This is a genomic window from Vreelandella boliviensis LC1 (genome assembly GCF_000236035.1).
Classification (GTDB): Bacteria; Pseudomonadota; Gammaproteobacteria; order Pseudomonadales; family Halomonadaceae; genus Vreelandella; species Vreelandella boliviensis.
This window is the reverse complement of the sequence record NZ_JH393260.1, coordinates 340606-392649: the sequence shown is the minus strand read 5'-3', so window position 1 is coordinate 392649 and position 52044 is coordinate 340606. Positions and strand designations below refer to the sequence as shown.

General features: G+C 54.5%; 45 protein-coding genes. 15 read left to right on the top strand and 30 right to left on the bottom strand.

The window, feature by feature from the left end; genetic code table 11:
• Positions 1-115 precede the first annotated feature (115 nt).
• A complete protein-coding gene (locus tag KUC_RS18770; RefSeq protein ID WP_040481672.1) occupies positions 116-583 on the bottom strand; it encodes a hypothetical protein in 468 nt (155 codons plus the stop codon).
• 269 nt (positions 584-852) lie between these two features.
• Between KUC_RS18770 and KUC_RS18760 the strand changes: the two genes are divergently transcribed.
• On the top strand, positions 853-1473 hold the full coding sequence (locus tag KUC_RS18760; RefSeq protein ID WP_040481667.1) for a tyrosine-type recombinase/integrase: 621 nt from the start codon (positions 853-855) through the stop codon (positions 1471-1473).
• Positions 1474-1760: 287 nt separating this feature from the next.
• On the opposite strand, the gene KUC_RS19635 is transcribed toward KUC_RS18760, so the two are convergent.
• From KUC_RS19635 to KUC_RS18740, 4 genes are all read right to left on the bottom strand, one after another.
• Positions 1761-2765 (bottom strand): hypothetical protein, encoded by a 1005-nt coding sequence (locus KUC_RS19635; RefSeq protein ID WP_007114841.1) that lies wholly within the window; start codon positions 2763-2765, stop codon positions 1761-1763.
• 78 nt (positions 2766-2843) lie between these two features.
• Positions 2844-3518, bottom strand: coding sequence for a hypothetical protein (locus tag KUC_RS18750; protein WP_007114840.1), 675 nt, complete (start codon positions 3516-3518; stop codon positions 2844-2846).
• Positions 3519-3776: 258 nt separating this feature from the next.
• Positions 3777-5564 (bottom strand): ATP-dependent helicase, encoded by a 1788-nt coding sequence (locus KUC_RS18745; protein WP_007114839.1) that lies wholly within the window; start codon positions 5562-5564, stop codon positions 3777-3779.
• Positions 5557-7359: an ATP-dependent nuclease gene (locus KUC_RS18740; RefSeq protein ID WP_007114838.1), complete on the bottom strand. Its 1803-nt coding sequence runs from the start codon at positions 7357-7359 to the stop codon at positions 5557-5559. The genes KUC_RS18745 and KUC_RS18740 overlap by 8 nt, the downstream gene beginning before the upstream one ends.
• Positions 7360-7707: 348 nt before the next feature.
• On the opposite strand from KUC_RS18740, the gene KUC_RS18735 reads away from it, so the two are divergent.
• Positions 7708-8643 carry a ketopantoate reductase family protein gene (locus tag KUC_RS18735; RefSeq protein ID WP_040481662.1) on the top strand — a complete coding sequence of 312 codons (936 nt, stop codon included), beginning with the start codon at positions 7708-7710 and terminating at the stop codon, positions 8641-8643.
• Positions 8644-8732: 89 nt separating this feature from the next.
• Here the strand turns inward: KUC_RS18735 and KUC_RS18730 are convergent, their stop codons facing one another.
• The 9 genes from KUC_RS18730 to KUC_RS18690 form a co-directional block, all read right to left on the bottom strand.
• On the bottom strand, positions 8733-9359 hold the full coding sequence (locus tag KUC_RS18730) for a glutathione S-transferase family protein (RefSeq protein ID WP_007114836.1): 627 nt from the start codon (positions 9357-9359) through the stop codon (positions 8733-8735).
• Between the two features lie 184 nt (positions 9360-9543).
• On the bottom strand, positions 9544-10446 hold the full coding sequence (mmsB, locus tag KUC_RS18725) for a 3-hydroxyisobutyrate dehydrogenase (RefSeq protein WP_007114835.1): 903 nt from the start codon (positions 10444-10446) through the stop codon (positions 9544-9546).
• A 50-nt stretch (positions 10447-10496) separates the two neighbouring features.
• Positions 10497-11612: an enoyl-CoA hydratase/isomerase family protein gene (locus KUC_RS18720; protein WP_007114834.1), complete on the bottom strand. Its 1116-nt coding sequence runs from the start codon at positions 11610-11612 to the stop codon at positions 10497-10499.
• 48 nt (positions 11613-11660) lie between these two features.
• Positions 11661-12815 (bottom strand): acyl-CoA dehydrogenase family protein, encoded by a 1155-nt coding sequence (locus tag KUC_RS18715; protein WP_007114833.1) that lies wholly within the window; start codon positions 12813-12815, stop codon positions 11661-11663.
• A 208-nt stretch (positions 12816-13023) separates the two neighbouring features.
• Positions 13024-14016 (bottom strand): branched-chain amino acid ABC transporter permease, encoded by a 993-nt coding sequence (locus KUC_RS18710; protein WP_040481660.1) that lies wholly within the window; start codon positions 14014-14016, stop codon positions 13024-13026.
• A gap of 2 nt (positions 14017-14018) precedes the next feature.
• The gene (locus tag KUC_RS18705; RefSeq protein WP_040481657.1) at positions 14019-14906 is read right to left on the bottom strand and encodes a branched-chain amino acid ABC transporter permease; all 888 of its coding nucleotides are present in this window, start codon (positions 14904-14906) and stop codon (positions 14019-14021) included.
• 100 nt (positions 14907-15006) lie between these two features.
• Positions 15007-16230, bottom strand: coding sequence for an ABC transporter substrate-binding protein (locus KUC_RS18700; RefSeq protein WP_007114830.1), 1224 nt, complete (start codon positions 16228-16230; stop codon positions 15007-15009).
• 133 nt (positions 16231-16363) lie between these two features.
• Positions 16364-17107 (bottom strand): ABC transporter ATP-binding protein, encoded by a 744-nt coding sequence (locus KUC_RS18695; protein WP_007114829.1) that lies wholly within the window; start codon positions 17105-17107, stop codon positions 16364-16366.
• A complete protein-coding gene (locus KUC_RS18690) occupies positions 17104-17910 on the bottom strand; it encodes an ABC transporter ATP-binding protein (protein WP_007114828.1) in 807 nt (268 codons plus the stop codon). The genes KUC_RS18695 and KUC_RS18690 overlap by 4 nt, the downstream gene beginning before the upstream one ends.
• 371 nt (positions 17911-18281) lie before the next feature.
• On the opposite strand from KUC_RS18690, the gene KUC_RS18685 reads away from it, so the two are divergent.
• From KUC_RS18685 to KUC_RS18630, 12 genes are all read left to right on the top strand, one after another.
• Complete coding sequence (locus tag KUC_RS18685) at positions 18282-18716, top strand: MerR family transcriptional regulator (RefSeq protein ID WP_007114827.1); 435 nt, start codon at positions 18282-18284, stop codon at positions 18714-18716.
• Between the two features lie 116 nt (positions 18717-18832).
• On the top strand, positions 18833-20002 hold the full coding sequence (locus KUC_RS18680; protein ID WP_007114826.1) for an isovaleryl-CoA dehydrogenase: 1170 nt from the start codon (positions 18833-18835) through the stop codon (positions 20000-20002).
• A 22-nt stretch (positions 20003-20024) separates the two neighbouring features.
• Positions 20025-21632 (top strand): carboxyl transferase domain-containing protein, encoded by a 1608-nt coding sequence (locus tag KUC_RS18675; RefSeq protein WP_007114825.1) that lies wholly within the window; start codon positions 20025-20027, stop codon positions 21630-21632.
• A gap of 13 nt (positions 21633-21645) precedes the next feature.
• Entirely contained in the window at positions 21646-22470 is an 825-nt protein-coding gene (locus KUC_RS18670; RefSeq protein ID WP_007114824.1) for an enoyl-CoA hydratase/isomerase family protein, read from the top strand.
• Entirely contained in the window at positions 22467-24548 is a 2082-nt protein-coding gene (locus KUC_RS18665; protein WP_007114823.1) for an acetyl/propionyl/methylcrotonyl-CoA carboxylase subunit alpha, read from the top strand. Before KUC_RS18670 ends, KUC_RS18665 begins: the two co-directional genes overlap by 4 nt.
• Before the next feature lie 12 nt (positions 24549-24560).
• Positions 24561-25466: a hydroxymethylglutaryl-CoA lyase gene (locus KUC_RS18660; RefSeq protein WP_007114822.1), complete on the top strand. Its 906-nt coding sequence runs from the start codon at positions 24561-24563 to the stop codon at positions 25464-25466.
• Between the two features lie 87 nt (positions 25467-25553).
• Entirely contained in the window at positions 25554-27293 is a 1740-nt protein-coding gene (locus KUC_RS18655; RefSeq protein ID WP_007114821.1) for an AMP-binding protein, read from the top strand.
• A 3-nt stretch (positions 27294-27296) separates the two neighbouring features.
• The gene (locus KUC_RS18650; RefSeq protein ID WP_007114820.1) at positions 27297-28121 is read left to right on the top strand and encodes a class I SAM-dependent methyltransferase; all 825 of its coding nucleotides are present in this window, start codon (positions 27297-27299) and stop codon (positions 28119-28121) included.
• A 79-nt stretch (positions 28122-28200) separates the two neighbouring features.
• Positions 28201-28764 (top strand): hypothetical protein, encoded by a 564-nt coding sequence (locus KUC_RS18645; protein WP_007114819.1) that lies wholly within the window; start codon positions 28201-28203, stop codon positions 28762-28764.
• A 176-nt stretch (positions 28765-28940) separates the two neighbouring features.
• Positions 28941-29213 (top strand): Trp family transcriptional regulator, encoded by a 273-nt coding sequence (locus tag KUC_RS18640; RefSeq protein ID WP_007114818.1) that lies wholly within the window; start codon positions 28941-28943, stop codon positions 29211-29213.
• Between the two features lie 2 nt (positions 29214-29215).
• Complete coding sequence (locus KUC_RS18635) at positions 29216-30649, top strand: anthranilate synthase component I family protein (RefSeq protein WP_040481654.1); 1434 nt, start codon at positions 29216-29218, stop codon at positions 30647-30649.
• Positions 30646-31326: an anthranilate synthase component II gene (locus tag KUC_RS18630; RefSeq protein WP_007114816.1), complete on the top strand. Its 681-nt coding sequence runs from the start codon at positions 30646-30648 to the stop codon at positions 31324-31326. The genes KUC_RS18635 and KUC_RS18630 overlap by 4 nt, the downstream gene beginning before the upstream one ends.
• 30 nt (positions 31327-31356) lie before the next feature.
• Here the strand turns inward: KUC_RS18630 and KUC_RS18625 are convergent, their stop codons facing one another.
• The 8 genes from KUC_RS18625 to cysM form a co-directional block, all read right to left on the bottom strand.
• The gene (locus KUC_RS18625) at positions 31357-31632 is read right to left on the bottom strand and encodes a DUF1294 domain-containing protein (RefSeq protein WP_007114815.1); all 276 of its coding nucleotides are present in this window, start codon (positions 31630-31632) and stop codon (positions 31357-31359) included.
• 26 nt (positions 31633-31658) lie between these two features.
• Entirely contained in the window at positions 31659-32738 is a 1080-nt protein-coding gene (gene rluF / locus KUC_RS18620; RefSeq protein WP_040481651.1) for a 23S rRNA pseudouridine(2604) synthase RluF, read from the bottom strand.
• 36 nt (positions 32739-32774) lie between these two features.
• Positions 32775-33320, bottom strand: a complete 546-nt coding sequence (locus KUC_RS18615; protein WP_007114813.1) for a DUF924 family protein — start codon at positions 33318-33320, stop codon at positions 32775-32777.
• 24 nt (positions 33321-33344) lie between these two features.
• The gene (gene ppc / locus KUC_RS18610; protein ID WP_040481648.1) at positions 33345-35993 is read right to left on the bottom strand and encodes a phosphoenolpyruvate carboxylase; all 2649 of its coding nucleotides are present in this window, start codon (positions 35991-35993) and stop codon (positions 33345-33347) included.
• Between the two features lie 38 nt (positions 35994-36031).
• A complete protein-coding gene (mazG, locus tag KUC_RS18605) occupies positions 36032-36871 on the bottom strand; it encodes a nucleoside triphosphate pyrophosphohydrolase (protein WP_007114811.1) in 840 nt (279 codons plus the stop codon).
• On the bottom strand, positions 36871-39147 hold the full coding sequence (gene relA / locus KUC_RS18600) for a GTP diphosphokinase (protein WP_007114810.1): 2277 nt from the start codon (positions 39145-39147) through the stop codon (positions 36871-36873). Before relA ends, mazG begins: the two co-directional genes overlap by 1 nt.
• A 72-nt stretch (positions 39148-39219) precedes the next feature.
• Positions 39220-40617, bottom strand: a complete 1398-nt coding sequence (locus tag KUC_RS18595; RefSeq protein ID WP_007114809.1) for a 23S rRNA (uracil(1939)-C(5))-methyltransferase — start codon at positions 40615-40617, stop codon at positions 39220-39222.
• 2 nt (positions 40618-40619) lie between these two features.
• Complete coding sequence (gene cysM, locus KUC_RS18590) at positions 40620-41528, bottom strand: cysteine synthase CysM (protein ID WP_007114808.1); 909 nt, start codon at positions 41526-41528, stop codon at positions 40620-40622.
• 90 nt (positions 41529-41618) lie between these two features.
• Here cysM and KUC_RS18585 point away from each other — a divergent pair, with 90 nt between their 5' ends.
• Positions 41619-44402 (top strand): ATP-binding protein, encoded by a 2784-nt coding sequence (locus KUC_RS18585; protein WP_007114807.1) that lies wholly within the window; start codon positions 41619-41621, stop codon positions 44400-44402.
• A gap of 27 nt (positions 44403-44429) precedes the next feature.
• Here the strand turns inward: KUC_RS18585 and acpS are convergent, their stop codons facing one another.
• The 8 genes from acpS to KUC_RS18545 all read right to left on the bottom strand — a co-directional run.
• Positions 44430-44819: a holo-ACP synthase gene (gene acpS, locus KUC_RS18580; RefSeq protein WP_007114806.1), complete on the bottom strand. Its 390-nt coding sequence runs from the start codon at positions 44817-44819 to the stop codon at positions 44430-44432.
• A 33-nt stretch (positions 44820-44852) separates the two neighbouring features.
• Complete coding sequence (pdxJ, locus tag KUC_RS18575; RefSeq protein WP_040481644.1) at positions 44853-45689, bottom strand: pyridoxine 5'-phosphate synthase; 837 nt, start codon at positions 45687-45689, stop codon at positions 44853-44855.
• Positions 45690-45745: 56 nt separating this feature from the next.
• The gene (gene recO, locus KUC_RS18570) at positions 45746-46441 is read right to left on the bottom strand and encodes a DNA repair protein RecO (RefSeq protein ID WP_040481642.1); all 696 of its coding nucleotides are present in this window, start codon (positions 46439-46441) and stop codon (positions 45746-45748) included.
• A gap of 8 nt (positions 46442-46449) precedes the next feature.
• Positions 46450-47349 carry a GTPase Era gene (gene era, locus KUC_RS18565; protein ID WP_007114803.1) on the bottom strand — a complete coding sequence of 300 codons (900 nt, stop codon included), beginning with the start codon at positions 47347-47349 and terminating at the stop codon, positions 46450-46452.
• Positions 47346-48038, bottom strand: a complete 693-nt coding sequence (gene rnc / locus KUC_RS18560) for a ribonuclease III (protein ID WP_040481639.1) — start codon at positions 48036-48038, stop codon at positions 47346-47348. The genes era and rnc overlap by 4 nt, the downstream gene beginning before the upstream one ends.
• A gap of 67 nt (positions 48039-48105) precedes the next feature.
• A complete protein-coding gene (gene lepB / locus KUC_RS18555; RefSeq protein ID WP_007114801.1) occupies positions 48106-48909 on the bottom strand; it encodes a signal peptidase I in 804 nt (267 codons plus the stop codon).
• Between the two features lie 15 nt (positions 48910-48924).
• Entirely contained in the window at positions 48925-50742 is a 1818-nt protein-coding gene (lepA, locus tag KUC_RS18550; protein ID WP_007114800.1) for a translation elongation factor 4, read from the bottom strand.
• 195 nt (positions 50743-50937) lie between these two features.
• A partial coding sequence (locus KUC_RS18545) for a Do family serine endopeptidase (protein ID WP_244264847.1) occupies positions 50938-52044 on the bottom strand: 1107 nt, incomplete at its 5' end.

Below are 52044 nucleotides of genomic sequence, written 5' to 3'. Positions count from 1 at the left end.
GTTTCCTCGATCCTACCAAAACTTAGCCGTCAGTGAGGTTTTTCTACAGCCTCAACACCCGCAGCACGGGCAAAATTTCCGCTGCGCTTCAATTTTGCCCCTGTGCCTGCGATTGTTAGGAGCAGCTACGATTGACCCCGTTTTCAGAAAAGTAACTATCCCACTCTTCGAGGCATTCTTTTGCCAACGCATAGCAACATTCCTCACCACGTTCGGTTTCTATCGTGACTTCCTCAATGCTGACCCTTGCCATACTTGTCTCGGGACCAATAGTCATATTTGATTTCAAGTGAAAGACGCCAATTTCCGAGTTGCTTCTTCTCTTCCGCAGATTCTTATGCTTAAGCCGGTTACAAATGTCAGCACAAATCCTCATTGCCGGACTTTCATTAATAAAGTCTTCGACATTGCCCCAGTCGCTGTATTCAGGGCTATGTTTAACCCAGTCTTTTAGGTGATAGCAGATCTCAAAAAAGGAATACAGCTCAAACTCAACATTTCCACCGTGCTCTGGGAAAATCCCATTCCGTACTGGCTCCAGCTTACTGAACTGATACCGGAGACGGGCACGTTGATAATCCATTATATCTCCTAACAGATATTAGACTGCCTATCTTATGATTGAATGAATGTGCTGGCACTTTTTCCGGCAAATGCAGCCTGCCAGATTCTTACAATCCTTTTATTCTTTTGCCTATTAACTTCCATTAGGCTGTATAGCCAAAATTCGCGCTCCTGCTGCATTTCCAAGAATAACCGCTTTGGGTCGAGCCCTGACCATGAATTAACCTTAGCACATGACGAGCGTGAATTGAGCCATTCTTTGACCTCCACCTGATGGAGGATCATGCCATGAACGTTCCGACTGAAATCTCATTTACACCTTGGAATAAAGGCAAGTTGGTTGGGCAGAAGGCGCCTCTGCGCCTTCGAGATATCTGGGCCATACGTGTGCGCCTACAGCTTGCCAAAAAGACGAGAGACCTTGCCCTCTTCAATTTAGCCATTGATAGCAAATTACGGGGCTGCGACCTTGTCAATTTACGAGTACGAGATATAGCCCATGGTACGTGCATATCACCACGAGCCATCGTGATGCAGCAAAAAACGCATCGACCTGTCCAGTTCGAAATAACCGAGCAAACCCGCATTGCTATTATGGATTGGATACAGCTTGCTCAACTCAGAAACGAAGATTTCTTGTTTCCCAGCCGCATCAATAGCGCAAAGCATCTTTCAACACGCCAGTATGCCCGTATCGTGAAAGCATGGGTCACTGAAATAGGCCTGGAGGCGTCAGTGTATGGTACGCATACGATGCGCCGCACCAAAGCGTCGCTGATATACCGTCGAACGAAAAATTTAAGGGCAGTGCAACTGCTCCTGGGTCACACAAAGCTGGAAAGCACCGTCAGGTATCTAGGGATAGAGGTCGATGATGCGTTGGAAATGGCAGAACAGACAGAAGTTTAATAAGGACAAACGACGGCCTATCCCGGGCCGTCGTTGTTCGGCCAAAAGCGGTCTTTAAGTCAATGCTTGGCACACATGTCGGTTTGAAGCGGTAGCGCAGAGGATAAGCGCTCATCGTGCCACTTGTTAAATTCCGGTTGCATCTTCGTACAGTGTCATGTGTAATTGAGTCAGTTGTTGGGCTGTGTGTCATTTATCGACCCAGTGTGCTGTTTGGTAACCATGTCTTGACTACGGGGTCGCTCCCTTAACTCTGACAAACCCAATTCGCAAGCGCTGGCGGCCCTTCAGCTCTCGTCTTTGAGCTTGTAATACGCAGATTTTAAAACAACTCTTCTATCTATGTGTTGGCTCAACATTGCGCTTGCTTGCCAGCATTTTGGATATCTAATTTCTTCTATTGCTTTTATGATAACAGTGATGGGCTGGATCCCCATTTTTTGTTTGGCAGAACACCTCACCTTCTCATATTTCAACAAATGCTCTGTAGAACGATAAATAAAGTTGCCACTTGCCCACTCTTTATTACTAGTAATAGCGTGATCAGTTGAAGGTTGAGTGATAATTTTATCCAAGTATGGGATCAGATCTAAACTAAATTGCTTATATTTTGCTGCTCTATTTGCACGAAACATATGACGCCAACCCAAACGCGTGAACTCAATATTACCCAGTGCAGGGGAAAAAACCTCGCCTATATTTTTATATCCAGTGTGAACTAGCTTTCTTTGGTTACTATAATTCCCCTCTTTTCTTCGAATAATTACACCCGTGCCACCAAATGCATTCGTAGTCGCCTTAGACATACACCTTGCCAAATCATAGAGCGTGGCTGGTGAAACTCGGTGATATGATCCATAGGTTCTAGTAGAAATTCTTGAATCAGGGTGAACATAGGACCAAAAAGCTTCGTTTGTCTCCCTACAGAGCCAAATTACGCATATATCATGCGAGGTTCGTTTAGCTGCCTTAATTGCTGCTGAAGTCAGATTGAATCCTTGGGGCATCCTCTGTCCATAGGTCGCACCAGATTTCACCTGTATCAGAACAATCATTCTCTCCTTGGAATACCAAGGGTGCTCTGTAGATAGTATTAGATCAATCTTACTATTGTCCTCTTCTCTAGTCCCCCAACAAACTTCGCCACGACAAGCGGAAACCATTAATGAGGCCGCCAACGTTTCAGCATCACTTCCATTTTGTGAGTTGGACTTTACAGTCTGATCTGGAATCACATTTTTTTTTGATTTTAGTAGGCTTTTCATAATTTTCAGTAACTTTAACGCCACCATTAACAGCTGCCGAAGCAACTCGTAGGCAGTCCGGTGGAGGCCGCGAATTTTGCGGCCGGAGGGAATTTAATGGCTTTTTTAGGTGATGATGCCATAGTCTTTAGGGTCGATTGCATTAACAGTTTTAAAATGATCTAAATAGACATTGCTATCGTAACCAGATGCTGTGATGGCATTGCCATATTCAGTAACAATTTTTCTTACCGCCTCGGTTATGAGCGCCATAACACAAATATAGGTTAAACTCCAGTCTCCATGAGGCGAAGCATCCACTTGTTCTTTTATAGCTTCAAGATTCCAAAACTTGTTTATAGCAGGGAGCCTTTTGGCATTATTGCTATTTGAAATACCCTCCTGGAACCAAACTACACTAATATAAAGTGGAGAGTCTGCCATGCCCGGGTCTGTGACATTGTATTTTATTAGTACCGGTGCCCCTTGAATACTTCTTGACCAAGCATCTCTTAGATTATTTTTTAGGCGGCCAGATTGATGCTGAAGGATATGGCGAATGCACAATATCGTAGTTATTGCATCGTGCTCATATAGAGAATCTACCAACTCTGCGTCTTTTAGAGCACACATCATTCCGTAAATACTATTAAATATATTTAGGCAAGCAATTTCTACATTGCTGATGCCTTCTTCAGGCTCGTTTATACCTTTTATGAAATATTCAAGCCTTATTATCTCTTCTGGCAATAATCGCAATGTGTTTGATAAAACATCAAACTGATCGTTCAGTTTACTCATATGTCTCAACCTTGATTTCAACTAACAGGTATTAGGCTACATATCCTGTGATTGAATGAACTTGTCAGCATGTTTATCCGAAAAATGCAGTCTACAAAATCTACTCTAGGTCTTAGATACGAATAGATACTAATTTCTATTAGGCTTAATATAAAAATTTCGTGTGCCTGCTGCATTTCTCGGAATGTCCGCTCAGGGTCGTTCAGATACCATGCTCGGATACTAGATCGGACCCTCGTAGCTACCCTGGCCTCTAAACTATCCATCAGCGTTCAGTCGCTCTTCGACTTCCTTGACAAATGGCGATGGCATATTCGCCGCGTACATCATATGTAGTTCCTGTTTGGCGCGCGTAAAGCCCACATAGAATAGTCGCCGCCACTCGACGAGACGCTGGTTACTTTGGTTATGCCATGGGATGGTTCCATCGTTCATACCGAACATGATAACAACCACGAATTCACGGCCCTTCGCACTATGGAGCGTTGAAAGGCTAATACAGTTCTTGCCCTCGCTCCTTCCTGCAAACTGCCCCAAGGTCATTTCTGCGCAATCGCCATCGGGAGCGGCACGGTCGATAAAAGCACCGAGGGTCTCACCCTCGTCCTGCAACGTGCGGCACCCCTCGATCAGTTCCGCGATCGCTTCCCGTCGCATTTCGTTAAGCCACCAATGGAGTAGAACGGTACTGTCCCGTCGTTCCCATAGCGTCTTTAGCAGCCGCCGCTGAAATAAAAGGACATCACCTTCCGCAGTCAAGGATTCTGAAAAAATGCGCTGCCCATCATTCATCAGGGTCCTGAACCGCGGCGTGCCGGTACGCCAACCTCCGCAACACCACTCGGCACATTGTTCCAGCCAGCGCATCAGGCGACTAGAGCGAGGGTAAAGAGAATTCTTATCAGTTCTTATCGTCTGCAGACCGTAGTTCTGCGCGGCGCTCGCCACCGCATCGCCTATAGGTGCCGACGGGTAAAGAATTGCGATATCCGAGAGCCGCAAATCGGGCAGGCGCTCCCTAATATCGGGAAGCAGCGACGAAAAGAGGTCGTCTGCCTGTTGGTCGCGGTTCCCTGTTCGGGGATGGAAGTGTATCGTTCCTTCATTCGCCCCTTCAGCAGCTTCATAGTCGCGATCCTCGCCGAGAGCGTAACGCGAGCCGGTCACGATCCGGGACCCGCAACGATAGTTCAAACGTAGGTGGACAGTCTCAACATCGTCGCGTCGTGAAAGTTGCTGAAGCAGATCCGGGCGTGCCCCATTGAACCCGTAGATCGACTGATCCGGGTCACCAACGGCGAACAGGCGCATCCCGGCACTAAAGCAGAGCCCCAAAACCATGCGGTGCAACGCACGGCCCAAGTCTTGATACTCGTCGACGACCAAAACCGGATACTTCGCAAGAAGCGCGCGTTGAAGCCACTCATTGGCGCGCAGCGCCCGTAAGGCCAGCAGGGGCATGTCGTCAAAATCGATGCGCCCCATGGCCCGCAACTCGTCCTCAAAGGCCTCAACAAGGGCCGCCAATACAGGGTCGCGCTCACGCCACTGGGGACTATTTCGGTTCAGGATCGCTCGGCGGTAATTACCCATTCTGAAGTCCCACGTCTGCGGGTTATCAGGGCCGTCGATGACGCTTCTGTAGGCGCGTTCAAGCGCGCGGGCCCGCTCACTTTGCGTCGCGACGCTGAACTCGTCAGGAAGGCCGAGCCCCGCCACCTTTGCGTATGGCAATACGATCTGAGTCAGCGAGAACGAATGAACTGTGCCGATGAAGACACGGCCTCCAGGTTCGATACCGAGGGCCGCCAACCGGCTTTCAAGTTCCCTCGCGCACTCATTGTTGTAGGTGATGCACGCGACGCCGCGCGGTTCCTGGACATCCTCAGCTAGGAGGCGTGCGAGCTTTACCGTCAGCGTCTTTGTCTTGCCGCTGCCCGGTCCTGCAAGGACAACGCAATGGCCATGGGAATCGTAGGCCGCCCACTGGCCAGGATTACGGCGCAGTGATTCTGCTGCCTGTAAATAAAGCGCTCGCTCAGACACGGTCTGCTACGAACTCAATGGCGCGCTTTATATAGGCGGGCGGTTCGATGCCCTCTATGCGGGAGGCAAGGCGCTGCGCAAAGCGACCCTTGCCAACGGATTCGATCAGCTTGAGATAGTTCTCGACATCCAGAGTATCTCGGTCAACTTCCCAGCCGTCGATCCAGTTTCGTCGTTCCTGACTCCATTTCTGTTCCCTCAATACCGCAATAATTTCGGCTGTAAAGTCCTCATCTATGAAAAGATCAACTTCAAGGGTATGCGTGTTTGTGAAGACGCCAAAGTTCTCGCATCTGTCGCTGAAATCATCCTCGTTCTTAGCGAGTTCTTTGAGCTCATTCACCACCTCGACGGGCTCATCGCCCGCCCTCTCATGCTCCATAGCCGCGATGAGTTTCAAAGCACGGTTCATGCCAAGAGGATTTTTACCTTCAACGGGATCCCAGTCAGTGACAATCGAGAAGGGGATATCAAGTGCGGTCAGAAACTTCGCGTAGGGCTTAAAGTTCGTGCCGGCGACAGAGCAAACCGTAATGCCGGCGTGATCAAGCGGATGGCCAATTGTTTCAGCAAGCACTGGCAGCAGGAACTTCTCGGCGTCGCCTTCGACCAGGATGATGCCGCGGGCGAACATCATCTCCGCTCTTGTGACATCAAGGTAGCGGGCAAGATCCTCTTCATCGGCTTCAGAAAGGGAGATGCTTGCCGTGGAATGTCCGACAGCCCCGTCGTCGGCTGTCTCTTTAAGCAGCACTAGAGAGCGTAGCGGCGCAACGCTGGCAATATGCGGCGAGTGCGTAGTCAGCAGGATCGAGAGAGGGGTACTCTCGTCATCGCCACCAATATCCTCGAAGAGATTCCGGTAGACAGACCGTTGCAAATGCGGGTGCAAATGAGCTTCCGGCTCCTCGATCGCCAGGAGTGTGTGATCCCGCAAGTTCTCATTCATCTGGCGTTGCAGTTCGAGGCTCTTTAGGGTGAGGAAAACAATATTTGCAGAACCAAGGCTGGCATCGTTGATCGCTCTCTGACCGTCATCAATCAGTAATCTTATGTTGCGGTAGAGCCGCGTGGCCTCTGTAGCGCCAAACCCTAGCCGGGGTTTGATGTCCTGTTTTGGGCCGCTCATCTCGGCGAAGCGCGTGCCGAGCTTCTCCTCCAGCTCCTTCACAGCCTCAAAATCGCCAAGTCGGGCTGTCGCTGCTTGAACCGCGTCCTTTATCTCCTCAAGCTCGTTGCGCTCGACGCCGCGGAACGCGCTTTCGATTAGCGGCCGCAACGGCGACCGGCGCCAGGTTGCAAGATCGCCCTCCGCGTCTCTGAGCGCGGGAAGCACCTCCATCGTAATCCGGCGTCGCTGCGCGTGCCCGAACGTCTTCGTGTCGCTCTCTCCCCCGTAGCAGACGAACTCATATTCATCCTCTGACGCTGGCGAGCCTTCCAGATCGCCTCTGGGCCGGAACTCGTAAGTGAGGCGTACCGTCTCCGGGTCGTCATCAAGACGGAAATCCGTCATTTCCGCCAGGATATCTAAGTCGTCGTCGAAGTCCTTGATTTCGACAGCCACAACGATCTTGTCATCTTCGTCCGGCTCTCCTAACCCGTCCCAGAAGTCGTCCAGACCGAGTTGGCGGGCGCTGTCAGGGAGTGAGGGATCGAATATCAGGCGGATCGCGTAGAGAAGGTTGCTTTTGCCGACTCGGTTTTCACCGACCACAACAATGTTGCCGTCAAGCGCGACATCTAGATTCGAGAAATTCCTGAAGTTTTCAATTTTTATTCGTGACAAATACATTGCGCGCCCAATCTTTCCTAGTGTTCGAGATAGGGATGACCAACCGCTTCAGTTCGATAGCCGTTGTTCGAAGCTTTGACGTCCAGCAGGTATTAGACCCGTACGGTGTGATCTCGGATGAACGTGCCTGCCGTCTTTGCTGGCATGTCCGCTTTGGGTCGAAACCAGCCCTGCAACCCCCATCTAAGCCCACTCCATATGCAAACTTTTAAAATCCCCTTAGCTTCAAAGCTACCAGATAGTGATTGCTGCCGTCACTGTAAATTAACCCTTTATACTGCCTTCATTTATGGGCGATGAACACGGTAAGCTTGGCGGCAACGCCGCTGCTGAGCAACGACCTTGATGATGACTACCCACTGGATACTCGGCCCTGGTGCCATTGGCCGTCTGCTGGCCCATTCGCTTTCACCTATAGCAGCCACAACGCTCATTGGTCGACGTGCGCTCCCAGAGCAGCAGATACTGACCACGCCGGAGGGCGAGCAGCGCGTTCTGCCGCTAAGCTCGTTGACGATAGCGCAACTGGCGTCAAGTACGCCTAAACCACCCGCCTTTGTGCATATCACCACCAAAGCGATGACGGCAGAGACGGCGCTGGCTGGCATTAGTGGCTATATACCCCCTTCTACCCCATTGGTACTTTGGCAGAACGGTTTTTTGGCGCAGCCACGGATTACCCAGACATGGCCAGGGCCGGTGTTATGCGCAACAACTACTGATGGTGCTTACCTAAACGGTAATGATGGCGTGGTACATGCGGGGCGCGGACATACCTTTGTGGGCGACTTGAATAACCAGCACGGCGATCTGGCGAAAGCACTGGCGCAAACGTTAACTCAGGCGGGGCTTGCCGCCACCAAGGTGGATGATATTCGTCAACGCTTGTGGCAGAAGCTGGCAGTAAACGCGGCGATTAACCCCCTAGTGGCACTGAATGGCGTGCGTAACGGGGAGCTGCGTGCTGACGCTTATGCGGGGCGTGTGGAAGCAGTTGTAAAGGAAGTGGCGGCGATTATGTTGGCGGAAGGTATTCAGCCGCCGAACGGTGGGCAAGGTAATGGTATGAGTGGTGAGCAAGCATGGTTGGCGTTGGTGTGGCAGGTGGTGGGAAACACCGCGAACAACAAAGCCTCAATGTTGCAGGATGTAGAAGCAAAACGCCCCACCGAGCGAGGGGCGATTTTGGGGCCTTTGATTGGGAGTGCCGAGCGGCATGGGTTGGGGTGTACGGTGCTGCAAGATTTGGATAATCAGCTAGCGATGCTAGAGGCGAGTTTTTAGCCCTCTGCTGAGGCAGCTTCGCTGCCTATTCGCGCGCTGAAACGCCCTCCCACAATGGCTGTGTGCCGGAGCGCCAAAGCACTTCTTAATTAAGTAACCGGAATCACCACCACTTTTTGGTAGGCGGGGCGTTCAGCAATTTGTTGGTACCAGCGCTCTAGGTGGCTGCGCGGCTGCCAGGTTAAGCCGATATGCCATAAATTGTAGATAAACGGCGCCACGGCGATATCGCCCAGGCCAAATTGATTGCCTGAAAAATACGCCTGCTTAGCCAGCACGTTATCCAGCATCTCAAACAGCTCTTCGCACGCCTGCATGCCCGCTTCAATAGCGGCATGATCGCGCTTCTCGGGTGGAGTTCTGACATAGCCCATCAGGATCGTGCGGTGTCTGGGTGACAGCGTGCTGTTCGCCCAATCCATCCACTTTTCTGCCTGCGCCCGTTCGGCGGGGGCATCAATCCATAGCTTGCTTTGGCCGTACTGCGCAGCCAGGTAGCGAATAATCGTATTGGATTCCCACAGCACACTGTTGGTGGCGTCATCTTTAAGTAGCGGCACTAGGCCATTGGGATTCATGGCCAGGTAGTCGGGCGTGTTATTAACCCCGTGCTGAAGACCGGCCTGAATCTGCTCAAACGGCAGTTCCAGCTCTTCTAGCACCCAGAGCACTTTTTTGACGTTGGTGGAGTTGTTGCGGCCCCAAAGCGTGATCATGGCAATCCTTCTATTTGCGCAAAGAGAGGAAGTTGAGTTTGCCTCGCACGGGTTTAGGTGGCAAGTCAGGGCGGCTTTGCCGCCCTCGCGGGTGCCTTGTGTTGCTCGTTCCTCGCAAAACTCGTTACCACGCTCTACTACAACCCCTTTCTCCTTACCTTTCACGCCTCTAAACATTCACTCCTCACGATTCACCCTCTTTATCCTGGTAAAACTGCATCAGGCTTGAGAAGTCGAGTTTACCGTTGCCTTTAGCTTTATGCAGGGTGAACAGTGAGCGAGCGGCAGAGCCCATGGGTACCGCGGAGGCGCTTTGCTGGCTGACATCCATGGCAAGACCCAGGTCTTTGATCATCAGGTCGACTTGGAAACCGCCCTGGTAATCTTTGGAGGCCGGTGCATTCTCCATTACTCCTGGGTAAGGGTTATACACATTCAACGCCCAGTTACCGCCGGAGCTCTGCTTCATGATTTCAGACAGCACCGCGGGGTCTAGGCCGTTTTTGACGCCCATATTGATCGCTTCGCAGGTGCCCGCCATCAAGATAGACAGCAGCATGTTGTTGCAGACTTTAGCTACCTGCCCTGCGCCGTGGTCGCCAGCGTGGAAGATGTTTTTGCCCATTACGTCCAGCACCAACTTGGCCTGCTCGAACTGGGCTTCTGAGCCGCCGACGATAAACGTCAGCGTGCCCGCTTGTGCGCCGCCTACCCCGCCGGAAACCGGCGCGTCCACAAAGCCTATACCCAGCTTCTCGCCTTCAGCGGCAACGCTACGGGCGGTGTCGGCATCAATGGTGGAGCAGTCGATCACCAAAGCACTTTTTTTGATCACTTCAAAAAGCGGGGTATCGCCTTCTACGTAGAGACCGCGCACGTGCTTGCCTGCTGGCAACATGGAGATCACATAATCCGCATCAGTAGCGGCTTCTTGGGCCGAAAAAGCTACTTCACAGCCGTTAGATTTGGCGGTGTCCAGTGCGTCTGCAGAAAGATCAAAAGCGCGGACGTTAAAACCCGCTTTTGATAAGTTGGCGGCCATCGGGCCACCCATGTTGCCTAAACCGATAAACGCAACGGTAGTCATCAGTGTTGTCCTTATTATTTGTTTACAAAGATTTAGTCTAGGTTTGCTATTTAATCTAGGTCGGCGAGAGGGTTCTTATGCCACGGAGAGGCTAACAGTTCGTTGATAAAGCTCTCCTCTACCGAGGCTACATCCGGGTATGTCCACGCCGGTTGGCCATCTTTATCGACCAGTAGCGCACGTACGCCCTCGGGAAACTCGCGGTGGCGGCAGCACTGCACTGACAGCGCCATTTCGGATTGGAACACCTCTGCCAGAGACATATGTTTTGCGCGCTTTAGCTGCTCATCAATCAATTTGACCGACACCGGGCTACCGTGGGCGAGCGTTTTCTGCGCTTTGCTAAACCACTTATTGTCACTTTTTACCGCCGTAATAGCGGCGACAATTTGCTCCACGCTGTCGTGATCCATCAACTCGCGAATCAGCGGTGAGTGCTGATAAATAGGCGCTTCCAGCTCGGCGAATACAGGCTGCGATGTTTGCTCAAGCTCACGCATGATGCGGTTAACCACACCGTTGGCATCGGTATTTTCACCGGCTCCCCAGGGTGTGTCGGTTAATTGCTGCAGCAGGGCATCACGGTGGTGGCTGGCGATACAACGGTCAGCCAAGCCAAGGTGCACAGCATCAGGCGCATTGATTTGGCAGCCGGTCATGGCTAAAAAGCGCCCCGAGCCGTTGGGCAGGCGGTTCAAAAACCAGCTGGCGCCTACATCCGGGTAGAGGCCGATGGTGACTTCCGGCATTGCCAGCCGCGAGGTTTCAGTCACTACACGGTGGTTGCTAGCGCTTAACAGCCCCATACCACCGCCCATCACAATGCCATTGCCCCAGCAGATCACCTGTTTGGGGTAAGTATGTAAGAGAAAATCGAGCCGATACTCGGTCTCGAAAAAGCGCTCTGGAAAGCTGGGATCACCCTCGCCGGTAATCGTTTTATACAGATTCACCACATCGCCACCGGCACAAAACGCTTTGTCGCCTGCGCTATCCAGCACAACCGCCACTACCCGCTCGTCGGTGGCCCAGCCACGCAGGCGGGGCAACATCTCTTCACACATCTCAAGCGTTAAGGCATTTAGCGAGCGCTCAGCATTTAGCTTAACCTCGGCAATAACGTGGCCATCTTGGGTGGAGTGTTCAGTAAACAGTACGCTGCTCATTGGCATTCCTTATCCAGCATTTATTTCATCGAGCCTACTGACCAGCACCTAGAGCTCGGTGGCGCCATCTGCCAGTACCCGGCGTGAAATGATCAGCCGCATGATTTCGTTGGTGCCTTCAAGAATCCGGTGCACCCGGGTGTCGCGCACATAGCGCTCCATGGGGTACTCCTTGATATAGCCGTTGCCGCCGTAAAGTTGAAGCGCTTCATCGCACACTTTGAAGCCCACATCGGTAGCAAACCGCTTGGCCATGGCACAGTAGGTCGGTGCGTCGGCGTGGCCTGCATCCAGCTTGGTTGCGGCCATACGCACCAACTGCCGCGCAGCAACCAGCTCAGTGACCATATCGGCTAAGCGGAACTGTAGCGCCTGAAACTCGGCTAGACGTTTACCGAATTGTTTGCGCTCAAGCATATACTCGCGCGCTTTGTTGATTGCCTGCTGGGCGGTGCCGATAGAGCAAGTCGCAATATTGATTCGCCCACCGTCGAGGCCCTTCATGGCGATTTTGAAACCGTCACCTTCGTTGCCGAGCAGGTTATTGGCGGGCACCCGCACGTCTTCAAAGGTGATCATGCGCGTGGGCTGGCTGTTCCAGCCCATCTTCTCTTCTTTGCGCCCGTAGCTAATGCCGTCAGTCTTGGCATCCACTGCAAACGCCGAGATGCCACTGGCACCCTCACCACCGGTGCGAGCCATTACCACCAGAAAATCGGTGCTACCGGCGCCGGAAATAAACATCTTGCTGCCGTTGATCAGGTAGTCGTCACCGTCACGCTTCGCCGTGGTTTTAAGCGAGGCAGCATCGGAGCCTGAATTGGGCTCGGTTAAACAGTAAGAGCCCAGCAGCTCGCCCGTGGCCAGCCTTTCGCCCCACTGCTCTACGGCTTCTTGTGTTCCAAAGTCGGCCAGCATCCAGGTGACCATATTGTGGATGGTCAGATAGGCGGTGGTAGAGGTGCAGCCCATAGAGAGCTGTTCGAAAATGATGCTGGCGTCCAATCGCGAAAGGCCTAATCCGCCCACACTTTCCGGCGCATAAAGAGAGCAGAAACCCAACTCGCCCGCTTTGCGAATCACATCGACGGGGAAAAATGCGGTCTGATCCCATTCGGCGGCATGAGGCTCCAGCTCGTTTTGAGCGAACGCCCTTGCCATATCGGCAAACGCAACCTGGTCTTCATTGAGCTCAAAATTCATGGCGTATCTCCGCTAGTGTGCCGACACACTGGCTGTTGTCGTTGTAATTGACGTTTACGTTAACTTATCCATTTACCCGACCACAAGCAACATACCAGCGTTTGCGACCTTAGGCGTAGGCCTGAATGAATGCATATAAAAGGGCGCCAAACGGCGCCCAGCGTTAAGGCATCAATCAGCACGAGACAGAGCGTGCTATTCAACACAGCTACTTAAAGTTTTTGCGATACATCTTGTCCAGTTCACCGATGATGCCGCTACGGAAACTGAGCACACAGACCACAAAGATAATCCCCAGAATCACGCTGACCCAGTTGCCCAGCGGCGATTGCGCCAAAATATGCTGCAGGCTGACCACGATTCCCGCGCCCATCAAAGGCCCAAGCAAGGTGCCTACGCCACCCAACAGGGTCATCAAAATCACTTCGCCAGACATATGCCAGTGCGCATCGGTCAGCGAAGCCAGTTGGAATACCACGGTTTTCGTTGAGCCTGCCAAGCCTGCCAAACCGGCGGAGATGACAAACGCAACGAGCTTATAGGCGTCGGTGTTGTAGCCTAGCGATACCGCTCGAGGTTCGTTTTCGCGAATCGCCTTGAGCACCTGACCAAACGGCGAGTGCACCGTGCGCTGAATCAGCGCGAAGCCAAAGATAAATATCGCGAAGACAAAGTAGTACATGGCCAGATTGCTGCTCAGGCTGATTACCCCAAACAGTTCGCCACGGGGCACGCCATGCAAGCCATCCTCACCGCCGGTAAACGGCGCCTGGACAAACATAAAGTACACCAGCTGGGCGATCGCCAGAGTCACCATAGCGAAATAGATGCCCTGGCGACGTATGGAGAGCACCCCAAATACTACGCCAAGCAACGTGGCTAACAGGGTGCCAGCGATAATACCCAGCTCCGGCGTTAACCCTGGATAGCTCGCCAATAGATAGCCGGTTACGTAGCCACCGGTCGCCAGGAACGCCGCATGGCCAAAAGAGAGCAACCCTGCATAGCCAAGCAGCAGGTTAAACGCACAGGCAAATAGCGCGAAACAGAGCACCTTCATCAGGAACACGGGGTAGGCTAAAAATGGCGCGACCAAACCCACCACAATCAACGCCAGATAGAACATATTGCGACGAAATTTAGCTCGCTTTTGACGCTCCACTACCGCGGATGGCGCCGTCATTGGTTGAGATTCTGCCATGTTCATGCCTCCTTACCGAACAGCCCAACGGGGCGAAACATGAGCACAAGGATCATGACAAGAAAGATCACCGTATTAGCGGCTTCTGGGTAGTACACCTTGGTTAGCCCTTCGATGATACCCATGGCGAGACCGGTAATAATCGCACCTAGAATCGACCCCATACCGCCAATCACCACGACCGCAAAAACCACGATCAACAGGCTTGACCCCATGGTTGGCGATACCGGATAGAGCGGCGCAGCCAAGACCCCGGCAAATGCGGCGAGCGCAACGCCAAAGCCATAAGTAAGCGTAATGAGCAATGGCACGTTAACGCCAAACGCCTGCATTAACTGCGAGTTTTCAGTACCCGCGCGCAGGTAAGCCCCCAGCCGCGTGCGTTCGATCATAAACCAGGTAAACAGGCACATCGCCAGCGCCGCCACCAGTACCCAGGCGCGGTAAGTGGGCAGGAACATAAAGCCCAGGTTCAAACCACCCTGAAAAATTTCCGGCGTAGCATAGCGCGCACCAGAAACACCGAAGAAATTGACCAGCGTGCCCTCAAAAATCAGCGCTAAACCGAAGGTCAGCAACAGCCCGTAGAGATGGTCTAAATGGGCAATTCTGCGTAGTAAAAAGCGCTCCAGCAGCACACCGAAGGCGCCCACCACTAACGGCACCAAAAATAGCGCCAGCCAGTAATTAATGCCTAAATAACGAAAGCCCAACAGCGCGGCGAAGGCCCCCAGCATGTATTGCGCCCCGTGGGCAAAGTTGACGATCTTCAACAGGCCGAAGATGACCGCCAAGCCCAGACTAAGCAGTGCGTAAAAGGCGCCATTCACTAGGCCCAGCGTTAGCTGCCCCATGAAGACGGCCATTGGCACGCCGAATATCATCATCATGATACGACTCTCCTCGCCGTCATGCAGTTGGCGGCAACTTGCCGCCAACCGGTTCTACACGTCACTTGCGATTGCTAACTGATCCAAGCCAGCCTAGAAATTAGTTCTGCACCAATTTGCACTGGCTTTCAGATAGCGGGCGGTAGGCTTCTTCGGCGGGAATGGTGCTGAGGATTTCGTAAAGGTCCCACTCACCGGTGGACTCATCCGGCGTTTTTACCTGGGCCAGGTACATATCGTGGATCATGCGGCCATCTTCACGAATCGAGCCGTTACGGGCAAAGAAGTCTTCAATCGGCATCTCGGCCATTTGCGCGCGCACGGTTTCCGGGTCGTCAGTGCCCGCCGCTTCAACGGCTTTCAGGTAGTGCATGGTGCTGGAGTAAATGCCCGCTTGAACCATGGTCGGCATGCGACCGACTTCGTCGAAGTAGCGCTGCGCCCACTCACGGGAGTGTTCATCCATATCCCAGTACCAGCCAGTAGTGAGCAGTAGCCCTTGAGTGGCATCCAGGCCCAGCGCATGAACATCATTCAAGAAAATCAGCAGGCCCGCTAGCTGCTGACCAGACTGGGTAATACCAAACTGGCTGGCGGTGGTGATTGCATTAACAGTGTCAGCACCGGCGTTGGCAAGACCAATAATTTTCGCACCGGAACCTTGCGCCTGAAGAATGTAAGAGGAGAAGTCATTAGTGGGGAATGGGTGGCGTACGCCGCCAACAATTTCACCGCCGCTCTCTTCCACGACTTTGGTCACGTCGGCTTCAAGCGCATGACCAAACGCATAGTCAGCGGTAAGCATAAACCAGCTGTCGCCCCCCTGCTCTACTACCGCTTTAGCGGTTCCGTTAGCGAGCGGATAGGTGTCGTATACCCAATGAATATGGTTAGGCGTGCAATGTTCATTGGTAATACTAGAAGCCGCAGAGCCAGACACGATGCCCAGACCATTGTTCTCTTCGAGCACTTTGGTAACCGCAATCGACACTGAAGAGGCGACCAAGCCCGCGACCATATCGACGTTGTCTTGATCGATCCAGCCGCGCACAGTGTTCGCGCCGACGTCAGCGCTGTTGCGGTCATCCGCACTGAACACTACAATCGGGCTACCGTTAACGCTGCTACCAAAATCTTCAACCGCCATTTCTAGCGCAGTTTGCCCGCCCGGGCCAGCCAGGTCACGATATGTACCAGACATATCAGCTAAGTAGCCAATACGAACTTCACCATCGCTCATATCCGCCTGGGCAGTGGACACAGCAAGGCTTGAAGCTGCTGCAACGGCGATGCTGGTGGCCATCGTTTTTTTCATAAAGGTCATGTTCGTCTCCTGGCCCTGGGGCCCTTGTTGTTATGTAATGGTGAAGCGGTTGTGTAACGACATACCAAATTAGTGATTCATTTATTATTCTTTTAAGCAGCGAAGTGTGGCGTCAAGAGAGTCTTATTGTGCGTTATACCCCTAGCATTGAGTTGAGATGTTCCCGCCGCGATGGCAGCTCAGCAGCGCTGATTTCTTCGACAATCTGACCGTGATCCATCACAAAGTGGCGATCTGCCAGCGGTGCCGCAAAGCGGAAGTTCTGTTCCACGAGCACAATGGTCATACCGCGCTCTTTAAGCTGAACCAGAACTTCGGCTAGCTTCTGGACAATGACTGGGGCCAGTCCCTCGGTTATTTCATCGAGTAGCAGCATGCGCGCCCCCGTGCGCAAAATACGCGCCATGGCTAACATCTGCTGTTCGCCACCGGAAAGCCGCGTGCCTTGGCTTCTACGCCGTTCATAAAGGTTGGGAAACATGGCGTAGATTTCATCGAGGCTCATGCCTCCCGAGCGAACGGTAGGCGGAAGTAACAGGTTCTCGTGCACATCTAAGCTTGCAAAAATACCACGCTCTTCAGGGCAATAGCCGATCCCTAAGCGTGGGATATGGTGGGGTTTCATGTTGAGTGTTTCGTTACCGTTTATCACGATCGAGCCGGTACGCCGCCCCACCATATTCATAATTGATTTTAAGGTAGTGCTACGGCCTGCACCGTTGCGGCCAAGCAAAGTGACCAGTTCACCACGTTTCACATCAAAATTAACGCCGTGCAGAATATGCGACTCACCATAAAAGGCGTGTAGATCCTGCACGCGCAACATTTCCAGGCTTTGAGTGTTATCGATAGGCGCCTGCGCTTCTGCGGTATTCATACGGCAGCCCCCTCTTTTTCAGAACCATCCTCTTCCGCGGCGTCACTGCCCATATACGCTTCGCGTACCAATGGGTTACGAGAGACAGCATCGTAATCACCCTCTGCCAGCACCGCTCCCCGCGCCAATACGGTAATGCGGTCACACAGGCGACTAACAACGCTTAGGTTATGTTCCACCATCAGTACTGTACGCCCCTGCGAGACACGCTTAATCAGCGCTACGATGCGATCGACATCTTCCGCACCCATGCCCTGGGTAGGCTCATCTAGCAGCATCATGGTGGGATCAAGCGCCAGCGTCGTGGCAAGCTCAAGTGCTCGCTTGCGCCCGTAAGGCATTTCTACGGTTAAAGTGTCGGCGTACTCACGCAGCCCAACTTCTTCGAGTAATTCAAGGGCGCGCTCGTTGAGGTGATCTAGAGATTTCTCTGACTTCCAGAAATGAAACGAGGTGCCCAGTTTTCGCTGTAGTGCTACCCGTACATTCTCCAGCGCTGTCATATGGGCAAACACCGCTGAAATCTGAAACGAACGCACCAAGCCTAACTGCGCAATTTCATTGGATTTCTTACCCGTGATCGACTTGCCACGGTACAAAATGTCGCCGCGGGTAGGCGGTAGAAATTTCGTCAGCAGATTAAATACCGTGGTTTTACCGGCGCCATTGGGGCCTATCAGCGCATGTATATGCCCTTCCTGCACCTGAAGATTGACGTCGTCCACAGCGGTAAACCCACGGAACTCTTTGGTCAGCCCCCGGGTTTCGAGGACAGATCCTTGGAGGACATCGTTTGCACTCATAGAGTGGCAAGCCTCTTGTTGTTGTACTGAATTGTTGTACTGAATTGTTGTTGTGCTAAATCATTGCAGGCAAATCGACTGCCACTGCTTTACCTGAACGTAAGGTGTATGTGCAAACTAGCAACTCTAGCTATAGCAATACAATTACAACTTTGGTCTATCGGCGATATTGTGTTTGATTAATAACCGACTTAAAAACATAGATATTAACAAGTTACGGCATTTCAACGCTTTTCAACTGCCAACAACTATTGCTTTACGTTAACGTAAACTTGTTTTAGCCTCAATGGCAGTGTTCCATAGAAGGCATATCTTAGGAATGATCTTTAGGAATTATTGTTAACAACATGCCTTTTTGAGAGAACGTCACCATGAGCAAAACTTACTCGATTAGTGAACTGGCCAGCGAGTTTGACTTGACTACCCGCAGCATCCGTTTTTACGAAGACCAGGAGTTGCTTCACCCCACCCGCCGCGGGCAAACCCGTGTCTACAGTAGTAAGGATCGGGTGCGACTCAAGCTGACCATTCGCGGTAAACGCCTTGGCTTATCACTCGCCGAAATCCGCGAGTTATTCGAGCTCTGGGATGAAACCCGCAGCGGCAGTAAAAAACAGCTGCATTTAATGCTCAGCAAAATAGCCGAGCGTCGTGCGGCACTCGACCAACAGATGAAAGACATCACCATGGTGCAGTTAGAGCTTGAGAGCGCCGAAATTCGCTGCCGCCAAGCGTTAGAAGAGCTAGATGAAAAAGAGCCACACGAAAAACAGCAGGAAGAAGAACAAACGGAAGCCACCGATTAATTGCAGCCCCACTCTGCCGCCGCCATACACAGACTCGGCACCCAGTCATACATACCACCAAATCGATTAGCCGACACAGCTAGCCAATATAAATAATTAGCAATAGGTGATTGACCATGTTTTCACACTACTCAGAACTCAATTTTGGCCTCGATGACGAACTGAACATGCTACGGGAGCAGGTCAACGCCTTTGCCGCCAGTGAGATTGCCCCCCGGGCTGCTGAAATCGACCGCAACAATGAGTTCCCCAACGATTTGTGGAAGAAGTTTGGCGATATGGGGCTATTAGGGATTACCGTCTCGGAAGAGGATGGCGGCAGTGGCATGGGTTATCTCGCCCACTGTATCGCTATGGAAGAGATCTCCCGCGCCAGCGCGTCGGTGGCGCTCTCCTACGGCGCCCATTCCAACCTGTGCGTCAACCAGATCAAGATCAACGCCTCCCCCGAACAGAAAGCCAAATACCTGCCCAAACTGATGAGCGGCGACCATGTAGGCGCTTTGGCCATGTCGGAACCCGGCGCAGGCTCCGATGTGGTCTCGATGCAGCTGCGCGCTAAGCGAGACGGTGACCACTATATTCTTAACGGCAACAAAATGTGGATCACCAACGGACCCGACGCCGATGTACTGGTGGTGTACGCCAAGACTGACCCAGAAGCAGGCTCTAAAGGCATCACGGCATTTATTATCGAAAAAGGCATGCCCGGCTTTACCACTGCTCAGAAGCTCGACAAGCTCGGCATGCGCGGCTCCAACACCTGTGAACTGGTGTTCCAGGACTGTGCCGTGCCCGCTGAAAATATACTTGGGGCGGAAGGCAAAGGCGTTCGCGTACTGATGAGCGGGCTGGATTTTGAGCGCACCGTGCTGGCTGCTGGCCCTATCGGCATTATGCAGGCCGCCATGGATGTGGTGATGCCGTATATCCATGAGCGCAAGCAGTTCAATCAGTCGATAGGTGAGTTCCAACTGGTACAGGGCAAAGTGGCCGATATGTACACCACTCTCAATGCCTGCCGCGCCTACCTTTATGCCGTAGCAGGCGCCTGTGATCGTGGCCAAACCTCCCGCAAAGACGCTGCCGGTGTGATTCTTTACTGTGCGGAAAAAGCCACGCAGGTGGCGCTGGACTCCATTCAGCTACTCGGAGGCAACGGCTATATCAACGAATACCCCACCGGGCGCCTGCTACGCGACGCCAAACTGTATGAAATTGGCGCGGGTACCAGCGAGATTCGGCGGATGCTGATTGGCCGCGAACTGTTCACTGAAACCCTTTAACAAAAATCAGCAGGGTCGCGCCATGAGCACTGTTAATAGCCAAGTCAATCCGCGCAGCGATGTGTTTCAAGCCAACGAAGCCTCAATGCTCGGTGAAGTCACTAAACTACGCGAGCTGACCGCCGCCATCGCCGAGGGCGGCGGTACTAAAGCCCGCGAACGTCACGAAAGCCGCGGCAAGCTGTTTGTGCGTGACCGTATTGATCACCTGATCGATGAAGGCTCACCGTTTTTAGAATTTTCTGCCCTCGCCGCTCACCATATTTACGATAGCGAGATTCCCGCGGCGGGCGTGGTCACCGGCATTGGCCGGGTGTCTGGCATCGAGTGCGTGATCGTCGCCAATGACGCCACGGTGAAGGGCGGCACCTATTTCCCGCTGACGGTGAAAAAGCATATTCGCGCCCAGGAGATCGCCCGCAAACATCGTCTGCCGTGCATTTATCTGGTCGATTCCGGTGGGGCTTTTTTGCCCATGCAAGATGAAGTGTTCCCTGACCGCGACCACTTCGGGCGCATTTTCTATAACCAGGCGACCATGTCGGCCGAAGGCATTCCGCAAATTGCCGTGGTGATGGGTTCCTGCACGGCGGGCGGCGCTTATGTGCCCGCCATGGCGGATGAGTCAATTATCGTCAAAGAGCAAGGCACGATTTTTCTCGGTGGCCCACCCTTGGTTAAAGCTGCCACCGGCGAAAGCATTAGCGCTGAAGATTTAGGTGGTGCGGATGTTCATGCCAAAGTGAGCGGCGTGGCCGATCATTACGCAGAAAACGACGCCCACGCGCTGCAGCTTGCCCGCGCCTGTGTGTCGCGGCTGAACTGGCAAAAGCGTGGCAAGCTCGCCATGCAGGCGCCCAAGCCACCCAAGCTCGACCCTGCTGAACTTTATGGCATTGTCGGCACCGATCTTAAAAAGCCTTACGACGTGCGGGAAGTGATTGGACGCATTGTCGATGATTCCGACTTTGACGAGTTCAAACGCTATTACGGTGACACCCTGGTCACTGGCTTCGCCCATATTCACGGCTACCCGGTGGGTATTGTGGCCAACAACGGCGTGCTGTTTTCCGAGAGCGCGGTGAAGGGTGCGCACTTTATTGAGCTATGCGCCCAGCGCAAGATTCCGCTTATCTTCCTGCAGAACATCACCGGCTTTATGGTTGGCTCCAAGTACGAACACGAAGGCATCGCCAAGCACGGCGCCAAGCTGGTGACCGCCGTAGCCTGCGCCAAAGTGCCCAAGTACACCGTCCTGATTGGCGGCAGTTTTGGCGCCGGCAACTACGGTATGTGTGGCCGCGCCTACGACCCCAACCTGCTGTTTATGTGGCCCAATGCGCGCATTTCCGTCATGGGTGGCGAGCAGGCAGCGGGCGTACTGGCCCAGGTTAAGCGCGAGCAGCACGAACGCGAAGGCCGTGAGTGGAGCAAAGAAGAAGAAGAAGCCTTTAAGCAGCCCACCCGCGAGCAGTACGAGCATCAGGGCCATCCCTACTACGCCAGCGCCCGCTTGTGGGACGACGGCGTGATTGATCCGCTGCAAACCCGCGATGTACTGGGGCTTTCTCTAGCCGCTGCGATGAATGCCGAAGTCGAAGAGACACGCTTCGGCGTGTTCCGGATGTAAGGGGGCAATCACCATGGCTTACTCAACGCTGATTATAGAAGAGGGCTTAGCGCGCCTGACCTTAAACCGCCCCGAGGTGCATAACGCCTTTGACGATAGTTTGATCGCCGAGCTGAATGAACATCTCAGCCAGCTCCACGCCCTTGCTGAAGCGGGTGATGTGCGCGTGGTGGTACTGGGCTCCGAAGGCAAAAGCTTCTCCGCGGGTGCCGATTTAAACTGGATGAAGCGCATGGTCGATTACGACCTGGAAGATAACCTCGCTGATTCCCGCAAGCTTGCCGCGCTAATGCACGGCCTGGATACGCTGCCCTGCCCTACCGTCTGCCGTGTTCAAGGTGCCGCCTTTGGCGGCGCGGTGGGCTTGGCCGCCTGCTGCGACATAGTGATCGCCTCGGGTAAAGCCAAGTTCTGCCTTTCGGAAGTCAAAATTGGCCTATCGCCCGCGGTTATCAGCCCCTATGTACAGCGCGCGCTAGGCGAGCGGCAGATGCGTCGCTATGCGTTAACCGCCGAAGTCATGGATGCCGAAACCGCGCTTAAGCTCGGTTTAGCCCACCAGGTAGTTGAACACGAAGCGTTAGACAGCGCCGTCGACGCCATGCTAACGACGCTCTTGGCAGGCTCGCCCCAAGCCCAGCGCGCTACCAAAGCGCTAATGGCAGAGGTGGCTCAAGCCCCTGACAGTGACGACACCCGCGAACATACCTGCCAGGTGATCGCCAAGCTGCGGGTAAGCCAGGAGGGCCAAGAGGGTTTATCCAGCTTTTTTGAGAAGCGCCGCCCCGTCTGGGCCAATTCTAATAACATACCTCACGCTTCGGAGCGTCGCTCATGAAAAAACACGAAAAAGCCGCTCGCACGACGCCTTTCGATACCTTGCTGGTCGCCAACCGCGGTGAAATCGCCTGCCGGGTGATGCGCACAGCCCGCCGTATGGGCCTGAAAACAGTGGCCGTCTACTCCGACGCCGATGCCAGTGCCCGTCACGTGCGTGAAGCCGATGAGGCCGTGCGTTTAGGCCCTGCCGCTGCGCGGGAAAGCTATCTCAATATTGACGCAGTGATTGACGCCGCCAAACGCACCGGCACCGGCGCAATTCACCCCGGCTACGGCTTTCTTTCCGAGAACGGCAGCTTCGTTAAAGCCCTTGAAGAAGCAGGCATTACCTTTGTCGGCCCGCCTGCTTCGGCGATTGCCGCCATGGGTGACAAATCCGCCGCCAAAGCGCGCATGGCCAACGCCGGTGTACCGCTGGTGCCTGGCTACCACGGCGATGATCAAGACGATGCTCTGCTACGCAGCGAAGCCGATAAGATCGGCTACCCGGTGATGCTCAAAGCCAGCGCCGGTGGCGGTGGTAAAGGCATGCGCGTGGTGGAAAGCGGTGATGGTTTTCAGGCCGCGCTAGACGGTTGCCGCCGTGAGTCAAAAGCCGCCTTCGGCGATGACCGCATGCTGATCGAAAAGTACCTAGTACAACCCCGCCATGTGGAAGTGCAGGTGTTCTGCGACCGCCATGGTAACGGTGTATACCTGTTCGAGCGCGACTGCAGCGTGCAGCGCCGCCATCAAAAAGTGATCGAAGAAGCCCCCGCCCCCGGCATGACGGCAGAGCTGCGCAGCGCCATGGGCGATGCCGCGGTGCGTGCCGCTCAGGAGATCGGCTATGTAGGCGCGGGCACCGTCGAATTTTTGCTAGACGGTTCACCAGGGCAGGATGGTTCGTTCTACTTTATGGAGATGAACACCCGTCTTCAGGTCGAGCACCCGGTGACCGAGATGATCACTGGTCAAGATCTGGTCGAATGGCAGCTACGCGTGGCCATGGGCGAACCGCTCCCTTGCCGCCAAGACGAGCTAACCATCACCGGCCATAGCTTTGAAGCGCGGATTTACGCCGAAGACCCGGATCAGGATTTTCTACCTGCCACCGGCCTGCTCACCCGCTTTGCACTGGATTTAGAAGGCGCTGGTTTAAGCAGCGCACAGATACGCCTGGATAGCGGCGTAGAAAGTGGCGACGAAGTATCGATGCATTACGACCCGATGCTCGCCAAGCTGATTGTGCACGGCCCTGACCGCGATGCGGCGCTGGCAACCCTTAACCGCGCCTTGGCAGCGTTAGATGTTCAGGGCGTCGTGACCAACCGCGCCTTCCTGATGCGCCTGGCGACTCATCCCGGCTTTAAAAACGTCGAACTAGACACGCGCTTTATCGAACGCAATGAAGCCACGCTGTTTGCGCCGCGCACCTATAGCATGGAGGCCTACGCCAGCGCGGCGCTGATTGGCCTGAATCAACTTGCCCAGGAGTGCGAAAGCGACTCGCCCTGGGATCGCCACGACGGCTTCCGCCTCAATGCACCGCACACCATTCGCATTGCGCTCTGCGACCCGGCAAGTGCGCAAGCGCCCGATAGCGATGAAGCAGTGGTGATTATTGAAGGTAAACGCAGCGCGGGCGAATCGCTTTGGAACCTCACCATTGGCGACGAAACCCTTACCGCCAGCCTACAGCCGCTGACCGGTGATGCGGTCGCGGTGACCCTGAACGGCCACCGTCGCCGCCTGCAGGCGCGCCGCGATGGGCATGTGGTGGTGATGGCTGATCCGAGCGGTGAAACCCGTCTGTTCTGGCGGCGCATCGACGCGATTGATCACGGCCACCACGAAGCGGAGTCTACCCTCACCGCCCCCATGAACGGCACCGTGGTTGCCCTGCTGGTGGAGCCCGGCGTGGCGGTTGAGAAAGGCATGCCGCTGATGGTGATGGAAGCCATGAAAATGGAGCACACCATGAACGCCCCCGCTGATGGCAGTGTAGACACCTTCCACTTCCAGGCCGGCGACACCGTCAGCCAAGGCGCTGTGCTGCTCGACTTTGCGGCCAACGACGCTGCGGCTAACAAATAGGAGTCACTGCTTATGCCACTGCCTACCTCCGTTAAGCTGTTTGAAATGGCCCCTCGGGATGGCTTGCAAAACGAGCCAGGGGCCATTGTGCCGACCGCGACTAAAATTGCCCTGATTGAGCGGCTTGCCAACGCGGGTATCAGTTATATTGAAGCCGCCAGCTTTGTATCACCCAAGTGGGTGCCGCAAATGGGCGACGCCGTTGAGGTGATGGGTGGCATTAACCGCCAGCCTGGTGTGGTTTATTCGGCACTAACGCCCAATCTAAAAGGGCTGGAAAACGCGCTAACCGTGGGCGTTGAAGAGGTCGCGGTATTTGGTGCCGCTTCTGAAGCCTTCTCGCAAAAGAACATCAACTGCTCCATTGCCGAGTCACTGGCACGCTTTGAACCGGTATTGGAGCGCACCCGTGAGGCAGGCATTCGAGTTCGCGGCTACGTTTCGTGCGTATTGGGCTGCCCCTACGAAGGCGAGATCGCCCCGGCCAAAGTGGCAGAGGTAGCCAAAGCGCTTTATGAAATGGGCTGCTACGAAGTCTCCCTGGGCGACACCATTGGCGTGGGTACGCCGCTGGCCGCTAAACGCATGATTGAGGCGACTCGCCACCAGGTGCCCATTGAGTTTCTAGCCGCCCACTTTCATGACACCTACGGCATGGCGCTGGCTAATTTATACGCTGTGATGGAAGAAGGCGTTAGCGTGATTGATGCGGCGACGGCAGGCCTGGGCGGCTGCCCGTATGCCAAAGGCGCATCCGGCAATGTGGCTACCGAAGACGTGCTCTATCTGCTTGAAGGGCTAGGCATTGAGACAGGCATCGACCTTCAAGCGGTGATTGATACCGGCTACTGGATCACCAACGAGCTCGGCCGCAAGCCAAGTTCCAAAGTGGCCCTGGCAAAAGGCCCTGATCATTGACATTAGAAGTGAATAACAAAAAATTAAAAACAGCTAATTATCCTCTGCCTTCCCGTTCGGACAAGAAAAATATCGGAGAGATACACCATGGCATCGCCTACTCTTACCCAACCCAGCTACTCCAGCAGCATGGCAGACAAGCCACTTCTTGGTATGACGATTGGCGATAAATTCGACCAAATCGCGACCCAACATGCCGATAACGACGCGCTGATTGTGCTGCACCAGAACATTCATTGGAGCTATCGCCAGCTTCACGAAGAGGTCAATCGCTGCGCCCGTGCACTGCTCTCCATTGGTGTTGACAAAGGCGACCGGGTGGCCATTTGGGCACCCAACTGCAGCGAATGGACGCTCACCCAGTTTGCCACCGCCAAAATCGGCGCCATCCTGGTTAACATTAACCCGTCTTACCGCACCCACGAATTGGAGTATGTGCTGAATCAATCCGGCGCACGGTTTCTGGTCTCCGCCGACAGCTTCAAAAGTTCTGACTACAGCGCCATGCTCTATGAACTAGCACCCGAATTAAAAACCAGCAACAAAGGCGAACTGAAGTCTCAAAAGTTGCCAGACCTTGAGTGTATTATTAATTTAAGCAGTGAAAAGCTAAGCGGCATGTGGCGCTGGTCTGACCTGATGGAAGAAGCGAGCAAGGTTAGCCAAACCGATGTTGACGATCTGCAGGCGACGCTGCAATTTGATGACGCGATCAATATTCAGTACACCTCTGGCACCACGGGCTTTCCTAAAGGAGCTACGCTTTCTCACCACAATATTCTCAACAACGGCTTCTTCGTGGCGGAGAGTATGGGCTTTACCAGCGAAGACCGCTTGGTGATTCCGGTGCCGCTTTACCACTGCTTTGGCATGGTGATGGGCAACTTGGGCTGTATTACCCACGGCGCCACCATGATCTATCCGGACGAGGGCTTTGACCCCGGCAAAGTGCTTAAGGCCGTGCATGACCAGAAAGCCACCGCGCTGTACGGCGTGCCGACCATGTTTATCGCCGAGCTGGACCACCCGGATTTCCCTAGCACCGACCTCTCATCCCTGCGAACCGGCATTATGGCGGGCTCGATCTGCCCGGCAGAAATTATGAAGCAGGTGATCAATAAGATGAATATGAAGGGCGTGCAGATCGCCTACGGCATGACGGAAACCAGCCCAGTATCTACCCAGACCGGCGCTAACGACAGCATTGAGAAGCGCGTTTCCACGGTTGGTCGCACTCAGCCGCACCTGGAAAATAAAATCGTCGACCCCGGCAACGGCGGCATTCTCCCCCGAGGTGAAATCGGCGAGCTATGTACCCGCGGCTATAGCGTGATGCTGAAGTACTGGAACAACGACAAAGCCACCACTGAAGCCATTGATGAAGCGGGCTGGATGCACACCGGCGACCTGGCCACCATGGATGAAGAAGGTTATATCCAGATTGTTGGTCGCATTAAAGACATGGTCATTCGCGGCGGCGAAAACGTTTATCCCAAAGAGATCGAAGAGTTTCTTTATGCCCACCCGGCGATTTCGGAAGTACAGGTCACCGGCGTACCGGATAAGAAATACGGTGAAGAGCTGATTGCCTGGGTAAAACTCAATAGCACTGCAGGCGAAGTCACCGGTGAAGAGCTGCGCGAGTACTGCAAAGGCAAAATCACCCACTTCAAAATTCCACGCTATTTCAAGTTCGTTGACGAATTCCCGATGACTGTCACCGGCAAAATTCAGAAATTTAAAATGCGCGAAATTTCCATCCAAGAGCTGGGTTTGGATCAAGAGTCAGGCTTGGATCAAGAGTCAGGCTTGGATAAAGAGTCGTAAGCGATGATCGACTCCCACCTTTTAGCGGATCACTATCAGCGCGCTCTGCGCGCTGATGAGGTATTGGCACAGATTGACGCCCACTACCCCGCTTGCCCCACCTTGCACCAATTGGCACCCTTGGATCAGCTGCATATTGGTGGCGTGGCAGCCTCCGCGAGGTTGCTTCAAAGGCTCAACCCTGACACCCACGGCAAGGTGCTGGATATCGGCGCTGGACTAGGCGGGTTAATGCGCCAGGGCACGGCACTAGGCTTTCAAATGACCGGGCTGGACATCACTCATGGTTTCAGTGCGCTGAACAAAGCGCTTAGCTCTCGGGTTAACCAGCCTGACTCATTACCACTCACCTGGGTAACCGGTAACGCAAGCGCCCTGCCATTTGCCGATCACAGCTTTGATGCCGTGCTGTTTCAGCACAGCCTACTCAATATGCCCGATGCCACCCAGGTAATCGCAGAAAGCCGCCGAGTTCTGCGGCCTGGCGGGCAGCTAGTGATGCATGAAGTTGTCAGCGGCCCCAACGTGGCACAACTTCGCTACCCCGTGCCTTGGGCATCCTCTTCTGAGCACTCCCATCTAATGAAGATTACGGAGCTGACGCGATTGCTGGAAACGGGCGGTTTCCTACTTGTACACGCGGAAGACTGGAGCGAAATGGCCTTGGAGTGGCGCCAGCGCCAGCGGCAAAAAGAGCAGACGCCACGGCAAGCCGTACTGTCACCCCAATGGGTTTTTGGCGAGCGATTTCTCACCATGGGTAAAAATTTAGTCGACAACTTGGCCCAGGGCGCAATTAAAGTGGTGGAAATCCAAGCCAGTTGCTAATCTAAGTAGCAATTGTTTTTTCCTCCCTACCTATGGTTATACGACAACATATGGGTATGAAACGATAGGAGTACGAGAAATGCCAATCAAACGCTTGGCAAGCACCCTACTCTGCTGCTCTGTTCCTTGGTTTAGCAGCTACGCCGACGATACCCCGCCGGTAATGGCCTATACCGCACCCAATAGCGAACTCATGCAGCTTGATAACGGCGTTATCTTAGAAGGCAGCGACCTTCAAAGCCTTGATAATTATACCAGCGGTTTTCGAGTAACCGCAGGCTTCAGCCCTTGGCGACTCCCCCAGCTCGATATCGGCGCTGAAATTGCCTACCGGGAAAGTGAAGAAATTTCCACTTCCTCCAGTGTTAATCCGCTGATTATGGATACGCTGAGTTTGGGCGGTGCCGTTGTTGCCGGTGTTCGCATGGGCGCCTTTAGCGTCTATGCGAAGTCCGGCATCACGGAATGGCGTGGTGAAAGCGACCTGGAAGGCGCCGATGAGAGTGGCACTGCTTTTCTGCAAGGCTTCGGCGCCACGGTGACAATCAACCGACTCGTCAGCCGCCTAGAGTACGAACGCATCGACGCCCCAACGCTTAGCCACCTCAATATGCTAAGCGCCTCGTTGCACCTGCCTTTTTAACCCATAAAACCTGTTAGTCGCAAAGGGTAGCGCTTTTTCCAGGAAACCTATTCTTCTAGATTAGAATACTTATACTTCAGAAAAACACGGTATTGTCAGCGATTGAGCATTGACCTTTTATCTCATGCTGTTAATGTACTAGTACGCTAGTACATTAAATATTAAACGGTGCCGTCGTGCCCTCAAACGAACACTATCAGGCTGAGCTCATTCGTCATTTGCTCGCCATTGACTCACCTGAAGCAATGGACACAGCGCTGGCCAGCCTGCTGACGCCCGCAGAGTACCAAGAAATCAGTAAACGCCTACAGATTTTTAAGCTGCTGCGCGAAGGCGTGCCTCACCGCAAAATTGCCGAAACCCTGGGCGTGGGTATCGCCACGGTTTCACGGGGTTCCCGTGCGCTTACCACGCTGCCTTCTTCAAGCCCTTCTTCACGGACTGATTGATTATGACCACTGCTGATACGCACGCCTCTCGAGGTCCGCAGCCTTTTACACTGCCACGCAAACCTCACTATGTGACCTTGGCTGCAGACTGCGACTTCTTTGCCCTGTTTCAAAAAATCGAGCGTCGGTTTGATACCTGCTACATGCTCGAATCCCTGGGCGAAGATAGCCATATGGCGCGCCACTCGATCATCGGCTTCGACCCCGAGTACACGCTCTACGCCAACGGCAACACGCTGACCATTGAAGACCGCGACGGCAATGCCAACCACTACCCGAACGACAACCCTTATGACCTGCTGCGCAGCCTGATTCCGCAGAATATTATTTCGCGTAAATACGCTGGCGGGCTAAGCGGTTATCTCGGTTACGATGCCATGCAGTACTTCGAGCCATCGCTTACGCTAAAAGCCAGCGATGATTTCGACACCTTCCGCTTTGGGCTTTACAAAGATGGATTGATCCTCGACAAGATGACCGGGGAAGTCACCTACTTCTATTACGACAACAGCCGCTACGAATTTCTACAGACGCTGATCGATGCAGACGATGAGCCAGCAGGCCCGCTGCAGATCACCGCCTTAGGCGACACCATGAGCCAGGCAGAACACGCCGAGGCGGTGGCCAAGGTGAAGCAGGATATTATCGACGGCAAAGTGTTCCAGTGCGAAGTCGGCTTTAAAAAGCGCTTTAGTATTAAAGGCGATTCCCTGGCGCTCTATGACCAGCTACGCACCATTAACCCCTCACCACAGATGTACTACGTCAAATTTGGTGAGCAGAAGCTGATCGGCGCAAGCCCAGAGCTTTTGTTCCGGCTTCGCCAGGGCGAGATGGAAACTTTTCCGCTGGCAGGCACCACCACCCGGGGCCAAACACCCCAAGAAGATACCCAACTCGCCCGGGCACTGCTCAACGACCCTAAAGAGATCGCCGAGCACAATATGATTGTGGATCTACACCGCAACGATATTGGCCGCGTAGCGCAGTTTGGGACGGTCAAAGTACGTAGCCTGATGGATATCAAACGCTTTAGCCACGTTCAGCATATTTCCAGCGAGATTGTCGGCATTATCGCCGAAGGCGAAGATATGTTTAGCGCGCTTGCCAGCAACTTCCCGGCGGGCACTCTCACCGGCGCACCCAAGATCGAGGCGATGAAGATTATCGACGACCTGGAAACCGACGGGCGCGGCCCCTACGGCGGTGCGGTAGGTCAGTTTTCGTTTAATGGCGACTGCACCTTTGCAATCCCCATCCGTACCGTATTCGTCAACGGTGAGCGCGCCTACGTGCAAACCTGTGGCGGCAACGTCTTCGATAGTAACGCTGAAGATGAGTACGAAGAGATCCGCCGCAAATTTGCCGGCACCCGCAAAGCCCTTGCTCCTTTTATGAAAACGGACATGGAAACGGACATGGAGCGCCCAGCATGAAAGTACTGATTATCGATAATTACGACTCCTTCACCTATAACCTCTACCAGTTTATTGGTGAGATTCTAACCACGGAGAAGAATCGCGGCGGGCTGACCAACTTTGAGATATCCGTTAAGCGCAATAATCAGATCGATTTCCAGACCATCGAAGCCATGGCACCGGATCGCATTATCATCTCTCCCGGCCCGGGCTCGCCGGATGACCCGCGCTACTTTGGCGTGTGTGCCGAAGTAATCGAGAAACTAGGTAAGACCACACCTCTGCTGGGAGTGTGCCTGGGCATGCAGGGCATTGTGCACGTATTTGGCGGCAAGGTGGTCAAAGCGCCGCTGCCCATGCACGGCAAGATTAGCCCAATCAATCACAATAACGCATCGGTGTTTAACGGCGTCCCCGACCAGCTTGAGGTAATGCGCTATCACTCGCTGATTGCCGATGCGACCACCCTACCCGAGTGCCTCGAAGTCACCGCCACGGTGGGTGCACTTGAGGCTGATAGCTTTGAGCAGCGCAGCCGCTGGCAGGCATTGGGGGAATTCGAGCTAATGGGCGTTAAACATCGGGAGTACCCAATTCACGGCATCCAGTTCCATCCGGAATCGTTTGCCACCGAAGGCGGCAAAGAGCTGATTGCTAATTTTCTTTTCGCGCCCGACGATCAAGCCACAGCGTAGGCACCAAGCATAGGGTGGCTAAACGGGTGGCTAAATGAGACTCAATGAAACAGTTAGCCACCCTATGCAGACCAGATTCACGACAACCGTCAGCCAGAACGTAACTTGAAAGGCGTTTTTCTGGGTTTTATGCCGCAGCCGCTGCTGGGCCAGTAGCGCACCCGGCCAGCCGCCCAACACGCCAAGCAGATGTAACGACTTCTCACTCACCCGACGGCGGTTTTTAATCGCCGCTTTTTTGTCGATGGCGTAGGTAACGTAAGCGAGAATGCTAACCACAGCGTATAAAGCAACAATTAGGATCACAGTAGAGACTCTTGAGTGATTAGGCGCTATTTGCGCCGCTGTGAAGGCTTGCCACCCACCGCTGGCTTACCGCGGCCTTTACCAACGGGCTTACCTTTAACACCAGTCTTGCTTTTAACACCGGGCTTGCCGAGGGCTTTACCGCCCTTGGGGTGCGGCTTACCTGGCGCACTGCCTTTCGGGCCGGTGGCCACTTTTCCGTTAGCTTTTCCGCTGGCGGCTTTTTTACCTTTAGGAAGCGGTTTAGCCCCGGCGGCCTTAGCACCAGCCGCCTTCGCGCCTGATTTGGTCGGACGCCCTTTCGCGGAAGGCGGTTTTGCCTTTCCTGCGCCTGAGCTGTAGTTGGGCCTTTCCGGCTTAGCTTTACTTTTCTTCTCTGGTGCCGCCTCGGAGCGTTCAGTCAGCGCGACAATGGTATCGATCTCTTTAGGCGTGAGATCGCGCCAGTCGCCCAAGGCCAAGCCTTTGAGCGGCACATTCATGATGCGCGTGCGAATAAGCTGGGTCACTTCGTAGCCGAAGTATTCACACATACGGCGAATTTGCCGATTGAGCCCCTGCACCAAGGTGATAGTGAACACAAAGGTGGACTCTTTTTGTACCTTGCAGCGCTTGGTCACCTTGCCAAGAATCGGCACGCCGCTCTGCATGCCGTCGATAAACTCGTCGGTGATCGGCTTGTCCACCGTCACCTGGTACTCTTTTTCGTGGTTGTTATTGGCGCGCAAAATCTTGTTAACCAGATCGCCGTTATTGGTTAAAAAAATCAGCCCCTGAGAGTCTTTATCGAGCCGCCCAATGGGGAAAATACGCACGCCATGCTTCACGAACTCAACGATATTATCTTTTTCGCTGGACTCGGTGGTACTGACAATGCCCACCGGTTTATTCAGCGCGATAAGGACTAGGTCTTCCTCTTCTTGTGGCTCGATCTCCTGCCCGTTGACCTTAACCAAGTCCCCTGCTACCACCTGATCACCGGTGGTGGCACGGCGACCATTAATCCACACGTTGCCCTGCTCCACAAAGCGGTCGGCTTCACGGCGAGAGCACATCCCACTCTCGCTAATATATTTATTGATACGGGTAGATTTTCGAAACGACATAAAACGCCACGTGGCTAAAAAGGGGTGAATAAAGATTTAAAAAGAGGAACCGGGCTCCTTTAGAAAAGCCAGTTCCTCATCAGTAGAGGCCCGCCCCAACAAAGCATTGCGGTGCGGGTAACGCCCAAAGCGATCAATAATCGCCTTGTGGCGCACTTCAAAGTCGTAGTTATTCTCTAACCCTGGCTGTTTAAACAGCTCCATCGCCACTTCATGGATGGCCGCTGACTCGCTATGCATATAGGGCATGTACAAAAATACCCGCTGCTGACTAGTTAGCTCGGCGTCGGCATTAGCGGACACCCCCTCCTGGGCTAATACTAGCGCCAAGGCATCAGTGGCGAAGGCGCGGGCGTCATCGCGGTAGATGTTGCGCGAGAACTGGTCCAACACAATGATTTCCGCAAGCCGCCCCTGAGCGGTTTCACGCCATGCGTAACATTCACACCGCGCGGCTTGGGCATGCAGTGCGCCAAACCGCTGTGAGATTGTACGATCCATTTCAGGGTCTTTTTTAAACCACTGAGCAGGCGTCAAGGCTTCAAACCAAAAGTCGAGTACCGCTTGAGCATCTGAGGACATTGACGCCTCCTTGTCGTAGAAAAATTAACCCGTATTACGTAGTCCCGCCGCAATACCTGCCATGGTCACCATCAGTGCCCGGGAAAGATCGGCGCTAATCGCCCCGTCGGCGTCGCGGTTACGCTGCAGCAGCTCCGCCTGAAGGCCGTGAAGCGGGTCAATGTAGGGGTTGCGCACATCGATTGCCTGACGAATCAGCGGTGTGTTCTCCAGCAGCTTCTCTTGCTGAAGAATATCCAGCACGGCTTCTTCCAAGCGCCCAAAGCGTTCACGTAGCTGTTTACCCAGCGCTTTCAGCGAGGGCTCGTCGACCAAGCGGTGCTCGTAGTAGGCGGCAATCGCTACGTCGGCTTTGGCCAGCAGCATCTCAAGCATGTCCAGGTAAGTGCCAAAGAAAGGCCACTCGTTGCGCATCTCCTGCAGCACATCGCGACCGCCGGGCTGCTCTAAACGCCGCGAGAAGGCTTCGCCGCTGCCCAGCCACGCGGGTAGCATTAGGCGAATCTGCGTCCAGGCGAAAATCCATGGAATGGCACGTAGCGTTTCAACCCCGCCATCTTGACGCCGCTTGGTGGGGCGCGAACCCAACGGCAGCCTACCCAAGGCGCCTTCCGGGGTTACTGATCGGAAATAGGGCACGAAATCAGGGTCTTCGCGCACTACACCCACATAGGCAGCATGGGCTACCTTGGCGAGTTGATCCATCTCCTCACGCCAATGCGGTTCTGGCGCGCGTGGCGGCAGCAGCGTTGCTTCCAGCACCGCACAGGCATAGATCTCCATGGAGCGTAGAGCAATATCGGGCTGGCCAAACTTGAAGCGAATCATCTCGCCCTGCTCGGTCACTCGCAGGCTTCCATTTACCGAACCGGGGGGCTGGGAGAGAATAGCCGCGTGGGCCGGGCCGCCGCCACGACCCACGGTGCCACCGCGGCCGTGGAACAGGGTTAAATCAACACCGTGTCTGTTACACACATTCACTAGCGACTCCTGGGCACGGTACTGCGCCCAGGCAGCGGCCAACTGACCAGCATCTTTGGCCGAGTCGGAATAACCGATCATTATTTCCTGACGATCATCAATCAGCGAACGATAGCCCGGTATCGCAAGTAGTTGATCCACCACATCGCCTGCGTGATTAAGGTCGTTAAGGGTTTCAAACAGCGGCGCAATAGGTAGCGTTACCTGTCCGCCAACCTCTTTCATCAGCAGCGCGACGGTGAGCACATCAGAAGGCTCAGCGGCCATGGAAATGATGTAAGTTCCCAGCGCTTCGGAATGCTCCTGGGCGATGACTTTAAACGTATCCAGCACTTCACGGGACTCGGCGGAGCACTCCCAGCGTCGCGGAATCAACGGGCGCCGCGAGGCCAACTCGGCGAGCAGAAATTCCTGGCGTTTGGCTTCGTCCCACTCCTGGTAGTGGCCCAGACTAAGGGCGCTGGTCAGCTCTTCAATGACCTGGGCATGACGACTGGCTTCCTGACGCAGATCCAGCTTGGTCAGCGTAACGCCAAACACCGCGACTCGACGCAGAGTATCCAGCAACGCGCCATTGGCGATGGTGTCGAGGCCCACATCACACAGTGAGCGGTAACAAGCGAGCAGCGGCGAGTAGAGCTGATCGCGGGTTTCAATAATTGGTCCGCCGTCATAGTTATTCCCCTCCAGTTCGGCCTTGGCCCAATCTCGAGTTGATTCCATCTTCGCCAGCAGGCGTTTCAGCACTTCGCGGTACGGCTCGGCTACATCGCCTGCTTCGGCTCTGAGCGCGCTATTGGCTTTCCACATGGAGAGCTCGGTTTTGAGCTGTTCAAGGTCACGCAGATAAAGATCGGCGGCCATCCAGCGGCCCAGTAATAATACTTCTCGGGTCACCCGGGCGGTCACGTTGGGGTTACCATCGCGATCGCCGCCCATCCAGGAAGCGTAGCGGATCGGCGCGGCGTCCAGGGGCAGGCGTTCACCGGCGGTATCCAGCAGCAGGTTATCCAAATCACGGTGGAAGTCAGGTACTGCCTGCCACAGCGAGTTTTCGATCACCGCAAAGCCCCACTTGGCTTCATCCACCGGGGTGGGCCGCTCGTGGCGAATCTCGTCGGTGTGCCACGCCTGACTAATCAACTCTTCCAGGCGCCCCTGGGCACGGGTGCCACGCTCCGGGTAATCTTCGGAGCTCTCAATGGCGGTTAAGCACTCATCGATGGCATCATATTTTTGGATCAAGGTACGGCGGATAACTTCTGTAGGGTGCGCAGTGAGCACTAGCTCAACGCGCATATTGGCGAGGGTTTCGACCAGTTTGCGCGGTGAGTTGCCCGCCTGCTCGGCGCGCTGAAGCAGCTCCCCCAGCACTGGCTGGGAGCCGGGCTTGTAGTCCTCTACCCGGCGAAAGCGCGCCCGGTAGTGCTGTTCGGCAATGTTCGCTAGGTTTAAAAACTGGTTAAACGCCCGGGTGACCGGCAGCAGATCCCGCTCGGGCAGCTCACGCAGGTACTCGATCAATTCGCGCTGCTGCAGCGAGTCGCCCTGGCGCCCGCGCTTGGCATGGGCGCGAATAGTTTCAATTTTATCGACAAATGCTTGGCCCAAATCGTCGGCAATGGTTCGCCCCAGGCTATCGCCCAGAATACGCACGTTATCGCGCAGAGATTCGTGTAGGTCGTGACTCATTGGCATGGCCTCCTTGCAGGGGTCGCGTCATTATTAGATCAGGAATGGGTAGATTGTTTTTCTTCTGCTTTGGCTGCCTGCCAGTGGGCTTCCATCTCGTCTAGCGAAGCCTCTGTTAATGGACGCTGGGCAGCGCTAAGTTCGCACTCGACAAAACGAAAGCGGCGCTCGAACTTGGCATTGGTAGCGCGCAGGCACTGTTCAGGGTCGGCATTCAGTGTGCGGGCAAGGTTTGTGACTGCAAATAGCAGATCGCCGACTTCTTCTTGCGCATGCGATTGATCACCGGCGGCGAGCGCTTCTTCCACTTCGGCCAACTCTTCACGAATTTTATCAATCACGCCGCGGGAGTCGGGCCAATCAAAGCCGACCCGCGCGGCGCGTTTAGACAGCTTGGCAGCGCGGCTAAGCGCGGGCAGCGTGCGCGGAACATCGTCGAGCACAGAGGGCCGTTCTACGGCTCTCTCGGCACGTTCTTCGGCTTTCAATGACTCCCAACGGCTATTGACCTGCTGGGTTTGCACCTCTTCGGCGCTCACCCCTGGCGGACGACGCGAGGCCAGGGTGCCATCCGGAAACACATGGGGATGGCGACGCAACATCTTGGCGGTTAGCGTATCGACGATATCGGCAAAATCGAAGCGCTGCTCCTCCGTACCGAACTGGGCGTAGTAGACCACTTGAAAAAGCAGATCGCCTAGCTCACCGGGTAGCTCTTCGAAAGCACGTCGCTCAATGGCATCGGCGACTTCATAGGCTTCTTCCAGGGTGTGCGGCACGATGCTGTCCCAATCCTGCTGGAGATCCCAGGGGCAGCCCTGCTCCCGGTCGCGCAGCACCTGCATCAGGGTCAGCAGGTCGTCAATACCATGGCGCATTAGGCTCCTCCCTTGCGAGTTTGTTGATCCGGGTCAGCATTGCGCAAGCGACGCACTTCGGTGACATTGGGCAACTGCTGGATACGCGAGAACAAACGCCCCAGAGATTCAAGGCCGTCGACTTCCAGGGTAATACGCAGCCGGGCGATGCCTTCATCGGTATCGGTGAGCGTGTTCACGGCAAGCACGTTGACTTTTTCATTACCCAGCAGGCCTGTGACGTCGCGCAGCAGCCCCGAGCGATCCCAGGCTTGAATCTCAATAGTGACTGGATAGCGAGTTTCGGCACGCTCGCCCCACTCCACTTCGATAATGCGCTGTGGTTCGTCCAGCCGCAATTGCAGAATATTACTGCAGTCCTGGCGGTGAACGGTGACGCCGCGCCCTTGGGTAATAAAGCCGATAATCGGCTCGCCGGGCACCGGGCGGCAGCAGTTGGCCATACTGGTTTTCAGGTTGCCGACGCCGAGCACCGTGATATCGCTTTTGGTGGCTTTGCTTGATTGGCGCTTAGGTTTGGCGAGCAGGCGATCGAGCTGCTCTTGGTCGTCAGTTTCACCAAACAGCTGCTGGGCCTGGTGCAGCACCTGGCCGATACGCAGGTCACCGGCGCCGATGGCGGCGTACATGTCCTCGGCGTTTTGGTAGTTGACGGCCTTGGCCAGCTTGGGCAGGTCGAGCCCCTCGACATCCAGGCGGCGCATTTCACGGTCAAACAGCACGCGCCCCTCGTCCAGGTTTTGATCCCGCGCCTGATGTTTGAACCACGCCTGAATTTTGGCCCGCGCCCTCGAAGTGCGCACATACCCCAGGCTGGGGTTTAACCAGTCGCGGCTTGGCCCACCCTTGGTGGCGGTAAGTATTTCTATCTGCTGGCCGGTCTTTAACTTGTAGGTGAGTGGCACAATGCGCCCATTAATCTTGGCGCCTCGGCAGCGGTGGCCAATTTCGGTATGCACCCGGTAGGCGAAATCGATTGGGGTCGCGATCCGCGGCAGATCGATCACATGGCCGTCGGGAGTAAATACGTAGATACGATCAGGCGCTACATCGCTGGAGAGCCCTTCGCGCAGATCGCCAAAGCCACCCACCTCGTCCTGCCACTCCAGTACCTGACGCAGCCAGGCAATTTTCTCTTCGTAGCTACGGCTTTTGGCGTTGGTATCGTGGCCTTTGTAGCGCCAGTGGGCGCAAACGCCCAGCTCCGCTTCGTCGTGCATGGCGAAGGTGCGAATCTGGATTTCGAGAACCTTGTTTTCCGGCCCCATCACGGCAGTATGCAGCGACTGATAGCCGTTCTTTTTGGGGTTGGCGATATAGTCGTCAAACTCATTCGGCACGTGGTGCCAGCGTGAGTGAATAATCCCCAGCACTGTGTAGCAGTCCGCCACTTCCGGCACCAGAATACGCACCGCGCGCACGTCATGAACTTGCGAAAAATCGATCCGTTTGCGCTTCATTTTGCGCCAGATCGAGTAGATATGCTTGGCCCGCCCATCCACGTCGTAGCGGTGGATATGCTGCGCTTCCATCAAACCTTTGATGGTTTCGACCACATCGTGAATATAGCGATCGCGGTCCAGGCGCTTCTCCGCCAACAGCTTGGCAATCGCCTTGTACTCATCTTCATGCAGGTAGCGAAACGATAGATCTTCCAGCTCCCACTTAAGCTGACCGATGCCCAGGCGGTGGGCCAGCGGCGCGTAAATATCGGCGACTTCTCGAGCCACCTGTAAACTTTTATCCCGGGGAGCGTCTTTTACCTGGCGTAGTGCGCAGGTGCGCTCGGCAATTTTTATCAGCGCCACGCGCACATCGCCGACCATATTGACCAGCATCTTGCGCAGGTTTTCCTGCTGATTGTGTTGCCCCATGCCATGGTCTGGCGCCAGCGGGTAGCTGATAGCGGCCATTTGCAGCACGCCATCAATCAGGCTGGCCACTTCTTCGCCAAAGCGCTTCGCCACGGACTCAAGGCTCAGTAACCCTTCGCGGACGCCACGGTAGAGCACAGCAGCCTCAAGGGTGGCTTGGTCTAGCTTTAATTCACCCAGAATATCGGCCATTTCCAGGCCCATACGAAAGCTAGAACCTGGCGATAGCCATACGCGATGAGTGCGTGGGGCCTCAAGCTCCAACTTCTCGGCGAGTTCACAGGCGTCGACTAAACGCTCCGGCTCAGGTAGGCGCACATCCTCCTGCAGGCGCGCTAACCATTGCTGTATGTCCACCTTTCCGCTCGCGGTTAGCGGCTGGTCTTCACGCACTTTTACCATGACAATTACTCATCCTTTCAGGGAGACGGTCTCTACACGGCCGTCACCGTGGCTTGATGCGATGGGAAATATCTAGTCCCCGTACTCGAACAGCATCAGCGTTTCCATATGCGCAGTGTGAAGGAACATATCCGCCACTACTACTTGCTTGACCCGGTACCCCGCATGCACAAGGTGTGCCGCATCCCGGGCAAGCGTCGCCGGATCACAGGAAATATAGACCACCCTGGGCACCGGATGATGCGCCAGAGTCTGACAAATAATTTCAGCGCCACTACGCGGCGGATCGAGCACCAGCGCATCACTATCACCATGAACCGTTAACAGCTCATTAACGCCGGCAGCGTTGCTTAAATCAGCCTGCTGGCCGCTGACCATCAGTTGGTTACGCTTAGCATTAATCGCAATGCGCGCCACCATGGCAGGGTTACCTTCTACTGCATAAACCTCAGCACCCGCTGCCGCTATGGGTAGGCTGAAATTACCGATACCGGCAAACAGATCGAGTAGTTTTTGCCCTGACTTAGGCGCTAGCCACCGCATGACCTGGTCGACCATTTGCTGGTTAACTTGGGCGTTGACCTGTAAAAAATCTCCCGGTGCAAAACTTAAGCTAAGCGGTGGTTGGCCGGTAACGGTTAGCGACTCTTCAAGCGTCGGCGCTGCGCCATGCCAGTGCAGCGTGGGAGTTTCACGCCCCAACCAAGTGCCCAGCGCCACTTCCTGCTGCTGCGCAAAGGTTTGCCAGCGTTCGGCGTCCCCGGTGTGCTCTTTTAACTGACGAACCAACACGACCTGGGTGGTCGCCGTTGCCAATAATTCGATGTGCCCTACCTGGCGCGGCGCCTCTAACGTACCCAGCAGCGCACGCAGAGGTGTTAATAGGCACTGCAAGGGATCGATCAACACCGGGCAGCGTTCGATATCCACCAGACGGTGGCTATGGGCTGCACGAAAGCCCAGGCGCGTAGTGCCCTGGCTGTCGACTTTGACCCCCAGTCGCGCACGGCGCCGATAGCCCTGGTCGCTGCCTTGAATCGAGCCGATCTCGCTTAGCGTTATACCCTGGCGAGAAAACAGATCGCGTACCACTTCACGTTTATGGTCGCGCTGGGCATCGACACTGAGATGCTGGAGATCACAACCGCCGCAGTGGCCGAAATGCGGGCAAGGCGGTGTTACGCGCTGCTCCGATGTCGTCAGCAGTGATTTGATATGCGCTTCGTCAAAGCGTTTGCGGGTGGTATGAATCGCCACATCCACTTGTTCACCGGGCAGCGCCTGATCCACAAAGACCGTTTTACCATTGGCGGAGTGGGCCACGCCGCGGCCGTCGTGGGCCAAGCGCTCAATAACCAGCGGTGAAGTATCTTCAGCAGAGGCGTGCTGCGCCTTACCGCCCGGCGAGCGTGCTAGCCCAGAATGACCTGACGCAGGCCTGGGCGGTCGCCGTTTTCCCAACATGGCCATGGTTATACTCCTGGGGCAAATAGGCCAGTGGAGAGATAGCGGTCACCACGGTCACAGACGATAAACACAATCACCGCATTTTCGGTTTGCTCAGCGATGCGTAGCGCGCCTGCTAAACTGCCACCCGATGAGACCCCGGCCAGAATACCCTCTTCACGGGCCAGACGGCGCATATGCTCTTCGGCCTCTTGCTGGCCGATATCCAGGGTGACATCTACCCGGGGTGCTTCAAAAATGGCGGGTAGGTACGCTTGTGGCCAACGCCGTATCCCGGGGATACTGGCGCCGTCAGCAGGTTGTAAACCGACAATTTGAATGGCTGGGTTTTGCTCTTTTAAATAGCGCGACACCCCCATAATGGTACCCGTCGTACCCATGGAGCTGACGAAGTGAGTCACCTCACCCCCGGTTTGTTGCCATACCTCTGGTCCGGTAGTGCGATAGTGCGCTAACGGGTTGTCAGGGTTGGCGAACTGGTTAAGCGGCTTGCCTTCGCCTCTAGCGATCATGCCATCCGCTATATCCCGAGCCTCCTCCATGCCCCCGGCTTTGCTGGCAGAAATTAATTTAGCTCCGAATGCAGCCATCGCCTGCTTACGCTCTTCCGAGGCGTTTTCGGGCATTACCAGCACCATCTGATAACCTTTAATCGCCGCCGCCATGGCTAGCGCAATACCGGTATTGCCTGAAGTTGCCTCAATCAGCGTATCGCCGGGGGTAATATCGCCCCGGGCTTCTGCTTCATTGATCATGGAGAGCGCGGGGCGGTCTTTGACCGAGCCAGCAGGATTATTGCCTTCGAGCTTAGCCAATAGGGTATTGTTACGCCCAGCGCTAATACGCTTCAGGCGTACCAGGGGCGTATTGCCAACCACATCTTCTAACGTGGGATAGCCCTTAAGATCGTTCATGAATGTTCCTTATCGTCACCGTTATGCTGCATTATATCGATGCTGCCTTGGGCTGGACAGGCAACCTCATTGAATCAACGAGCTCTTTTCATGTCTTTGAACACCCGTCTTCTCTTTGCCTTACTCGGTTTTCCGCTACTGGTATACGCCATGATGGCCGTACTGCTGGTCATACAGAGTGATACGCAAGCTCGAGCAGCACAGCAAGCACGCTTAGAAAGTGCCGTTGAGTTATTGGCACCAAGCCTTGCTGCCGCGGTTGCAACGTCTGATACTCAGCGCCTGGAGGCCTTGGCTCGCCAACTCCGCAATATGAAAGGACTGCGATCGGTAGCGCTATTTAATCAACATGGCAATCGCCTCTTGCTACTGGGACAATCCAACCCACCGCTGCTCAATCCCCCCGCTGATCACCAACTGATCATGGAGGGAGATTCCTGGCGACTGCGTTTGCCGCTAGGTGTTACTCAGATCAGTACAGGCCAGATCAGTACAAACCAGATCAGTACAAACCAAGTGAGTCCTGATCCGGTTCGAACAAGCGATACCAGCATTGGCTGGCTAGACATCGAAATGGACACCTGGGTGCTTACCCTAGGACGCTATAAGTTGATTGCCAGCCTCAGCTTAGGCGGCATGTTACTTGGCCTACTGCTTTTTTTAGTCGCTTTCGCCATCAGTCGCTATACCACCCGCCCTATAGAAGAAGCCAACCAAGCCCTTTATCGCCTATCCCGCGGTGACTATCGACTATGTTTGGCGCCCTCTAATGCGATAGAACTTCAGCACCTTAGTAGCCATATTAACGCCCTGGCCGAGCACTTTCAGCAGGCCCAGCGGGATATGCAAACACAAATCGAACAGGCTACCAGCGAGCTGCAAGAGTCAATGGAAACCATTGAAGAGCAGAATATCAAGCTCGATTTGGCTCACCGCAGCGCGCTGCGAGCAAACGCTGTGAAGTCTGAATTTTTAGCCAATATGAGCCATGAGATCCGCACGCCACTGAACGGGATTATCGGCTTTTGCCGATTACTGGGGCGTTCGTCGCTGGATACACGACAGCAGGAGTGGCTGCAACACGTACACCGTGCTTGCGACAATCTGCTTATGCTGGTTAACGACGTACTCGACTTTTCCAAGCTTGAAGCTAATCGCCTCACCCTGGAAGAAGCAGATATCGACATTGTCGCACTGATTGACGAAGTGGTTGGGCTGCATGCTCCAGAAGCCCAACGCAAGCAGCTACACTTGGTGGCCATGGTGTATGACGATGTACCCACACCGCTGACCGGCGACCCGCTGCGTATCCATCAAGTATTGAATAACTTAATTGGCAATGCGCTCAAATTCACCCATGAAGGCGAAGTGATCGTGCGCGTCATGCTGGACAACCTGGAAGGCCAGCATGTAGTACTCAACCTCAGCGTCAGTGACACGGGAATTGGCCTAAGCAACGCTCACAAGGAAGCACTGTTTAGCGCTTTTTCCCAAGCAGAACCCAGCCATTCGCGGCAATTTGGTGGCAGTGGCCTTGGTCTTACTATCTGCCGACAATTGATTGAGCGCATGGGAGGAGAGATTGAGGTGGAAAGCGAGCTGGGTAAAGGCACCACCTTCTCTTTTACGCTGCCTATGCTTGCTCACAAGGCGATCGAACGACCACCGGAAATCAGCCTGGCCCATCCGACTGTTCGCTTATATGAAATTCACGCTCCTACCCGCCATGTACTCGAGCATTTACTGCAGCGTTGGGAAGCACAACCGATCGCGTTTGATGCCTCTGAGCCAGCGAAACTGATGATATTAGGGTTGGAACACAGCGACTTTAGCCCCGAATGGCACTCCCACTGGCAAACGGTGATTGATCAAACGCCATATCCCACATTGATCTTAGCCAATGGCAACAGCTTTGACTTGCCGCCGCTACACTTAACCCATGGCGGTGAGACCCTCTACAAACCCTTTTCCCGCGCTCAGCTGGTGGCGTCGCTTAAGCAACTGCTATTACCTGAACTTATGCCGGATAAAAGTGACCAGTATCTACTAGCGCTGCCAGCGGCATCCCAGCCACTCAAACTACTCATTGTCGACGATAATGCGCCGAACCGAGAGCTGCTTAAAAGCATGCTAGAAGACCCAACACTACATGTCATCACGGCAGATAGCGGCCACCAGGCGCTAGAATTCGCGCGCACCGGTAATGCTGACATGGTGTTAATGGACATTCGTATGCCGGGGATGGATGGCGTACAGACCACCCAGGCGCTGCGCCGAATCAGTAGCACCTGGGCGCGCTGTCCCATTATTGCCGTTACCGCCCACGTGCTCAGCAGTGAGCGCCAGCAGTGGCTCGCGGAAGGCCTTGATGATGTGCTGATAAAACCGATAGATGAGGCACAGTTAGAACAGTTGTTAAACCGCTTTGTGGGGGTTACCTCTCGGCTAACCGCTGGTAGTGCAGTGCCGCCCTATTCACAGCGCGACAGCCACATCGGCAAGAAGCCACGCTTAAGCCACACAACACCTTCCACGCTACCCGTCGTTGATCTTGAGATTGGCGCGCGCCTAGCGGGGGGTAAAGAGTACTTGGCACGGGAGCAGCTAAAACGCCTAATCGACAGTTTGGATGAGAGTGAACAGCATATGCGCGCCGCGTTTAATCAACGAAACTTACCCACACTGCTCGATTGGGTACATGAACTCAATGGCGCCAGCCGCTACTGCGGTGCGCCTGAGTTGGCCTTAATGGTAGAGACCCTGGAAACCCGCCTACGCACCAGCGGCTTAGACCATGTTGAGGGCCTATTGGAAGACCTTTACCGGGCAATGACACGACTACGTGCGCACCGCCCACTACTGCTTAGGCATTAAGAATATAGAGCATCAAGCAATTTGACGTTAGCCTTGGGCTTCACACTCTAATATAACAAAAGCCACCGCGTACTCGGCTTCATCGCTCAAAGTAACGTGGCTGGTGGTGACCCCTGCCACTTGCAATAGCCTTTTGGCTTCGCCGTTAAGGAGGAAATAGGGCTTTCCCAAGCCATCGTTCAGCACCTGAATATCACACCACTGCAATCCCTGCCGTAGGCCTAACCCCAGCGCTTTAACAAATGCCTCTTTGGCAGCAAAGCGTTTGGCTAGAAATGCGACGGGCTGGGACTTCTGCTGCCAAAGCGCATGCTCTTCGGGGCCTAGAATGCGTAGCGCAAAGCGCGGGCCGTGCCGCTGCATGGCCCGGGCAAAACGCTCAACACGGGCAATATCCGAGCCAATTCCCACAATCATCGCCTAAAAAACCTCTGAATAGCATACCTTTGATTAGTGGCCGCAGCAGCCATTATGAACATGCTCAGAGTGGTCTCCATGATCATGGTCATGCTCATGATCATGGGCATCTAGGGCCGCCATTAAACCTGCCTCTTGGCCAGCGATGATCAGCCGCTTCATCTCCTGCACAGCCTCTTTCAGGCCAACAAACAACGCACGGGCAATAATGGCATGGCCAATATTGAGCTCGTTAACGCCCGGCAGTGCCGCAATAGCTTCAACGTTATGGTAGTGCAAGCCGTGACCGGCATTGACCACCAAGCCTAGTGAGTTAGCGTGAGTCGCTGCAGTGGTTAAGCGATGATACTCCGCATTCGCGGCATTGCTGCCTGGCCTCGCGTCTGCATAAGCGCCCGTGTGCAGCTCAATAGTCGGTGCCCCGGCGCGCTGAGCGGCATCAATCTGCTCCACGTCAGGGTCGATAAACAGGGACACATCGCAACCCACCGCACTTAGACGCTGGCAAGCGCTGGCAATGGCGTCAAAACCGCCGACAACATCCAGGCCGCCTTCGGTGGTTAGCTCTTCGCGTTTTTCCGGCACTAAACAGACATGCACGGGACGCATTTCTTCAGCCAAAGCCAGCATCTCTTCGGTCACGGCCATTTCCAGGTTCATGCGCGTGTTAAGCACTTCGGCCAAAATGCGCACATCGCGGGGCTGGATATGCCGCCGGTCTTCACGCAAATGCACCGTAATGCCATCTGCGCCCGCCTCTTCCGCGACTAGTGCTGCTTGCACAGGGTCAGGGTAACGAGTACCTCGGGCCTGGCGAAGTGTCGCGATATGATCGATATTGACGCCTAACAGTATCCGAGGGGGGTGCATAGAGCCTCCAGCGCAGCGATAAGATAAGAGTTTGTGAACACAAAAAATTAAAAAAATCAGGGACGATGGCGGCGGCGCGCTAAATCGAGCATCAGTTCCCGCGAACGTAAAACGGTTGTGCCCAGATGGGGCGCTAGCGCCGCGCGCATTACCGCTTTGAGCGCATTGGCAAGGCCTTCATGCTGCCAGTCACCCTGCTCAATGTAGCGTAGGGTTCTGCCGTCGAGCCCACGCTCAGCAGGCATAAATGCCCGATTGGGGGCGTCAAAACGGTAGCGGAGCTGAGGATCCAAAACGCTGCCCTCTGGCGTCGTAAACTGCGGTGTGGCCTCAAGCGCCTCTAGCAGCGCCCACTCATAGCGGCGCAGCGCCAGCGCTCGTTCCGCAGGCGCTGGCAGTGCTTCGAGTAACGCGGTATAAAACGCAAAAACGTCAGGCGCTGGGAGTTCTAACGGCAGCAGCCGGGTGGCGATCTCATTGGCGTAAAGCCCGCATAGCAGCCCTTCACCGGCCAGCAGCGCCGTCTGGCCGCGGGACTCCATCAGGGTAAGGCGCTTTAAGTCGCGGCTGCCCTGCCAAGTCACGAACAGCGGCGTAAACGGCTGCAGGCGTTGCCGCGATTTTGAGCCGGGCCTTTGCCCGCCATGAGCCACAGCCCGCACTCGACCGTGATCAAGCGTTAATAAATCCACCAGCGCACTGGTTTCACGATAAGGCCGACGGTGGAGCAAAAAAGCCGGCTCTGGCGACATCGCTACCTTCAATCGAGGTCGTAACCCAAGCTTTTCAAGGCGCGCTCATCATCCGACCAGCCGCGTTTTACTTTCACCCATAAATTGAGCATCACTTTTGTACCCAGGGCGCGCTCCATATCCAGGCGTGCTTCGCGGCCAATGCTCTTGAGGCGATCGCCGTTTTCACCAATCAAAATGACTTTCTGGCCCTGTCGTTCAACAAGAATGAGCGCGCTGATATGCGTTATACGTTCGGTCTCGCGGAACTCTTCAATTTCAACGGTCATCTGGTAGGGCAACTCATCGCCCAACTGACGCATGACCTTTTCACGCACCAGCTCGGCGGCCATAAAGCGCAGGCTTTTATCGGTAATCTGGTCTTCGGGGAAGAAGTGAACGCTTTCAGGCAGGTGTTTGGCTACCTCCTCTTCCAGGGTATCTACCTGGGTGCCGTGTTTGGCTGAAATCGGCACGATGGCGGCGAACTCCCGGCGAGCGCCGACATCCGCCAGCCACGGCAGCAAATCGCCTTTTTCGCCTAAGCGGTCGACTTTATTGACCGCCAGAATTATCGGCGCTTTAACGTGCTCCAGGCGCTTCAACACGGCCTGATCCTCTTCCGTCCAGCGGGTGCGATCAATAATAAACACCACACAATCGACATCGCGCAGCGCCTGGGTGGCTGCCTGATTCATAAAGCGGTTGATGGCCTTATTGCGATCCTTGGACATGATATGCATGCCTGGGGTATCGACATAGATAAACTGCGTCTCATCAACCGTTTTAATACCCATGACCTTATGGCGCGTGGTTTGTGGGCGTCGTGAGGTAATCGATATTTTCTGCCCCAGAATACGGTTCATGAGGGTCGATTTGCCCACGTTGGGTCGGCCGACAATGGCAACGAATCCGCAGGTTTGGCTCATGATTTATCTCCAGGGCTTTTTTCGAGGTACGACAACGCTTCTTCTGCCGCTTGCTGTTCAGCATGGCGGCGGCTAGGGCCTTTACCAGTAGTATGCTCTGCTAAAAGATCAATGTAGCACTCCACGGTAAAGGTCTGGGCATGCGCCTCTCCCTTCACGCAGACAACTTCATACCGCGGCAACGCGGCTTGGCGCGACTGCAAAAACTCCTGTAGCCGCGTTTTGGGGTCTTTCTGAGTATCTTGTAACGAGATATTGTCCAGCCTTTCTGCATACCAATCCAACACACGGTCGCGCACCACATCCATCCCGGCATCTAAATAGATAGCACCAATAATGGCTTCTACCGCATCCGCCAGAATAGATTCACGCCGATGCCCACCGCTTTTCATCTCGCCAGAGCCTAACCGCAAGCATTCGCCATACTCCATTTCCCGGGCCAACTCCGCCAGCGTTTGCCCCTTCACCAACCGCGCACGCAGGCGTGAAAGCTGCCCTTCTCGGGCCTGGGGAAAGCGCTGAAACAGCGCCTCGGCGATGACAAAGTTGACGATGGAGTCACCCAGAAACTCCAGGCGCTCATTGTTGCGACCACCGAAGCTACGGTGGGTCAAGGCCAGTTCCAATAGCGTATCGTCGCCAAAGGTATGGCCGATTCGTCGGCAAAAAGCGTTCAAGGAATTACTCACAGCTCTCCTACGTCATTGACGTTAACTAAAGTGACATAACTGACTAAATTCAGCGTAAACAGGGTCTTCATTCAATGCGCCGCACGCTGGTAAAGCTTGGCAACCCGCCATCCCAATGCATCCATACCGCAAATGCTTGACCAACAATATTCTCTTCCGGCACAAAACCCCAATAGCGGCTGTCGTTGGAGTGGTCACGGTTATCACCCATCATGAAATAGTGCCCTTCAGGGACTTCCACTTCACGCATTTGCGGACCAGGGTCTCGCGGGTTGTTATAAATATAGTGTTCGGCGTCGCCTAGGCGTTCTTCTAACAGAAGCTGCTGGGGCGAACCTTCGGGCCCCTCTTCAATCAACCCTTTAGCGACCGGCTCACCATTAACGTAGAGTTGCTTACCTTCATAACGAATACGATCCCCTGGCATGCCAATCACCCGCTTGATGAAATTCACCGAGGGTTCGTCAGGAAAGCGAAATACCATTACATCGCCACGTTCAGGATCATCCACTTCGATAAAGCGGGTATTCACCACCGGCAAGCGTAGGCCATAGGCAAACTTGTTGACCAGAATGAAGTCCCCCACTTCAAGCGTAGGACGCATTGAACCCGAAGGAATCTGAAAGGGCTCAATGATAAAACTACGCACCACCAGCACCACAAGTAGCACTGGGAAAAACGAACGCGCGTAGTCGACCGGCCAAGGCTCTTTAAGCAGTTTTTCGCCGGTTACTGGATCCAACCCCCTCTGGGCATTGGCCTCCGCTGCGGCGAAGCGTTGGAGGCGCTTTGGCTTTAATAGCCACACATCCAACAAGTAAATAACGCCCGAGAGCGCAACGGCAAGTACCAGCAGTAATGAAAAATCCATGAGTGGCGTTCTTTCCTAGTCGTTAACCTTGAGCACAGCAAGGAAGGCATCCTGGGGAATTTCCACACGCCCCACTTGTTTCATGCGCTTCTTACCCGCTTTCTGTTTCTCAAGCAGTTTTTTCTTACGGCTGACATCGCCGCCGTAGCATTTAGCTGTCACGTTTTTGCGCAGCGCCTTCACGGTGGAACGTGCCACTACTTGGCCACCGATGGCAGCCTGAATCGCAACATCGAACATTTGCCTCGGGATCAGCTCTTTCATTTTCTCCACTAACAAACGACCACGATGATGGGCATGATCGCGATGGATAATCACCGCTAGCGCGTCGACTTTGTCACCATTAATAAGTACGTCAAGACGCACCAATTTGGCCTCTTCAAAGCGTTCGAAGTTGTATTCAAGCGACGCATACCCCTTCGAGATAGATTTCAGGCGATCAAAGAAGTCCATGACCACTTCCGACATAGGCAATTCGTAGGCCAGTTGAATCTGGTTGCCCAAAAACTGCATATCTAGCTGTGTACCACGCCGCTGCTCGCACTCAGTGATCACATTGCCCACGTACTCCTGAGGAACCAAAATACTGGCGCGCACCACGGGCTCACGCATTTCATCCACGTCGGCCATATCGGGCAGCTTGGAGGGGTTGGAGACGTAGGTAATGTCGCCATTCTTCATTGCTAGTTCGTAGACAACCGTCGGCGCGGTGGTGAGCAGGTCAATATCATACTCACGCTCAAGGCGCTCCTGGACAATCTCCATGTGCAACGTACCGAGAAAGCCCACCCGGAAGCCAAAGCCAAGGGCATCGGAGTTTTCCGGCTCATAGGCAAGCGAGGCGTCGTTAAGGGCCAGCTTTTCAAGTGCGTCGCGGAAGTCTTCGTAATCATCCGCGCTGACCGGGAACATGCCGGCGTAAACCTGCGGTTTTACTTTTTGAAAACCGGGCAGACGCTCTACGTCAGGCGTTTTGGTATGTGTGATGGTATCACCCACCGGTGCCCCGTGAATCTCTTTGATACCGGCGACAATAAAGCCTACTTCACCGGCACGCAAAATACCTGTCTGCTTACGCTGCGGGGTGAAGATACCCACTTCCGTGGCGCCCCAATCGCGACCCGTTGATTTAATGCGAATCTTATCGCCTTTACGCAGCGTCCCATCAAACAGGCGAACCAGCGAGACAACGCCAAGGTAGTTATCAAACCAGGAGTCGATAATTAGCGCTTGCAGCGGCGCTTCAGGGTCACCCTTGGGCGGCGGAATATCACGCACTAAGCGCTCTAGCAGCGCATCAATACCAATGCCGCTTTTGGCCGAAACCTGGCAGGCATCGGTAGCATCAAGCCCTATGATCTCCTCGATTTCCTGTGAAACCTTGTCACAGTCAGCCTGAGGCAAATCGATTTTGTTAAGCACCGGCAGCACTTCTAGGCCTTGCTCTATAGCGGTATAGCAGTTGGCCACCGACTGAGCTTCAACACCTTGTGCCGCATCGACAACCAGCAACGCCCCTTCACAGGCGTAGAGCGAACGCGACACTTCATAAGAGAAGTCGACATGTCCAGGCGTATCGATAAAGTTCAGCTGGTAAACCTGACCGTCGGCAGCAGTGTAATCCAGCGTGACCGACTGCGCCTTGATGGTGATGCCGCGCTCGCGCTCAATGTCCATAGAATCGAGCACTTGCTCTTTAAGCTCACGCTCGGTTAATCCTTCGCATGTCTGGATCAGACGATCTGAGAGCGTTGATTTGCCGTGGTCGATGTGGGCGATTATCGAGAAATTGCGTATGTGCTTAAGCTTTCCGTTGGGAACGTCTTGTGACATCGAGTCTGTTCTGCCTTAGTGGTACGCAAGCGGCCGCACGAGCAGGCCGCTTCGAGAGTTCAAAGCTCGAAAACAGCTGCCGTTTAAAAATAAGGGCCATTTTCGACAAAAAGATATCCGCTATTGTAGCGATATGCGCAGGCTAGGAACAGCGATCCGGCGAGAACCGCCGGATCAGGAGTGAAAACAGGCGGGTTATTCCAGACGTAGCGCCACAAATAGTGAACGCCCATCGCGGAACAGACGCACTGGTATAGCGCGGTCGATCGGCAATGCTTCGACGATCTCTACCAGCTCATCGGAAGAGGAAACACTGCGGTGGTCGATGCTCACCAACACATCCCCAGAGCGAATGCCCGCTTCGGCGGCCACACTACCAGACTCCACCTGGCGAACGATCACACCACCAGGAATATTCAGCTGTTCACGCATGGCGTCGTCAATTTCAGCGACCATCACGCCAAGGCGGGCTTGGTTATTACTGCTGGCTTGCCCTGGCTGTTGCTCAGCATCTGGCCAACTACCTAACTCGACTGACTCGGTCAGCTCTTCACCGTCTCGCATTAAGGTAATTTCCACCTCGGTGCCTGGCGAACCTTTGCCGATCAGACGCGGCAAAGAGCTTGAGCGATCAACCTCTTCACCATTGACCTCAAGAATGACATCGCCAGCCTGAAGCCCTCCCTGGGCTGCAGGGCCTTCGGGGTCGAGGTCAGCAATCAAAGCGCCAACCGCATTTTCCATTCCGAAGGATTCGGCCAGATCTTCAGACACGGGCTGAATCATGACGCCTAACCAGCCCCGATCTACCCGACCACCTTCACGTAGCTGTTCAGCCACGTCCATGGCAACGTTGATGGGGATGGCAAACGAAACGCCCATAAAGCCGCCGCTGCGGGTAAAAATTTGCGAGTTGATACCCACCACTTCCCCGTCTAAGTTGAATAGCGGACCACCAGAGTTACCGGGGTTGATCGCCACATCGGTTTGAATAAACGGCACATACGCATCCCGCGGCAAAGTGCGATTAATCGCACTGACGATACCCGCGGTGACCGAGTGATCAAAACCGAAGGGTGAGCCAATGGCGGCAACCCATTCGCCTACTTTTAGCTCATCAGAATCACCCAAGGTAAGCGTGGGCAAGTCACTGGCATCAATTTTGAGTAGCGCTACATCAGTTTGTGGATCACTGCCAATCACTTCCGCACTCAATTCCCGCCGATCATTGAGCCGCACAAGAATCTCATCGGCGTCCTGCACAACATGCGCGTTGGTCATTACGTAGCCATCGTCACTGAT

Excerpts from the sequence above, each read along its gene's own strand:
- rluF (WP_040481651.1), bottom strand. The coding sequence starts at position 32,738 with ATGTCGTTTCGAAAATCTACCCGTATCAATAAATATATTAGCGAGAGT.
- lepB (WP_007114801.1), bottom strand. The coding sequence starts at position 48,909 with ATGGATTTTTCATTACTGCTGGTACTTGCCGTTGCGCTCTCGGGCGTT.
- acpS (WP_007114806.1), bottom strand. The coding sequence starts at position 44,819 with ATGATTGTGGGAATTGGCTCGGATATTGCCCGTGTTGAGCGTTTTGCC.
- relA (WP_007114810.1), bottom strand. The coding sequence starts at position 39,147 with ATGGTAAAAGTGCGTGAAGACCAGCCGCTAACCGCGAGCGGAAAGGTG.
- KUC_RS18770 (WP_040481672.1), bottom strand. The coding sequence starts at position 583 with ATGGATTATCAACGTGCCCGTCTCCGGTATCAGTTCAGTAAGCTGGAG.
- KUC_RS18710 (WP_040481660.1), bottom strand. The coding sequence starts at position 14,016 with ATGGCAGAATCTCAACCAATGACGGCGCCATCCGCGGTAGTGGAGCGT.
- cysM (WP_007114808.1), bottom strand. The coding sequence starts at position 41,528 with ATGAACGATCTTAAGGGCTATCCCACGTTAGAAGATGTGGTTGGCAAT.
- KUC_RS18700 (WP_007114830.1), bottom strand. The coding sequence starts at position 16,230 with ATGACCTTTATGAAAAAAACGATGGCCACCAGCATCGCCGTTGCAGCA.
- KUC_RS18670 (WP_007114824.1), top strand. The coding sequence starts at position 21,646 with ATGGCTTACTCAACGCTGATTATAGAAGAGGGCTTAGCGCGCCTGACC.
- KUC_RS18695 (WP_007114829.1), bottom strand. The coding sequence starts at position 17,107 with ATGAATACCGCAGAAGCGCAGGCGCCTATCGATAACACTCAAAGCCTG.
- KUC_RS18705 (WP_040481657.1), bottom strand. The coding sequence starts at position 14,906 with ATGATGATGATATTCGGCGTGCCAATGGCCGTCTTCATGGGGCAGCTA.
- era (WP_007114803.1), bottom strand. The coding sequence starts at position 47,349 with ATGAGCCAAACCTGCGGATTCGTTGCCATTGTCGGCCGACCCAACGTG.
- KUC_RS18740 (WP_007114838.1), bottom strand. The coding sequence starts at position 7,359 with ATGTATTTGTCACGAATAAAAATTGAAAACTTCAGGAATTTCTCGAAT.
- KUC_RS18675 (WP_007114825.1), top strand. The coding sequence starts at position 20,025 with ATGAGCACTGTTAATAGCCAAGTCAATCCGCGCAGCGATGTGTTTCAA.
- KUC_RS18660 (WP_007114822.1), top strand. The coding sequence starts at position 24,561 with ATGCCACTGCCTACCTCCGTTAAGCTGTTTGAAATGGCCCCTCGGGAT.
- KUC_RS18720 (WP_007114834.1), bottom strand. The coding sequence starts at position 11,612 with ATGAGCAGCGTACTGTTTACTGAACACTCCACCCAAGATGGCCACGTT.
- KUC_RS18735 (WP_040481662.1), top strand. The coding sequence starts at position 7,708 with ATGACTACCCACTGGATACTCGGCCCTGGTGCCATTGGCCGTCTGCTG.
- recO (WP_040481642.1), bottom strand. The coding sequence starts at position 46,441 with ATGTCGCCAGAGCCGGCTTTTTTGCTCCACCGTCGGCCTTATCGTGAA.
- KUC_RS18615 (WP_007114813.1), bottom strand. The coding sequence starts at position 33,320 with ATGTCCTCAGATGCTCAAGCGGTACTCGACTTTTGGTTTGAAGCCTTG.
- ppc (WP_040481648.1), bottom strand. The coding sequence starts at position 35,993 with ATGAGTCACGACCTACACGAATCTCTGCGCGATAACGTGCGTATTCTG.
- KUC_RS18665 (WP_007114823.1), top strand. The coding sequence starts at position 22,467 with ATGAAAAAACACGAAAAAGCCGCTCGCACGACGCCTTTCGATACCTTG.
- lepA (WP_007114800.1), bottom strand. The coding sequence starts at position 50,742 with ATGTCACAAGACGTTCCCAACGGAAAGCTTAAGCACATACGCAATTTC.
- mazG (WP_007114811.1), bottom strand. The coding sequence starts at position 36,871 with ATGCGCCATGGTATTGACGACCTGCTGACCCTGATGCAGGTGCTGCGC.
- KUC_RS18595 (WP_007114809.1), bottom strand. The coding sequence starts at position 40,617 with ATGGCCATGTTGGGAAAACGGCGACCGCCCAGGCCTGCGTCAGGTCAT.
- KUC_RS18730 (WP_007114836.1), bottom strand. The coding sequence starts at position 9,359 with ATGATCACGCTTTGGGGCCGCAACAACTCCACCAACGTCAAAAAAGTG.
- KUC_RS18715 (WP_007114833.1), bottom strand. The coding sequence starts at position 12,815 with ATGAATTTTGAGCTCAATGAAGACCAGGTTGCGTTTGCCGATATGGCA.
- KUC_RS18760 (WP_040481667.1), top strand. The coding sequence starts at position 853 with ATGAACGTTCCGACTGAAATCTCATTTACACCTTGGAATAAAGGCAAG.
- KUC_RS18630 (WP_007114816.1), top strand. The coding sequence starts at position 30,646 with ATGAAAGTACTGATTATCGATAATTACGACTCCTTCACCTATAACCTC.
- KUC_RS18585 (WP_007114807.1), top strand. The coding sequence starts at position 41,619 with ATGTCTTTGAACACCCGTCTTCTCTTTGCCTTACTCGGTTTTCCGCTA.
- KUC_RS18750 (WP_007114840.1), bottom strand. The coding sequence starts at position 3,518 with ATGAGTAAACTGAACGATCAGTTTGATGTTTTATCAAACACATTGCGA.
- KUC_RS18645 (WP_007114819.1), top strand. The coding sequence starts at position 28,201 with ATGCCAATCAAACGCTTGGCAAGCACCCTACTCTGCTGCTCTGTTCCT.
- KUC_RS18690 (WP_007114828.1), bottom strand. The coding sequence starts at position 17,910 with ATGAGTGCAAACGATGTCCTCCAAGGATCTGTCCTCGAAACCCGGGGG.
- KUC_RS18685 (WP_007114827.1), top strand. The coding sequence starts at position 18,282 with ATGAGCAAAACTTACTCGATTAGTGAACTGGCCAGCGAGTTTGACTTG.
- KUC_RS18635 (WP_040481654.1), top strand. The coding sequence starts at position 29,216 with ATGACCACTGCTGATACGCACGCCTCTCGAGGTCCGCAGCCTTTTACA.
- pdxJ (WP_040481644.1), bottom strand. The coding sequence starts at position 45,689 with ATGCACCCCCCTCGGATACTGTTAGGCGTCAATATCGATCATATCGCG.
- KUC_RS18680 (WP_007114826.1), top strand. The coding sequence starts at position 18,833 with ATGTTTTCACACTACTCAGAACTCAATTTTGGCCTCGATGACGAACTG.
- KUC_RS18650 (WP_007114820.1), top strand. The coding sequence starts at position 27,297 with ATGATCGACTCCCACCTTTTAGCGGATCACTATCAGCGCGCTCTGCGC.
- KUC_RS18655 (WP_007114821.1), top strand. The coding sequence starts at position 25,554 with ATGGCATCGCCTACTCTTACCCAACCCAGCTACTCCAGCAGCATGGCA.
- KUC_RS19635 (WP_007114841.1), bottom strand. The coding sequence starts at position 2,765 with ATGGTGGCGTTAAAGTTACTGAAAATTATGAAAAGCCTACTAAAATCA.
- mmsB (WP_007114835.1), bottom strand. The coding sequence starts at position 10,446 with ATGACTACCGTTGCGTTTATCGGTTTAGGCAACATGGGTGGCCCGATG.